Origin of the sequence: Campylobacter concisus, from assembly GCF_902460665.1 — a bacterium.
Lineage (GTDB): Bacteria > Campylobacterota > Campylobacteria > Campylobacterales > Campylobacteraceae > Campylobacter_A > Campylobacter_A concisus_AL.
In genome coordinates this window covers 334,978-392,648 of record NZ_CABPUR010000002.1, presented here as the reverse complement: position 1 = coordinate 392,648, position 57,671 = coordinate 334,978, and the positions used below count along the sequence as shown (strand labels likewise).

Here is a 57,671-nt window from a genome sequence, read left to right as displayed (position 1 = left end):
TTACATAAAAGGCCACATTAAACACGCTGCAGCTCCTGGCAAAAATGGCAAAGAAAAAGTTGAAGAGGTTACCCCAAGATTTGCATATGAATATAGCAAAAAGCTAACATTTAGCTCATACTATGCATTCAAAACTTCAAAATTTGCTGATGAGGCTAAAAACAAAGAAGATCAATTCAGATTTGAAGCTAAATACTCATTCTAATCGTAGCTAATTAATCAACTTATGATATAATCCCGGGTCGGAAGCAATCTGATCCGGGATTTTTAAATTTAGAGCAAAATTTCAAGGAAAGTTATGAAAAGTATTAAAATTTCTTTTTTGGCGTGTTTTTTGGTGGCAAATGCCTTTGCAGCTTCACAAGTCTACTATATAGAAGCTCGTGGTGAGTTTGGTAAAGAACTTGCTGAAATGGCAAAAAAGCAGGCTAATGATAGAAATGAAAAAGTAAATGTCTATGTTGATGAAGATCCAAGACGCTATAAAGATAATAGAATTTTAAAATTGGGCGTTGATAGAAAGGGTAGATATAGTGTTTCTTTGGGTAAGGAGCTTTATGAAAAGCAATGTGCTAGCTGTCATGGCGAGAATGCTGATAAAAGGCCATTTGGTTCAACACCTCTAAAAAATATGGATGCTAAAGATATTGAAGATAGCATCATCTCTTATAGAAGTGACTCAAGTTTTGGCGGAAGTGGCAAAAATGTAATGCAAAACCAAGCTAAAATTATTTCAAATAATGATCTTGGCGCGATTCTCGCCTATCTAAAAGGTAAAGATGCATTTGCTGAACAAGACACAAATGAGAACAAGCCGGTCTCTACTCAAACAAAGCAAGGCAGTTATTTAAGATAAGTTTCACTTTGATAGCTTTGTCATAATATAAATAAAAGGAAGCAGATGTTAAATCCAAAATCATTATTTTTAAGTATGGGCTCAGCTATCATTTTGATGATAATCTTTGCCATAGCTAGCGGAGCCGCTACGATAATAGAAAGTAAAACTAGCACAGAAGCTGCATGGTACTATGTTTATGGTGCCAGCTGGTTTGCACTCATTCAACTACTTCTTGGTATAAATTTGGCCTATAATATCTTTAGATATAACTTAATAGATCCCAAAAAACTCCCTTCGCTTATCTTTCACCTTGGTTTTATCGTTATCTTAATCGGTGCCGGAATAACAAGATATCTTGGCTTTGAGGCTGATATGCATATAAGAGAAAAAACTCAGTCAAATATCGTTACGACAAAAATATCCTATTTAAATTTAACCGCATTAAACGATAATGGAGAAGAGATAAACGCTGCTTTGCCACTAGGAATTTCTGATGCAAAAAAAGGTTTTGACTTAAAGCTAAAGATAGCAGATAATGAAGCTAATTTAAAATTTAAAGAATTTGTGCCAAATGCAAGTTATAAGTTTGTGGATGATAAAAACGGGCAACCAGTAGTGGAATTTGTGGTTTCAAACGAGAGTGAAAGTGAAGAAATCTTCTTGTTAGAAGAAGAGGAAGCAAGAGTTGCAGATATTAGTTTTATCTTTAATGCTAAGCCAGATGAGAGTAAAAAATATGTGCTTTTTAAATTAGTGGACGGAAATTTCACAGTTACTTCAAATACTGATCTTTCAAAATTTACAATGAGTGATAGCTCAAAAACTGAGTTAAAAGCTGGTAGTGTAAATGATTTTGGCATGGGCAGTCTTTATACTATTTCAAATATAAATTTTGCTCCAAGATTAGTTTCGACTCATGCTTTAAGAAAGCTAGTTAGCACAAAAGATAGCGAATTTAACGCCTTGATAGCTGAATTAAATTATAAAGGCGAGAGTAAAGAGATGCATATTTTTTATAACCTAACAGAGCCTTCACGCTTAGCTGTGGCTGGACAAAAATTTAACGCTTCATGGGGTGCGCAGCAAGTTAAACTCCCGTTTAGCTTATACTTAAAAGACTTTGAGCTTAAAAGATATCCTGGCTCAAATTCTCCTATGAGCTATTCAAGTGAAGTTATCGTAAAAGATGATACAAACATGTCAGGGCTTGACTATAAAATTTATATGAATCACGTGCTTGACTATGATGGTTATAGATTTTTCCAAAGTTCATACGATACAGATGAAAAAGGAACCATTCTCTCTGTAAATAAAGATCCAGGCAAGATACCAACTTATATCGGCTACTTTCTACTTGGACTTGGCTTTGTGTTAAATGTTGTAAATCCTGGTAGCCGCTTTAGAAAGCTAGCTAAGTTAATAGACAATGAATCAACAAAAGGTGGTAAAAAGGTTGTTGCTCTTATTGCCATGATGCTTTTAAGTTTAAATTTTAGCTCATTAAAGGCTGAAGACTTTTTGCCTAATATCAGCAAAGAGCACACACAAAAGCTTTCTAGACTTATTGTGCAAAGCTCAGATGGTAGAATGAAGCCATTTGACACTCTTAGTAAAGAAATTTTAAATAAAATACATAGAAGCGAGAACATAAATAGCCTAAACTCTAATCAAGCTATGCTTTCAATAATGGTAACGCCTGATTTTTGGCGAAATGAAAAAATTATCTCACTTGGACAAAGCAAGGAGCTAAAAAAAGAGCTTGGCATAGATGAAAATGCAAAGTATGCAAGTTTTAATGATTTTTTTAGAGCCACAAAAGATGGCGGAAGTGAATATAAACTCACAAAATTTGCTGAAATTGCTAATCGTAAGCATCCTGGATCACGCAATACATTTGATAAAGATGTGATCAAGATCGATGAGAGATTGAATGTTTTTTATATGATATTTATTGGTGAAATTTTTAAAATTTTTCCAAAACAAGATGACCCATCAAACTCTTGGTATTCGCCTGCTAGTGCAATGATGTACTTTCCGCCTAAGGAGGCCAATCTAGTCATTAATATGATGAGAGAGTATTTTGCAGCAGTTGATGCAGCAACAAAAGATAATGATTGGAGCAAGGCTGATGCCGCACTTGATAAAATTTCAGCCTATCAGCAAAAGTATGGTTCTGCTGTAATGCCAAGTGAAGAAAAGATAAATATAGAAATTTTGTTTAATAAAATTCAAATTTTTGAGCGATTGACGCCGGTTTATCTTTTGGCTGGCCTTGCGCTTTTATTTTTTGTTTTTGTCAAAATGCTAGCTCCAAAGGTTCAGATAAATGGCATTGTAAAGATTGTGTATATTATAAATTTACTAGCTTTTCTTGCTCATACTGTCGGACTTGGACTTCGTTGGTACATTGCTGAGCATGCGCCTTGGAGTAATGCTTATGAATCAATGGTCTATATCGCTTGGGCTTTAGGATTTTCTGGTATCGTCTTTGCAAAACGTAGCCCTATCGCTCTTGCTCTTACGTCTATATTGGCTGGTGTTACATTGTTTGTTGCGCACCTTAGCTGGATGGATCCACAGATCACTACACTTGTGCCAGTGCTTCAAAGCTACTGGCTAACAATACATGTTTCCGTCATTACTGCAAGTTATGGATTTTTAGGGCTTTGCGCGTTACTTGGTGGCTTTACACTATTGCTTATCATTTTGCAAAATAAGAAAAAGCCAAATGCAGAAATTTCTCGCAATATCCTCGAAGCTACCCGTATAAATGAGATGGCTATGATACTAGGACTTAGCTTGCTTACTCTTGGAAATTTCCTAGGCGGTGTCTGGGCGAACGAGAGTTGGGGCAGATATTGGGGCTGGGACAGCAAGGAGACTTGGGCGCTAGTTTCGATACTTGTTTATGCTGCAGTTCTTCATATAAGATTTATTCCAAAGCTAAACAATCAATATGCATTTGCAGTTGCTTCGTTCTTTGCTTATTGGTCGATTATTATGACTTATTTTGGTGTAAATTTTTATTTAGCTGGCATGCACTCGTATGCAGCTGGCGATCCATTACCAGTACCTGATTTTGTCTGGATTAGTATTGTAATAATGGTGCTTATGAGTGTTTTAGCATTTACAAAGCGATCACTTTGCTCAAGGCTTTAGATGCTAATAAAAGGTCTAATAGTTTTCTTTATTGTATTGCTATTAATTGCAATTTGCGCGTTAATCTATCTACTTTTAAGAAATAGAGATTATAGCGCCGAAATAAAGGACCTTGCATTAGAAAAAGAAGAGATAACGATCGAAAAGCTTGAAAAGCTTGCCGGTGATAATAGCCTAAGTAAAAACGAGCTTTTCGAACTTATTCAAATTTTTGTAGGAAATTTTAGTATACCAGCTAAAAATAACCAAGTCATGCCAAAAGAGGCAAACAACTATATAAATTTTATAATTTTAATCTGCTCTCATAAAAATTCTGATGCAAAGCTCATTAGTTTTTTAGACAAAGAGGCTAAAAAGAAAAACCCAAGCTACATTGTCGAAATAGAAGAGAGTGAGAAAATCGGCATAGAAAATCGCAAAAATCGTAGATAAATTTATTCAAAAAAGTGTAGTTAAAATATCTTAAAATTAAGTTTGGTATAAAATGAGTTCTTATGATATTGATTCTATGTATGTGATATTTCTTATTCTCTTTTCAATCGTATTGCCTATATTTTTAATAATTCCTTCAGGTAGATATAACATAAAGGTTTATGCGAGTAAATTTGATCTAATTGGACTTCATATAATTTTTCCAATCATTATATTACCTACTTTGGTAAGTGCTTTTATTTTAGTTTGTAGCTTTTTAAATATTTCAGATTATACTGGTTTAAGCTTTGTATTCTATGCTTTTTTAATTTTAATGATAGCCTATATAATTTATGGCTTTTATGTTTGTATCAGATATAACTACGGCTTTTTTCATTGTATCGTAGCGCTTTTCTTAAGATTTAATTATATTATGCCGCTTATTTATCTGCTCTTTTTAGGCGGAAAAAACTACAAAGATGACAAAGAGGTAACCTCTAAAAATATGAGAGGCTTAAATCTTTTTGATCAGTTTAGATTTTCTATTTATAATTTAATTGCTATTAGAAACTAAAAGTATTTTAAGAGCATTAAAGATTTTGCAATTAGAGAAAATGCCAAAAAGCAAGAGAAATTTTTATATTTAGCTTTTGCTTAGTTTTTATATCTTTCTTATCCTTAAATTTTAGTCTAAAGCAGGTTTTTGTTTTGTCTTATCGTTTTTAAGCTTATCTTTTTTGGCTTCAAACTCAGCTATTACATTTGCATCAGGAAATAAATATCCATCCTCAATCATCAGATCAACTGCTTTTTTAAACATAGGTAAGGCACTTTGAGCACCGAAGTAGTAGTAAGGTCTTTTAGGATCCCTTGCTAAAACGCCTATTGTGTAGCTATTGCCTCTTGTGTCATTTGCAAAGCCAAAAAATGAGCCATTGTATGTATTGCTGTATCCACCACTACCTGAAGCAATGTGTGCAGTTCCAGTCTTGCCACCTATCTCAAGCCCTGGCGTAAAGGCTTTTAGTCCAGTACCTTTCTCAACCGTTTTTATTAAAATTCTCTTCATTATCTTTGCGGTTTCTTGTGATATAACTTGAGCTGGCTCGGACTTTGGCAAATCGTATCTTTTTCCATTTCTCTCTAAGTAGGCAACCATGTGAGGAGTAACTTCAATGCCTTTATTATTAAATGTATTATAGGCTTTTAAAAGCTGCATAAATGTAGCTTGCAAGCCGTATCCGTAGCTCACAGTCGCCTTATATGTCGATGAGTTTAGCTTTGTAACTGTTGGCATCATACCTACTTGCTCGTAAGGTAGATCTATGCCAGTCTTTCTTGAAAAGCCAAAATTTAAAAGTCCTTGATAAATTTGTGGCCCATTTAAACGCTCAACAAGCTGAATCATGCCGATGTTTGAACTGTGTACGATTATATCTTCAGCGCTCATAAAAGGCTCTGGATGGGTATCTTTGATTATCCTTTTGCCAAGTTGGTATCGGCCATTATAGGTATTTACAAGCTCAAATGGATTTACTTTCTTCTCTTGAAGTAAGATAGAAAATATAAATGGCTTAAAAACCGAGCCAACTTCATAAGCATATTCACTAACGGTAGAGTTTAGAGCGCTATAATCTTGCTTTCTTATATTCGAAGGATCATATCTTGAGCTAGAGGCTAGGGCTAAAATTTCTCCATTTTTGCTATTCATTATGCATATAACTAACTCTTTTGCATCTAGAAATTCACGCTTTTCATCTAAAATTTGCTCTAGTTTGGTTTGAAATTTAAGCGGTATAGAAAGCACCGCATTGTAGCCATCTACTCTTGTTGCTAAATTTGAGTCACTTGTTAAAATGATATTATTTCCAATATCACGAGGCCCTAAAATTTTTGCATTTTGTATAGGGGCTAAATAATCTTCATAATATCTCTCAAGACCTTTTACGCCTTTGCTTTTTGTAAGTGTATCACTTTCAGTTTTGCTCACGTAGCCAATAGCTGGTGTGAGGGCATCTTTTGACATAAATTTACGATTTTGGCCGCTCTCCATTACTCTCATGCCCTGAAATGAAGCAAGTCCTGTTTTTGGATCAAGGTATGAAACCAAAATGCTCTTGCGATTTAGCTTTCTTGAGAGCTCTTGAAGGTAGGTAGCACCCTTTGCATCAATACTGTATGAGAGCGTAACGATACCTTTTGTGCCATTTATGATCTTTCTTACTTTGTTTGGATCGTCGCCGCTGTAAAGCGAATATAGCTTGATAAACATCTCTTTTTTATTAGGATCAATATTTCTAGTATCAAGCATCACTTTGTAAAGCTTTTGACTTGAAGAGATGCTAAAGCCATCTTTTGTGATTATGTTACCACGAATTGCTGTATTTATATCGCTTGTTTGAAGCCTAGGAAGCTTTCGCTCGATACTTGCTCTATAAAATATGACAAGTACGAATATTGAAATTCCAAAAGTAATTAATAAAAAAAGTATGGTTATTTTTGATTTTCTGGAATTCATTAATGACTTAAATTTGTGTTCTAGAAATTTCTTTATAAGCACTTAGTGCTTTGTTGCGAATTTCTAGCATAAGCTTCATGCTAGTCTCTGCTTTGCCTATCGCAATAGCAGCTTGGTGAAGATCTTTTACCTCGCCAGTTGCAAGATCAGCTATGGCTTTATCAGCGTTTATTTGAACCTTGTTTAGCTCTTTTAAAGAGTCGTTTAGAGCATTTTCGAAGTCGCCTTCTTCGCCTGCTTTTGCTATTTTATTTGAATTTTCATTTTTATTTATTTTGTCTAAATTTATACTATTTATCATTATGCTTGTCCTGAAATAAGTGATATCGCACTTTGTGCTATTGTTTTTGCGTTTTGAAAGGCTGCCACGTTTGCTTGGTATGCCCTTGTTGCTTCAAGCAGGTCAGACATCTCAATGACCGGATTTATATTTGGAAATGCGACGTAGCCATTTGCGTTTGCATCTGGATGGCTCGGGTCGTATTTTAGCTGAAAGTCCTTATCGTCACGCACCACTTTATCTACGATCACACTAGTTAGGGCAGGGTGAGCGTTTCTTGGTGAGCTTGGGTCGTCGAGTGGATTTTCATACTCGAGTAGACTTTGTGAGCTTTTAAGCTGATCGTTTAAAATTTTATCAAAATTCATCTCTTTAAAGATCACCTCTTGTCTTCTATATGGTCCACCTTCAGCCGTTCTTGTGGTTTGAGCATTTGCTATGTTTGAGCTGATGACGTTCATCCTGAAGCGTTGCGCACTTAGTCCGTATCCACTAATATCAAAATCATTTAAGTATGACATCATCTCTCCTAGTTCTTAGCACTTGCGTCTATTACGCTTTTAAAGATATTGCTTTGAGCCTTGTAGGCGTTATCAAGGGCGTTTATCATAACTGTATTTTTGCCCATTTCTGTTGTTTCCACGTCAAGGTCGACTGTATTTGCGTCATTTCTAGCCATATGACCATCACGCAAGAAAATTTGAGCTGTGTCGCTTTTTGGAAAATCAACTGCAGCCATATGCGCTTCGTTTGTCTTAGCAAGTTGTAGTTTTTTTTGGCTTGAAGTGTTATAAATTTCATTTGCTTTTTCTTTTAAAACATCTTCAAATCTTATATCTCTAGCTTTATAAAATGGTGTATCAACGTTTGCAAGATTGCCAGAGATTAGTTTTTGGCGTAGTTCTCTGCCTGCAAGAGCTGATTCAACAAGTGGGCTAGATTTTGATTTATCTAAAACAAACATTTAAAATCCTTATGAAATTTCACACTTTTATAAGCAAACTATGTTCCAAATATAGAGCAAATTTATTTTGTCTCATAAATTTTTGCCAGATCTTCTTTCATTTTTGTGACTTTTATACCACCAAGATAGTATTTTACCCCGTATTGTCCGCTATCTACGTCTGTTAAAATTTGATATTCGCCATTTTTTATCACTACTTTAAAAGGTAGTGCGATCTCGTGTTTATATTCGATGTCTCTTACGATCTGCTCGGCAAGTCTATCATTTATCTTTTGATCGTTTGTTATGAAATAGTAGGCGTTAAATTTTTGCATAAATTCGTGCAAAACATACTCATTTGTGACGTTTTCAAAGTGAGTTAGTCCAACTAGCGTAAATTTATCTTTGTTTTCAAGCTGATATTTTGTAAGTTCAGCTGCCTCTTTTTGGCAAGGCGGGCAAAATGTGCCAAAAATGTCGATCATTAAAACCTTATTTTCATCATTTTTGATAGCAAAGCCGTGATCTTTTCTAACTAAAGTAAGCTCCTTGCCGCTTACGTCTATAAGCTTAACCTCTTCATTTGGGCTAAATTCTTTAAAATTTGTACTGCTGCTCTCGTCCTCACCGCAACCAAAAAAAGTAAATAAAGCGATTATTAAAACAATTAATTTCTTCATCTTATCCCTTAAACATATCTTTTTATGGCAGCTCTTGCCTCTTTGTCTGCCTCGCGTCTTTTTAGAGTCTCGCGTTTATCGTGTAAATTTTTACCTTTTGCAAGGGCAAGCCTTGCTTTTACGATGTTTTTATCACTTAGATAAAGTGCTAAAACAACCAAAGTAAGACCATCTTGTGAGACTTGACCGAAAATTTTATCGATCTGCTTTCTATGCATCAAAAGTTTTCTGGCTGCTCGCTCATTTGGACGAAATGCGCTATGTGTGGTCTCAAGATAGCTGATATGGGCGTTTAGTAAGAAAAGTTCGCCTTTTATGACACGTACAAAGCTATCTTTTAGATTTGCTCTACCAGCCCTTAGAGCTTTGACTTCGCTGCCTTTTAAAACGATGCCAGCCTCGAAGGTCTCAAGTATGCTAAAGTCGTGCAAAGCTTTCTTGTTTTTTGCTAGATCTTTTATCAAAATTTTACCTTTTATTTTACGCTAAATACGCTACTGCCGCTGCCGCTTAGAAATTTATCCCTAAACTCATTCATTTGTGGATAGAGCTTAAAGCATGGGGCAAAAAGATCGTTTAGCTCCTCGTTTTTATAAATTTCAAGTAGCTCTTTGCTCTTTAAATTTTGCATCTTTTTTGCAGCATTAACGTCTATGTATTGTAAGAAATTGCTTCTAAATTCTTGATAAACCATCGGTGTGGAGCAAAAAACATTTGGCGTGAAGATACTTAAATTTGGCACTTCATCGTCAAATTCTTCTATGATCTCGCCTATGCCGCTTACATTTGCTGCCTTGTAACCACTTACAAAAAAGGCCACATCTGCGCCGATTTTAGAGGCTATTTGCATCAAATTTTCGCGTTTTATATTTAAATTTAGCTCGTCATTTACCATTAGTAAAAAGGTGGCAGCGTTTGAACTGCCTCCTCCTAGACCAGCACCTATTGGGATTTGTTTGTTGATGATGATTTTGTGAGAGCTAAAAAACTCATCTAGCTCGTTTGAAAAGCCAGCTCTTTTTAGCTCGTCTATCGCTTTTTGGATGATGTTATCTTTTATATCGTGGTTGTTACATTCTATGGCAAACGAATCTGACTTTTTAAAATAAATTTCGTCAAAAAGCTGCTCACAGAGGATAAAGCGCGATAAAATTTCGTGGTAGCTGCCTCTAGTACCAACTATCTTTAAAAATACATTTATCTTTGCAAAGCTTTTCATTTCTCGATTTTTTTGGCTAGCTCGTAGATATCGGCTTCACTTGCAGTTTTTGTGGCATGGATATTTTCGTTTTTGATATCGTTTGCCAGTTCGCTTCTTAGTATCATTGTATTTCGTGGCGCTTCTATACCGAGTTTAACGGTATTTTTTGAAATATTTACTATGACAACTTTTATGTCATTTCCTATTAAAATTTCTTCATTTTCTTTTCTTGCTAGGATTAACATTTTTCAACCTTATTTAGAGTGTAATTTATAGTATCATCCGTGATTTGGATTACGCTCATAAATTTATCATAATTTAGCAAATAAATTCCTTGCTTTTGTGTTTCAAAATCGTTAATTTTTAATTTCTTACCATCAAGAATATCATTTATGTCCCCAAAGTATGTATTTTTCTGAATATTTAAAAAATCACAAATATTCAAAAATTTTTCATTTTCGTAGCAAAATTTGCCTTCACTTATCCTTTTTAATGAGCTTAAAGTTACATTATAACCAAGTCTTTTCCCAAAAATTTCTGCATACGAACGGATATAACTTCCTTCACTTACGCTTAGACGGATAGCTAAAAATGGGTGCGAGTAGTTTAAAATTTGGCTATCAAAAATTTCCATCGTTTCTGTCTTTAGCTCAAATTCTTCGCCGTTTCTAGCTAGCTTGTAGGCTCTTGTACCATTTACATGCTTGGCACTAAATTTTGGTGGGATGTAGCTTATTCTGCCAGTCAGTTCGCCTCTTATGGCTTCAAGTTTTTCTAAATTTATCTCTTTTACATTTGAAATTTCAGTGATATTTTCATTATCCATGCTAGGACTACTTGCCCCTAGCCAGATCGTCGCTTCATAGACTTTTGGACTTTTGTCTAAAAATCTAAAAAATTTCGTATACGAGCCAAAAGCGACTATTAAACAACCGCTTGCAAATGGATCAAGTGTGCCTGAAAACCCAGCCTTTTTAACGCCGTATTTTCTCTTTAGTCGCCCTAAAAAGTGGTTTGAGCTCATGCCAGCTGGCTTATTTGCCACGAAGATGGCGTTCATACGGCCTTTTCCACGAAGCTTGACATTATTTCTCTTACATTGCCACCAAAATTTATGGTCAGTTTAAACTCTTTTTTGATCTTGCTAACCGCGCTCACTCTGCCGATACCAAAAATTTTATGTTTAACAAGGTCACCTTTTTTAAATTCATTACTCTGTTCGATGACTAGCGAGCCATGCGTGATACCGCTCTCACTTAAAAATCTGCTTTTATTTAGCCTCGTGCGCTGACCTTTGTAAAAGCGCGAATTTGCAAAGCTTAGACTAAGTGTTTTTTTGGCTCTTGTTATCGCCACATAAGCAAGTCTGCGCTCCTCTTCGATGTCGCTTCCATCGCCAATGAGCGGAAAAAATCCCTCTTCAAGGCCGATAACAAAAAGGTGCTCAAACTCAAGTCCCTTGCTCGCATGCACGCTCATGATACTAATAGCCTCATCGCTGATGCCGTCTTGCTCACTTGTTAGCGTGATCTCGTTTAGAAATTCCTCCAGATCAAAGCTTGGATTTTGCTTGATCTGATCTCTTAAAACAGCGTAAAACTCATCGATGTTCGCCGCTCTTTCAGCACCATCTGGCAAGCTCTCGTAGTATTTTTTCACGCCAAATTTAGCTTCAAATTTATCTATCAGGTCAAAAACCGAGCTGCTTTCTTGAAGCTCTTTTAGGTTGTTTGCAAACTCAACAAGAGCTGATTTCACCTTTTTGCTAAAGGCTTCGTCGTTATCAGAGATGTTTGAGATCGCCTCGTAAATGGAAATTTTGCCATCAAATGCCATTTTTTCAAGCTTATCAAGGCTCACTTTGCCCAGTCCTCGTTTTGGGCGGTTGATGATGCGTCTTATTGAAAAGTCATCGTTTGGATTATTTATCAGCCTTAAGTAGCTTATGATATCTTTGATCTCGGCTCGTTCGTAAAATTTAACTCCGCCGACCATTTTATAGGCGATTTGCTCTTTGTTTAGCCCATCTTCAAGCGAGCGAGAGAGCGCGTTTATGCGGTATAAGATCGCAATATCTTTTGCCTGCACACCTTTGCTTAAAAGCTCTTTTATGCATTTTGCGATCTTGCCAGCCTCGACGCTCTCATCAAAGCTCTCTATCAGATTTACGGCCTCGCCTTCGCCTTTTGTGCCCACGAGCTTCTTGCCAAGGCGGTTGCGGTTGTGATCTATTAGTTCGTTTGCAGCCTTTAGTATCGCCTCGCTCGAGCGGTAGTTTTTCTCAAGCCTGATAATCTTTACATCTTTAAACTGATCTTTAAAATTTAAGATATTATCGATCTTTGCGCCGCGCCAGCCGTAGATACTTTGATCATCATCGCCTACGACGCAGATGTTTTCGTGACATAGACAGAGCTTTTTTAGCAGTTTATACTGAAGGTCGTTTGTGTCTTGATACTCATCGACCATTATGTATTTGTATCGGTTTGAAATTTCTCTAGCAAGCTCTTCGTTTTCGTCTAAAATTTTGTATGTGAGCCCGAGCAGATCGTCAAAATCAACAAGGTTGTTTGCCTTTAAATAGTCCTCATATTTTTCATAAATTTGAGCAGCTTGTTTGTAAAAGTTATCCTTGCTCTTGTCAAATGAAGAGAAATTTGCGTTTTTATAGACCTCTTCGACGCTTAAAAGTGAGTTTTTATAGTTTGAAATTTCGCTTGACAAAATTGCAGTTGCGACCGGACTTTCAAAGCTTTTGATGATACGTTTTTTATCGTCTGTGTCGATTATGACGAAGTTATTTTTTCTGCCAAGCTTTTCAATGTAAAGCTTTAAAAATAAAAGTCCGAATTTATGAAATGTGCAAAGCAGTGGCGAGTAGTTTTTGCCACTTTGGCTTAGCATCGTCATGGCTCTACTACGCATCTCGTTGGCGGCTTTGTTTGTAAAAGTAAGAGTTAGTGTATTTGCCGCGTCTATACCGACCTCGCCGATGAGGTAGGCAAGCCTAGTTGTGATGGTCTTTGTCTTGCCGCTGCCAGCTCCTGCAAGTATGAGCATCGGACCATCTATATGAGTAGCTGCTTCGCGCTGAGATTCGTTTAAATTTGATAGTAATTTTTCCATTTTTTGCTTTTTAAATTTTCTTTTGATTTTAGCCAAAAATGCTTAAAATTACTATTTTTTCTTAAATATATCTTTATTTTTAGGATTTTGTAAAAAGACTGAAACCGATTTTTTTGTGTGGTCCGCTTGCTTCTCTTTTGGCTTATGAATAGAAAAATTTACAAGGATCGGGCTATTTTCAACCAAAATTTGAACCACTGCACCGAGTGGAAAGGAGACCACAGAGGCAAAATTTTCACTACCAAATCCAGCCTCGAAGCTAAGCTCATCCTGCGTTAACTTCGCACTCTCAAGCGTGTAGCCACCAAGTGAAAACATAATGACTGGCATATTAAAGCTTCTACTTATCTCATCTGGTAAGCTTGGCTCAAAGCTAACTAGCGGTAAATTTGCCATAACTGAGAAATTTACCCCTTTTTCAAGCAAAAAATCAATGCACTCATAGACGTGCATTTTCATCAAAAGTGAAAATTTCTCATCATCTAAAATTTCGTCTAACATCTTAATCCTTTGAAATTTCTAAAAACTCATCTACTAGCTTTTTAACCTCGTTTATACCGATCTGCCAAAAATTTTTATCATCTATGTCAAAGCCAAATTTAGCCACAAGCTCCTTTGGACTAAGGCTGCCGCCAAGACTCAAAAACTTGGTGTAAATTTCAACGAAATTTTTGCATTTGCCGCTTTTATAAAGTCCAAAAAGTGCAAGTACAAGGAGCTGCGCGTAAGAGTAGGCGTAGCAGTAAAATGGCGTGTGGATGAAGTGCGGGATGTAGCTCCACCAAATTTTGTAGTAGTCATTTAGTGTGACGCTTTTGCCAAACATCTTTTTGCTCTCTCTTAGCCAAATTTTATTTAGCTCATCTAGGCTGATCTCGCCCTCATGTGCGTGCACGGCTCGCTCAAATGTGGTGAAATTTATCTGGCGATAAAGCGTGGCAAATATATCCTCGATCTTGCCAGCAAGCAGTGAAATTTTCTCTTTTTTGCTAAGGCTGTCTTTAATGTGATCAAAAACTAGCATCTCGCAAAAGACTGAAGCCGTCTCAGCCGTGGTTAGTGGCGTGTCCGAGTTTAAGTAGCTTACATTATAAGAGAGCTTTTGATGCACGGCATGGCCAAGCTCGTGAGCAAGCGTGAAAAGGTCTCTACGTTGGTTTGTGTGATTTAGCAAAACATAAGGGTGAGTGTCGCTTGATCCTGAGTGAGAAAACGCACCGCCTCGCTTGTTTGGCGCTGGATAAACGTCGATCCAACCGTTATTAAAGGCGCTTTTAGCTATATTGCCAAATTCGCTTGAGAAATTTGAAAATGCTTTTAAAACTATCTTTTTGCACTCATCAAATTTATACTCGCCCTCGCTGCTAAGAGGCGCGTATCTATCGTAGTCATAAAGCTTTTTAAGGCCTAAAATTTCTCTTTTACGCTCGTAAAATTTAGCAACTAGATCAAAATTTTTCTCAGTTACAGCAATGAGCGAATCAACGCTTTTTTTACTGATTTGATTTTCAAGGTGTCTTGGCTCTTCAGGAAGCTTGAAATTTCTAAGCTCGCAGCTTGTTTTTAGATCAGTTTTTATCATATTGTATATGTAGCCAAGAAGGTGCTGGTGCTTGCTAAGCTCGTTTGAGAGGCTTTTGGCGGCTAGTTTTCGCACGTTTTGGTCGTTATCATGAAGCTTGGCTAAAATTTCCTCTTCATTTAAAAGCTCACCTTTAAATTTAAACCTCATCTTGCTCATGCTCTCATCAAAAAGCCTCGAAAAGCCCTCAGCTCCAGTGCTAGCAGTGCGAAGTAGTACCCTCTCTTCAGCAACACTAAGTTGGTGCGGTTTTGCTTTGGCGAGGTTGCTTAGATAGTAGCCGTATTTTTTAGAGTTTTTTATGATCTCTTCTTGTTTTTTAGGGCTAAACTCATTAAATTTGATCTCAAAAAATATCAAATTTTCATTTGCTTTTGTCGCTATCTCATCGATCTTTGCATAAAATGCACCTTTGCTTGTATCTTTGGCAAAATTTAAAAAAGCGTAAGTCATTACTTTTGAAATTTTAGCGATTAAATTTTCATATTCGCCAAATGCCTTTAAAAACTCGTCTGTTTTTAAATTTTCATAATTTTCTAGGTATTTATCTTTAAATTTCTCGCACTCTTTTTGTAAATTTAGTGCGTTTTGCTCGCATTCTTTTTCGTTTGCAAAAAGTGCTTTTAGATCCCAAATTTGCATATTTATCCTTTAAATTTTTGGGACATTTTACAAAAAAATGGATAAAAGTAAAATTTCAGCCAAAATTTAGCTGAAATTTTATGAAGATTAGTTTGAAGTCTCTGAAGCTACTGCTGTAAAAAGCACATCTGATGAGCTATTTAGCGCAGTTTCAACTGAGTCTTGGATGACGCCAATGGTAAAACCAACTGTTACAAACTGCATTGCGATGTCATTACTGATACCAAAAAGACCGCACGCTAATGGCACTAGAAGCAAAGAGCCACCAGCCACGCCAGATGCGCCGCATGCACCAAGAGCTGAGATGAAACAAAGAAGTAGCGCATCGCCAAATGTAACTGTGATAGATGGGATAGAATTTACCGCAGTAAGTGCTAGGATACTAATGGTAACTGCCGCACCGCCCATGTTTATGGTAGCTCCAAGTGGGATCGAGATCGAGTAAAGCTCCTCTTTTAAACCAAGCTTTTTGCAAAGTGCCATATTTACAGGGATATTTGCAGCTGAGCTTCTTGTAAAAAATGCCGAAATAGCACTCTCTTTTAGGCAGATCATGACAAGCGGATAAGGATTTTTTCTGGTTAATACAAAAACCATGGCTGGATAGATGATAAATGCGACAACAAGCATTGCCCCAACAAGAACTAAAATTAGTTTTAGATATCCTGCAAGTACCTCAAATCCAGTTTCATGAATGCTAATAGCTACCATGCCAAAAATACCAAATGGAGCTAGTCTAATGATAAATTTAACAATATGAGTTACACCATCGCTTATGTCTTTAAATACTTTTTTGGTCTCAGCTGTGGAATTTCTAAGTGCTATACCGCTACCAACTGCCCAGGTGATGATGCCTATATAGTTGCCATTTGCAAGGGCGTTTATTGGATTTTCGACCATTTTATAAATGAGATCTTTTAAAACATTGGTAATTCCCTGAGGCGCTGACATATCAGCACTTGAAAGACCTTTTAAAGAAAGCTCCACTGGGAATAAGAAACTAGCAATAACTGCAACAACGGCTGCTAAAAATGTACCAATTAGATAGAGTGTAATGATCTTTTGCATACCTTTTGTATGACCAAAATCTCTTAAAATGATGGATGTCGCTACTAAAACAAAGACAAGAATTGGTGCGATAGCTTTTAAAGCACCTTTGAATAAATCGCCTAAAACTGAAGCTGAAGCTGCGATAGAATCGGCTGAACTAGCTTTTTCTTTGGCTTCATTTAGCTGCTTGGCTTCATCTTGACTAAGGCGAGTTTTTATAACTTCATCTACGCTCAAACCACTTTCGTTTTGAATAGTTTGAATTTTAGCCGAGATCTTGTTATAAGGAGCTGCTTCGTAGTGTGTGTAAAAGCCAACTAGGGCACCTAGGATGATACCAACTAAAATTTGAATTATCAAATTTCCATCGGCGTATCTTCTTGCTATGTTTTTAAGTATATTCATTTGACACCTTAATAAATTAGTTTTTTGTTGATTTTAGCTAAACAATTTTTAAATATAAAGAATTTGATAAAGATTAATTAGCCTTTTAAATAGATTTGTTACAATTGCACAAAATTTAGTCAAGAAAAAGGATGAAAATGTATCTATTTACCTCTGAAGTTGTAAGTCCAGGTCATCCAGATAAATGCGCTGATATAATCGCTGATAGCATAGTGGATACTATTTTAACACAAGATCCAAATGGTCGTGTCGCAAGCGAAGTCTTTGTGGCTGGAAAAAATATAGTAATAGGTGGAGAGATAAACTCAAAGGTAAAACTCTCTTTTAAAGATTACGAAAAGATCGTAAAAGATGCTCTTGCACATATCGGATATGATGGAAAGAGCAACTTTACAAAAGAGCAGTGCTTACACCCAGATGATATTGAGGTCAAAGTTTGTTTAAATCAACAAAGTCCAGATATAAATCAAGGCGTTGATCAAAGTAGTGGTGAGATCGGAGCGGGTGATCAAGGCATCATGTTTGGTTTTGCGAGCTGCGAAGCGAAAGAATTTATGCCAGCAGCCATAACTTACGCAAGAATGTTATGTGAAAAAGTCTATAAATTTGCTAAAGCAAACCCTGATAAGCTTGGTGTTGATATAAAAACACAAGTTACGATTGATTACGGTAGCAAAGATAATTTTGAAAACTGCAAACCTCAAAGTATCCACACTATCGTCGTCTCTGCGCCTTGCGTGGAGAGCATGAAGATAGAAGAGCTTCGCACACTAATTCAAAATTTAATAGACGAAACTGGTCTTCCAAAAGAACTGTATAATAAAGAAAAAACGATCATTTACATAAACCCAACAGGTAGATATGTAAATCACAGCTCACTTCATGATAGCGGTCTAACAGGCAGAAAACTAATCGTTGATAGCTTTGGCGGATATAGCCCAATAGGTGGTGGCGCTCAGTCAAGTAAGGACTACACAAAGGTTGATCGCAGTGGTCTTTACGCAGCGCGCTGGATAGCCAAAAATATCGTCGCAGCTGGCCTTGCTAAAAAATGTATCGTTCAGATAAGCTATGCTATCGGCGTTGCAAAGCCAACTTCAGTTAGTGTTGATACCATGGGAACTCATGCAAATGGCGTAAATGACGATATGCTTTCAAATTTTGTAAGCGAGCATTTCGCTCTAACGCCTCGCTGGATAACAAATAAATTTGGTCTTGATAAACCAAGCAAAGATACGTTTTTATACGCAAAAGTAGCTGCAAAAGGTCAAGTAGGAAATGCAAAATACCCTTGGGAAAAGCTTGATGCAGTTGATACCTTCAAGGCTTTACTAAAAAAATAATCATATCAAAGTGGTTTTATCTAAAAGCCACTTTGAATTTCTCTTTTTAAAACTCATCCCAAAATACTTTTTTAGGTTTTATGATCTCACTTTTTGAGCCATTTACGCTGTGATAGACCGTTTTATTGTATTTTGTGGCAAGGTGTTTTATAAGCAGCCTTTGAAGCACAGGTTCGCTACTTGGTATAAACCAGCCATTGTTTGTGATAGCTACAACCACGTCAAATTCGCCCTTGTAAAGCTCCTCTTTTGTCGCTTCATAGCAGATAGCATTTCTGATCTTTACTCCGTCTATCTCATAGTCGCTAAAATTTTCAGCCTTTTTAAAGTCACTAGCTCCGCCAAAAAATAGCTTATTTACTGCATCTTGCATAAATTTTGGCAAAGGAATTTCTTCGCCAAATGGCACTAAAAATTTCTTATCCATTCGCCTAAGATTGCCATCTTGAAACAAAAATGCAGAGTTATAAATTTGCTTATTTTCATAGGCAAGCGCGCCAGCTACGATGGTTATCTTTTTTGAAAGCTCTTTTAGCTCATCGACAAGCAGTGGCTCATTTGTCATAAATAGTGGAAATGCGCTCTCTGGTAGTACGATAAGGCGTTTTTGCTCGGCTATGGCGTTATTTATCATGTCTAAATTTTCATTTGTAAATTTCATGCGTAAGCTTTTATCCCAGCGCACCCTTTGAGCGATATCGGTGTTTATTAACTCCACGTCAAATGGCAAGGTTTTTGCCTCGCTACTTTTAAACTGTAAAGCGGCGATGAGGCAGATAAAAGTTGGGATAAATTTTAAAATTTTACCCTTTAGGCTTAAAAAAATGGCTGCTAAAAATATAAATATAAGCCCTCTTGTGCTTGGCTCAAAAGCGCCCAAAACAAGTGTTGCTTCAAGATTAAACCAGTTAAAGCCAAATGGATGAACGTAGCTTACTAAAAATAGTAAAACAGCTCTTAGCACGACAAAACTGGGAAAAGAAGCCACCCAAAACATAAATCCGTAAACAATGGCTACAAAGAGAATGACAAACGGTATAAGCCAAACAAGCTCATAGTAGATAAAACTAAAGCTGATCCAATAAAACCATAAAATTCCTGTGAAAAATCCAGCCACAAAAAAACCAGCTCTGTTTAAATTTATAATGATGTAAATTCCAGTCAAAGTTAGAAACGGTGAGATAAAATTTAAGAGCAAATTCTCGAAGAAACTTAAAAAAATAAAGTTAGAAAGCAAAAAAGCACCGACAAAGGCTTTTATTATAATTTTAGTGCTAAAATGCCCATTTAAAAATCTTACAAATAAGGAAATCCATGCAAAACGCTGATTTTTTAACATCATTACTACCTCTTGTTGTGCTTTTCGCCATATTTTACTTTTTGGTTATTAGACCTCAACAAAAACAACAAAAAGCCCATGCAGCAATGCTCGCAGCTCTTGATAAAGGTGATAAGATAATAACTAATGGCGGACTTATCTGCGAAGTGATTAAAGCCGAAAATGATTTTATCAAAGTTAAACTTAACGATGATGTAATCGTTCGCATAGCACGCGAGTTTGTAGCTAAAAAGATCGAAGATAAATAATGCGTAACGCAAGAGTCACATATAGGCTAATTATCTTAATATTAGCCTTGATTTTTGGTTTTGGCTTTTCGGTGCCATCTTTTTTTCAGACTCAAAATGGGGCTAAAATTTCACTTGGCCTTGATCTTCAAGGTGGCCTTCATATGCTACTTGGTGTTGAAACGAGCGAAGCTATCCACTCAAAAATAAAATCAATAGCTGGAAGTATAAATTATTATGCTAAAAAAGAAGATGTGTTAATTGATAAATTTAAGATTAAAGAAGAGAATATTGACTTTACTCTTCTTGATGGCGACGAAGCTCCAAAAGTAGATAAAGCACTAGCTGAGATAAAGGGGCTTGATATTAAAAAAGATGGTTTAAATTACAGCATATCTTTAACAGAGCAAGAAAGAACGGATACGATCGAATATGCGATCTCGCAAGCTGTTGAAACTATTAGAAATAGACTCGATCAGTTTGGTCTAGCTGAGCCAACTGTTGCCAGACAAGGCAAAGACAATATCCTAGTTGAGCTTCCTGGTATAAAGACTGAAGAGGATGAGCAAAGAGCAAGAGATCTTATCGCAAAGGCTGCTCACTTGCAGCTTATGGCAGTTGATGATAAAAGACAAGATCAGGCTAATACCATGAGCGAGGCAGAGGCTGAAAGCTATGGTGACGTGATCTTTAAAGATGCTAAAAATGACCGTGTAAAATATGTCGTTAAAAATATCCCAGTGCTTGACGGCTCGATGCTAACTGATGCAAAGGTTGCATTTTCTCAGCAAAATAACCTACCGATCATAAATTTCACTCTTAACTCAGAAGGCGCTAGAATTTTTGGTGATTTTACTGGTGCAAATGTCGGAAAAAGGCTTGCCATCGTGCTTGACGGTAAGGTTTATTCAGCTCCAGTTATAAATGAAAGAATAGGTGGCGGTAGCGGTCAGATCAGCGGTGGCTTTACTCTTGATGAGGCTCACGACGTAGCGATCGCGCTTAGAAGTGGCGCACTTTTAGCCCCTGTTAAGATGCTAGAAAAAAGAAGCGTTGGCCCATCTTTAGGACAAGAGAGCATCAATCAAAGTATGGTAGCGCTTGCTGCTGGATCTATCTTAGTCGTGTTATTTATGCTAGTTTATTATGGAATTTCTGGAATTTTTGCAAATATCGCACTAGTTGCAGACGTCGTTATATTAGTTGCTGTCATGGCGCTTTTTGGAGCGACGCTTACTTTGCCAGGTATGGCTGGTATCGTGCTAACGATTGGTATGGCGGTCGATGCAAATGTCATTATAAACGAACGTATTCGCGAGCTTTTACGTGAAGGTGTAGCGATAAGAACAGCTGTGCAAAAGGGTTATGAGCACGCTATGAGCGCAATTATCGACTCAAATTTAACTACTATCATCACAGTTGCGGTGCTTTACGCTTATGGCACTGGCCCAGTTAAAGGCTTTGCAGTAACAATGGCAATAGGTATCATGGCTTCGATGCTAACAGCTATACTTGGCACCCATGGTATGTTTGATGCTACTATGGATAAGATAGAAAAAAGCGGAAATACCAGACTTTGGTTTGGTTATAAAAGGAGCTAGGGATGCAAATTTTTACTAAGGCAAAAGTTTATGATTTTATGCGGTTTAGATTTGTGTCACTCGCACTTTCTATATTTTTATTTGTTGGTTCGATCTTTTTACTTGCAACAAAGGGTCTAAACTACGGCATCGATTTTTCTGGTGGTACGCTTATACAGTTAAAATACGACACCAAAGCGCCACTTGATAAAATTCGCGACGCTTTTGGCACAAATGAAGTGCTTAAAAATGCCTCTGTTACTGAGTTTGGAAGTGAAGATGAGGCTGTTATTAGATTTTCAGGATCAAGCTCAAATTTAACTGGTGACATCGGCACTGAGATAAAGCAAATTTTAAAAGATACTGGAAATTTTGAAGTAAGACGTGTTGATATCGTTGGTCCAAAGGTTGGTGACGAGCTTAGAGAAAAAGGTCTAATGGCTCTTGGAATTTCACTAATTGGCATATTGATCTATATCACATTTAGATTTGAGTGGAGATTTGCGCTTGCTGCGATCGCAACTGAAATTCACGATATAGTCATAACCGTCGGTGCTATTTCACTATTTAATATTGATGTAAATTTGGATACGCTAGCTGCCGTTTTAACGGTGCTTGGCTACTCTCTAAATGATACGATTATTATCTTTGATAGGATCAGAGAAGGTATCAAAGAGAGCAAGCGAACTGATATCGAAGGCGTTATCAACGAGTCAGTTTCTGCTACGCTTTCAAGAACTATCTTAACTTCAGCCACTACGATGATGACAGTTCTTGTATTATTTTTATTTGGTGGAGATATGATACATGGATTTTCATTTATTCTTATCGTTGGTATTGTCATAGGAACGATCAGTTCAATCTACATCTCTTCGCCGTTTCTTATCTGGTTTAAATTTAGCATTGAGCATTTTAGAAGTAGAGAGACTGAAAAGCAAAAGATAAAAAAAGAGCGCGAAAAAGAGCGTGCTATGTTTGAGAAAGGCGTTGTGTAAGGAGGGATAATGAACTGGGGAAAAGTTATCTACATATTTTTTGCATTGATGAGTCTTACGACTACGGCAGAATTTTTATATGATAAAAACGAGATTGCACTCTTTGTGGCGGCTAGTATAAATTTGGTTTCAACGCTACTTAAGATCGGTGTTAAAAATTTACTCTCTGCTGAGCTTTTTGCAAGCTCGCTGGTTGCTGATTTACACCTTATACCAGCTTTTGTTATTTTGCAAGTCTCTGAAAATATAACACTTAGCTATTCACTAGCTATTGGCGCAGTCATTGCAAATATATTTTCACTAGCCTTGGTTTTAATAGAATCAAGTAAAGCTCAAGAAGAATTTTAGGAGAAAAAATGGCTGAAAAGAGAAAATATGAGCCTTTAAAGATAGAAAAAAAATGGCAAGAAATTTGGGATAAAAATGAAGAATTTGAACCAAAAGACGATCTAAGCTTGCCAAAAAAATATATCCTAAGTATGTTTCCGTATCCAAGCGGACGCATACACATGGGGCATGTGAGAAACTACTCTATCGGCGATGCGCTGGCTAGATCATATAGAAAAAGCGGTTTTAACGTGCTTCATCCTATCGGCTTTGATAGCTTTGGTATGCCAGCTGAAAACGCAGCCATAAAACATAAAATTCACCCTAAAATTTGGACTTACGAAAACATCGACTATATGAAAAAGGAGCTTGCAAGCCTTGGCTTTTCATTCTCTAAAAAGAGAATTTTAGCCACATCTGACCCGCTTTACACAAAGTGGGAGCAAAGCTTTTTTATAAAGATGTTTGAAAAAGGGCTTGTTTATAGAAAAAATGCCATCGTAAACTGGTGTGAGTACGATCAAACCGTGCTTGCAAACGAGCAGGTTGAAGACGGAAAATGCTGGAGATGCGGTAATGATGTTGTGCAAAAAGAGCTTCCAGGATACTACTTCAACATCACAAAATACGCTAGCGAGCTACTTGAAGATCTAAAACTTCTTGAAGGTAAATGGCCAAATCAAGTCATCACAATGCAAGAAAACTGGATCGGCAGAAGCTATGGCTTGGAGTTTAAATTTAGCCTTGATGAGGCTTCAAAAGAGACTTTAGGTGGTAAATTTGACGGCTTTGAGGTATTTACAACAAGACCTGATACGATTTATGGCGTTAGCTACACAGCTCTTGCGCCTGAGCATCCTATTGTAAAAGCATTGCTTGTGAGTGATAAAATCGATGAAAGCAAAAAGACAAAGATAAAAACAATCCTAAATCAAAGCCCAAGAGAGCGTCAAGCGAGCGAAAAAGATGGAGAATTTTTAGGAATTTACGTCGTTCACCCACTCACAAATGAAAAGATCCCAGTTTGGGTTGCAAATTTCATCCTAGCTGACTATGGTCGTGGCGCTATCATGGCTGTTCCTGCACATGACCAAAGAGACTTCGAGTTTGCAAGTAAATTTAATCTACCTATAAAACCAGTCGTAAAGCCACTTGAGGGCGAGAGTGACGGCTCTAAAGCATACTCTGAGTATGGAATTTCTATAAATTCTGAGCTTATAAACGGCCTTAGCTCAGAGGATGCCAAAAGCTTTATAATAGAGAAATTTGAAAAAGATGGTCTTGGCAAAAGGATCACAAACTACAAGCTAAGAGACTGGGGAATTTCTCGCCAAAGATACTGGGGTGCGCCGATACCAGTAGTGCACTGCAAATGTTGCGGCGTAGTGCCTGAAAAAGAGGAAAATTTACCTATCGCGCTACCTGAAGATGTAAAGATCACAGGCGAGGGCAATCCTTTGGACAAACATCCAACTTGGAAATTTACAAAGTGTCCAAAATGCGGCCAAGACGCTATCAGAGAGACTGATACTATGGATACATTCGTAGAGAGTAGCTGGTATTTTGCTAGATTTGCAAGTGATGAGAAGAGTTGGGAGCAAAAAGCACTTGATGAAAAGAGCGTGAATTATTGGATGAACGTAGATCAGTATATCGGCGGTATCGAGCATGCGATCTTGCACCTTTTATACGCTAGATTTTTCCAAAAGGTCTTAAGAGACCTTGGCTATCTAAGAGACGATGAGCCGTTTGAAAATTTACTAACTCAAGGCATGGTTTTAAAAGATGGCAAAAAGATGAGTAAAAGCAAGGGCAACGTCGTAGATCCTGATGATATCATAAATAGATACGGCGCTGATACAGCAAGGCTCTTTATCCTTTTTGCTGCTCCTCCTCAAAAAGAGCTTGAGTGGAACGATAGTGCAGTTGAGGGTGCATTTAGGTTTTTAAATAGGCTTTGGGAGAAGGCACAAACTATCAAAAAGATAGATAAATTGCCTGAGATAGATCACGAAAGCTTAAATAAAGATGAGAAATTTGCAAGGCTAAAAATTTATGAAGCGCTTAAAAAATCAACCGAGGTTTTTGGCGATACATTTGCTTTTAATACACTAATTGCTGCTTGCATGGAGGCACTAAATGCCATAAATGCGCAGGATAATGAGAATGTAAATGCTGAGGGCTTTTTCATCATCTTAAATTTACTAGAGCCTATCGTGCCACATATCGCAAATGAGCTTAGCGAAGAGCTTTTTGGCAGAAAAAATTTCACAAAGATAGCTGTAAAAGAAGAGGTCTTTGTAAAAGATAGCATCGCTCTTGCAGTTACAGTCAATGGCAAAAAAAGGGCTGAGTTTGAAGTGACAGCAAGCGAGAGCGAGAGTGAAATTTTAAAACAAGCTAAGCAAAACGTAGCTAAGTGGCTTGAGGGAAAAGAAATTTTAAAAGAGATTTATATAAAAGGCAAATTAGTAAATTTTGTCATTAAAGGATAAATTTTGAGATATTTTTTAGCGTTTTTTATTGCGTTTTTTATCTGCGGGTGTGGGTATAAACCAGTTTCAAAGATCACACATGATCTAGTGGGCGATAAAATTTACGTTGATGTGATTATTAGTAAAGAAGAGCCAAAAAATAGTGTTTGGATAAAGGATGCTGTAAAAGAGGGCATGGTCGCAAGGCTAAATAAAAATTTATCAAGCAAAGAGAGTGCTGATACTTCGATAATTATTTCGGTAAAAGATTTAAATTACGAAGCAATTATTTATGACGAATTTGGCTACATTACGTCATACAAAGCACATTTAAGCTTAAATTATAAGACTAAATTTAAAGATGGTAGCGTGGTTGATATTCCAGCCACTGGCGAGTATGACTTTAGTGTCGCAAGACGTCAAAAAGATGTAAGATTTGCTGACAGCATTCTTAGTGATACTCAAAAATACGAAGCTATCAAAGAGGCATCAAAAGAAGCCTTTGATGAGTATATCGCAAGTTTAGCGGTAAAAGGATATAGAAATGGCAGCAGTAACCGTTAGTCAAATAGTCAAGGAAGCCTTAAATGAGATCAAAGATCGCCATTTGATGCTAACGCCAGAGAATTACACTGAAGTCTATAATGAAATTTCTAAAAAATACGGCTTTACGACAGAAGAGAGTAAAAAGATAGAAAAATATATCTCAAGACTTGGTGATGAATATAAAAATCAAGCCCTAAGCCTTCATATAAAGACGGTCGATGAGTTTGTCGCTTTTATGACTGCCAGGCTCTCTAGAGGTGCTCAACAAGGAGCGGGACTTGCGACTGACGATAAAAAACTACAATCACTAAACGCATTTGCTAGAAGAATTCTACAAGCTATCTCAATGCTTCACAATAAAGATGCAAAAAGCTTAGCAGAGCAAAGTATGCAACTGCTTGCCAGAAGATATGATGAGAAAAACCTTGAAGAGATGTGCCTTAGATGGTTTGATTTTGTTAGCTCGTATGACACTGAATTTTTAGAATTTTTGAAATATTATGGTGTTAGAAATTTTGATGATTTAAAGACAATGAGTTCTGAACTTGAGAAATTTCTTACACAAAAAGACGAAAATGGCGAAGAGGATGTTTTGATTCAGCTTTTAAGCCTTACTCTTGAGCCTTCTATTACAAAGGATCTTGATGAAGAGCTTAGCACGATAAGAAGTACTTTGAAGCAAAATCCTAAAACCTTAAATAGCAAAGAATTTCAAGAAAAGGTAAAGGCATTTGTTGATCGCAGAATAGAAGAAGATAGAACGGAGATCATAGAAAAAGTTGGTTCGTTAAATAATGTCTTACAAAATATAAGCGAGAGAATTTCTGATATCGCGGTTAGTTCGCAAAGTAGTTCCGATAAAGTAAAAAGCATTAAAAATGATCTTAAAAATGTAAATTTAAATACAAATAGCATTGATCAAGTAAGAAGCATGCTTATTGAGATCGCTGGTGCTTTGGAGATCGAGAGCAAAGAGCTTGGTATCGAGATGCACAATAGACAAGCTACTATTTTAGAGCTTCAAAATAGAGTGAACAGCCTTGAAAAAGAGCTTGAGGAAGCTAAACTGGAGAGCAAAGAGGACTTTTTGACAAAGGTATCTACTAAGCGTGCTTTGATGAACGAGATTCAACGCATTGAAGAAGCGTATAAACGCTATGGGACTGATTATTCTATCTGCTTTATTGATATTGACTTTTTTAAAAGCATAAACGATACTTATGGGCATGAGGCTGGAGATGTTATTCTTTCAGCAGTGGCTCAAGTGCTTAAGAAAAACGCTAGAAAGGTTGATTTTGTTGGTAGATATGGCGGTGAAGAATTTGTAATCTTGCTTCCAAGTACTGGCTTAAAAGATAGTGTTAAATTTGGGGATAAGCTAAGAAGTATGATAGAAAATTTCAAATTTATCTATAAAAATGAGCGTATTAAGGTTACTATCAGCTCTGGTATAGCGACAAGAAGTGCAAATTTAAGTGAGACAATGACGCTTGAGGCTGCTGATAAGATGCTTTATCTCTCAAAAGAAAATGGTAGAAATCAAGTAATGCCAAAGATAATCGAGGAAAAATGAGCCTAGCTAAATTTCTTGATGGCAAACCACTTTATTACAAAGAGATCGACTATGGCAGGATCATAAGGGCTTATGATACGATCAAAGGCCATCTAAAGCCTTTTAAGATAATCCACATCATCGGCACAAATGGCAAGGGTAGCACCGGCCGCTTTTTAGCGCAAATTTTAAGCCAAAATGGCGCAAAAGTAGGGCACTACACGAGCCCTCATATATTTAAATTTAATGAGCGATTTTGGCTAAATGGTGAGGTCGCTAGTGATGAAATTTTAGAGGCAGCTCACGAGCATTTGCAAGGACTTCTAAGCGATGAATACAAGATAAAAACGAGCTATTTTGAGTATATGACACTGCTTTCAGCTGTACTTTTTGAGGGTTGCGACTACTTTGTCTGCGAAGCTGGTATGGGTGGTGTGCTTGATGCGACAAATGTCTTTGAAAAAGAGTTAAGCATTTTTACGCCCATCGGTCTTGATCATACGGCGGTTCTTGGAGATAGTTTGGAAGAAATCTCACGTACGAAATTTGAGGCTATGGGCAAAAGAGCTATTTTAAATGATGAGATGAACGAGATAAGCGTTGCTATCGCAAAAGGGATCGCAAACGAGAAGAGTACAACTCTGAGCTTTCCAAGAGAAATTTTGACCAAAGAAAATTTAAACGAGATCGCAAACTACGCAGATAAATTTAATCTACCAGAGTTTTTGCGATCAAATTTAACTCTAGCCTACGCTGTGGCTAAAATTTTAGATAGCAGCATAGACATAAAAAAGCTTGGTGCTCTTACACTTCGAGGTAGATGCGAAAAAATCGCTTCAAATTTATACGTTGATGTCGGTCATAACGAGCTTGGCGCAAAGGCTGTGGCTAAGAAATTTAGCTCTAAAGAGTTTAGTGACAAGAAGCTAACTCTAGTTTATAACTCATTTTTAGATAAAGATTTCAAGGCGGTTTTGGCAGCTTTAAAGCCAGTCGTTGAGGAGGTACTACTTTATCACTACCACTGCGAGGGCAGGGAGCTTGGCGGAGAGCTTATAAATAAAGCACTAAACGAGCTTGGAATTTCGCATAGAGAGTTTGAGCCAAGCGATATGAACGATATAAAAGAGGCAAAAAACGGCAAAATTTACCTAGTATTTGGCTCGTTTCACCTGGTCGAAGCCTTTTTAAAAGAGTACTATGCAAGCAAAGGTCTATGAGTATCTTTTAGCGCACGCCACACAAATTCTCATCTGCGAAGATGACAAAGAGGCCGCACTTTGTGCGGATGCGGCCAGTTTTGCTGGCTTTAGCGCATTTAAATTACCTGATTTTAGAGCCAAAAAGGGAGATGATCTAAGAAGCTTCAATGAAGAGCTTTTTGAAATTTCATCGGTACTTAGCAAATACTATAAATTTGATGGCAAAAAGATCATCATAAGCCCATTTAGTACGCTTTTAAATCCACTTCCAACGCAAAAAAACCTAGAAAGCTCAACTGTTAAGCTAAAAGATAATCTAAATTTAAGCGAATTTGCCGACTTGCTCATACGCTTTGGCTACGAGTGCGTCGATATCGTTGAGAGCGTTGGCGAGTTTAGTATTCGTGGCGAAGTCATTGACATTTACGGCGTAAATATGGATGATCCTGTTAGAATTTTACTCTTTGGCGATGAGGTGGAGAGCATCAGAAACTACAACACCGCCACGCAAATTAGCAACAAAAATGAGCTAAGCGAAGCCGAGATCGTGCCATTTATCGCAAATTTGAGCAAAGATGAGTTTGAAAAAGTTAGCCAAAAGATCGAGGATATGCAAAGCGATGCTTTGGTGAATGATCTAAATTCGCTTGGATTTTGGGCGATAGATAGCTTTAGTGACTACTTAAAAGTTTTTGACTCAAGGCTTGTTAAAAAAATCGATTTTGAAATTTATGATGTGTCTGAGGAGAAATTCAAGGGCATTGAAATTTTGCCTGAGCCAAAGGTCTATAAAGACTTAGAAGTTACTTTAAATTTTGACTTTTTTGAGCTAAATAAGAGCAAAAGCATAACCGTTCTTTCAAGAAATGAGGGACTTTTTAAGGGTTATGAGCTTGATGGCTTTACAAATGTCAAACTTGAAATTTCGCCCCTTGTGGTAAATTTAACCTCAAGCGACAAGATCGTAGTCTCTCTAAATAAATTTGAAAAAAAAAGGCGAGTTAAACGCTCAAGCCTTGTGGTCGATGAGCTAAAAGTAAATGACTACGTCGTGCATGAAGATTATGGTATAGGCAGATTTTTGGGGCTTGAAAAGATCAAGGTTTTGGGCGCGACGAAGGAATTTGTGGTTATTGCCTACCAAAATGATGACAAACTTCTTTTGCCAGTTGAACATCTAAATTTGATAGATCGCTACATCGCGCAAAATGGCTCTATGGCGGTGCTTGATCGCTTAGGCAAGGCAAATTTTGCCAAGATAAAAGAGAAGGTTAGAGAAAAACTCTTCGCGATCGCCTCAAAGATCGTAGCAATGGCTGCAAAAAGGGAGCTAATCGCAGGCAAAATTTTGCAAAAAGAGGATATCTCTTATCTAAATTTCGTCCAAGATGCTGGCTTTTCATACACGAATGATCAGCAAAAAGCGGTAAATGATATAAAAGATGAGCTAAAAAGCGGCAAGGTGATGGATAGGCTGCTTAGTGGCGACGTAGGCTTTGGCAAGACCGAAGTTGCGATGAATGCCATATTTACCTGCATAAAATCAGGCTTTAGCGCATTTTTCTTTGTGCCAACGACGCTTCTTAGCTCGCAGCACTACAAGACGTTAAGCCAGAGATTTAGCAAATTTGGCATAAAGGTCTTTAGGCTGGACCGCTTCTCAAGCGCCAAAGAAAAAACAAGCCTGCAAAAAGCGCTAAAAGAAAATGAGTCCATAGTTTGCGTGGGTACGCATGCGCTTCTTAGCGTAAAGGCTGAAAATTTAGGCCTTATAGTGGTTGATGAGGAGCATAAATTTGGCGTTAAACAAAAAGAGCAGTTAAAAGAAATTTCTCAAAATTCACACATCTTAAGTATGAGTGCCACTCCTATACCAAGAAGCCTAAATATGGCGCTTAGCAAGATAAAAACATATAGTATTTTAGCCACTCCGCCAAGCTCAAGGCTGGATGTGAGAACAAGCGTGAGAGAGTGGGACGAGAAGGTCATCAAAGAGGCGATCATGCGTGAGCTAAGACGTGGTGGGCAGACCTTTTACATCCACAACCACATCGCAGACATAGAGCAGACAGCAAATGATCTAAGAAAAATTTTGCCAAAGCTTAGAATTTTGATACTTCACTCAAAGGTAAATGCGAAAGTTACTGAAGATGAGATGATGAAATTTGAGCGGGGCGAGTACGACTTGCTGCTTTGTACTAGCATCGTTGAAAGCGGCATCCACTTGCCAAATGCAAACACCATAATCGTAGAAAATGCCAATAAATTTGGCATGGCTGACCTGCATCAGCTCCGCGGTCGCGTGGGCAGAAGTGACAAGCAGGCCTACTGCTACTTTTTGGTAGAAGATAAAAACGCCATTAGTAAAGACGCATTAAAACGCCTTGTCGCACTTGAGGGCAACTCATTTTTGGGCGCTGGCTCAGTGCTAGCGTATCACGACCTTGAGATAAGAGGTGGTGGTAACATCATCGGCGAGGCGCAAAGCGGCCATATCGAGGCTATCGGCTACTCGCTATATCTAAAGATGCTAGAAGATGAGATAAATAAGCTTCTTAATCAAGACTCCGCAAAGCTTGACAAGATCGATCTAAAGCTTAGTGTGAGCGCCTTTTTAAATCAAGAATTTATAAGAGAAGATAGGCTAAGGCTTGAGATTTACAGGCGTCTTAGCAAGTGCAAAGAGGTTGGCGAGGTCTATGAGATACAAAGCGAGCTTGAGGATAGATTTGGCAAGATAGATACGTTTACAAAGCAGTTTTTAGATGTCATCATCATTAAAATTTTAGCTCTAAAAGCTGGTATAAAAACGATCTCAAACAGCGAACAAAATATACTAATAACAAAAAATGATGATGAGAAGATCAGGCTAAAGTCACGTAGCAAGGATGATGACGATGTTTTGGCTGAAATTTTGGTCTATCTAAGAAAGGATAAGAAGTGATAGATTGGGGCGTGAAGTATGCAGCGATTTATAGAAGTACAAAAGGGATGTTAAAGCCGGTTGAGGATATCGATTTTGTCGATATCGACTCACTTTATGGGCTAGAGAAACAAAAAGAAATTTTACTAAAAAATACTCTAAATTTTATAGAAGGTAAGGATGCAAATCACGTGCTTCTTTGGGGAGAGAGAGGATGTGGCAAATCAAGCCTTGTAAGGGCTGTTTTTACTAAATTTTATAAAGCTGGGCTTCGCATCATTGAGATCGGCTGCGAGGATCTAAAATACCTTGGTGATATCATCGATGAGATCAGAAAAAGCGAGTTTAAATTTATCATTTTCTGCGATGATCTAAGCTTTGAAAATGGCAGCAATGAGTATAAATTTCTAAAACCTATAATGGATGGCTCTATCCAAAAGCCGCCAAAAAACGTTCTTTTATACGCTACGTCAAACCGCAGACATCTAATAAGCGAGTTTAAAAGCGAAAATGAAAACTCAGAGCTAATAGACGGCGAAATCCACTACAGCGACGCAGCTCAGGAGAAAATTTCTCTATCCGATCGCTTTGGTCTTTGGATCAGCTTTTATCAAGGCAACTACGACGAGTACCTAAAAATGGTTGATTTTTACTTTAAAGACTACGCAGGTAACAAAGATGAGCTTCACACACTTGCTAAAAATTTTGCTACGCTAAGAGCTAGTAGAAGTGGCAGGACAGCAAAGCAGTTTTATCTTACTTTTAAAGAAAATTTAAAATGACTTCAACCGATCTATTTTTAACCTTGTTTAACCACAAAAGCAAAAAATTTGATGAGCTAAAGTGGCCAGGTGAGGGTACTTTTGAGGTTGTTTTGGGTGCTATTTTAGTGCAAAATACTAATTGGAAAAACGTAGAAAAAGCGCTAAATAATCTAAAAAATGCAGGTAAAGATAGCCTAAATGGCATCTGTTCTCTTGAAAACAGTGAGCTTGCCACGCTTATAAAGCCAAGTGGCTTTTATAATACAAAGGCTAAACGACTAAAGACGCTTTGTCTGGCTATAAAAAATGAATTCGAGAGCTTTGAAAATTTCAAAGAAAATGTAAGTCGTGAGTGGCTCATAAGCGTAAAAGGTGTTGGAGCCGAGACTTGTGATGCAATACTTGCTTATGCTTGCGGTAAGCCATATATGGTCGTTGATGCTTACGCACTTAGGATAATGGCATATTTTGACTATACTTTTGAGAGCTACGACGAGGCTGCTGAGTGGTTTAGTTCGCTTGATTATGATAAAATTTATAAATTTCTTGATAGTGAGGAATTTGATGAGGTTGAAATTTTAAAACTCTATCACGCTCTTATTTTGGAGTTTTGCAAGGAAAATTTCAAAGGTAAAATCTTAAGCCAAAATGGTCAAAAAATATTAAGCAGCATTAAAAATTAAACTACTAATATGTAACAACTATTTATAAATTTACCAAAGATTGGGGCTTTTTATAATCTATTTTAAAATTCTGTGCTAAATTTACACAAAATTTATCTTATTTAATTTAGGAGGATTGATGATTTACGATAACATCGTTAAAACGATTGGTAATACACCTATTGTAAAGATAAAAACAGGTGCTGATGAAGCCGAAATTTACGTAAAATTAGAGTTTTTTAACCCAGGTGGCTCTGTAAAAGATAGGATCGCATTTAATATGATAACCAAAATGCTAGCTGACGGTACGCTAAAATATGGCGATACGATCGTTGAGCCAACGAGCGGAAATACTGGCATTGGTGTAGCGATGTGCGGTGCTGCACTTGGCTTTAAAGTGATCCTTTGCATGCCTGAGAGCATGAGTATCGAAAGACGCAAGATCGTTGCTGCATATGGCGCTCATCTTGAGCTAACTCCTGCAGCTGGTGGCATGAAAGCAGCGATCGCAAGAGCTACAGAACTAGCAGCTCAGCCAAATCACGTAATGCTAAGTCAGTTTGAAAACAAGTATAACCCACAAGCTCACGAACTAACAACAGCAGCTGAAATTGTGGCTGATTTTAGTAAGCTTGATGCATTTGTAGCTGGTGTTGGCACAGGTGGCACAATAAGTGGCGTAGCAAAAATTTTAAAAGAAAAAGGCTATGACACCAAGATCATTGCAGTTGAGCCTGAAGCATCGCCGGTTTTAAGTGGTGGCAACCCAGGACCTCATAAAATTCAAGGCATTGGAGCCGGATTTTTACCAAATACTATGAATATGAGCCTAGTTAGCGAGGTAGAAAAAGTAAGCAACGATGACGCACTAAACGCGGCTAGAGCAATCGCAAAAAGTGATGGACTCATGATAGGCATAAGCGGTGGTGCTGCTTACGTGGCTGCAAAAAGAGTGGCTAAAAGACTTGGTGCTGGCAAAAAAGTACTTTTCATAGCTCCAGATAACGGCGAGAGATACCTAAGTACAGAGCTTTACGGAGCATAAAATATGTGGGATAGTCTAAAGGAGCTAGTTCAAACTGTTCGTGAGAAAGACCCATCAGTACATAAGTGTTGCTTTTTGGCAATACTTATAAATACCCCTGGTATTCATGCGGTTTTGTTTCATAAAATTTCTCATTTTTTATATAAAAAAGGGTATTTTTTTCTAGCTAGGCTCATCTCGCAAATTGCAAGATTTTTAACAGGCATTGAGATCCACCCGGGTGCGAAGATCGGCAGGAGATTTTTTATAGATCATGGCATGGGTGTGGTTATCGGTGAGACAGCTGAGATAGGCGATGATGTAATGATGTATCATCAAGTAACACTTGGAGGTACTGGAAAAGAGTGTGGCAAAAGGCACCCGACTGTAAAAAATGGTGTGACTATCGCAGCTGGCTCAAAGATACTAGGTGCCATAACGATTGGTGAAAATGCTAAGATCGGCGCAAACTCAGTCGTGTTAAAAAATGTCCCAGCAAACGCGACAGTCGTTGGTATACCAGCGAGAATAGTTCGAGTAAATGGGACAAAATTTGAACCAGAGTTTATTATCTAATCTCAAAGATTAGATAAATTTATTCTTATTTTTTATGCTTTAAAATTTGAGCATAAATTTCGTCTTTTAGTTTTAACTTTTCTTTCTTTAAATTATCGATTTCAGATGGTTTTGCTAGATTCTCATCTATTTTTTTATTTAGCTCATCATGTTTTTTGCAAAGAGTAGCAAAACGAGCATCGGTTTTCTTTAGCTCATTTATAAGGTCTGTATATTCATGTAACATATCGGCTCCTATAAAAATTTGAGAAATTTTATCAAGACTTTGTAAATGCTTGGATATAAAAAAGGTGCCAAGCCATTGCTTAAATTTTTAAAAAGAATGAGTAGAAAAATTTATTTTATACGTATTTAAATTCTTCAGGTTTGTGTTTGCTTTTTACAACACGCTTGGTTAGACGTATTCCATCAACGGTACCGATGACTAAAAGCTTTGATCCTGTTCCTACTAATGTGTCACCATTTGGCATTGGTACAAAATTATTATTTATATCTCTAATACCTACTATGTCTGCATTTGTAATATTTCGTAGATGAGTCTCTTTTAATCTTTTAAATCTTATCCAAGAGTAATCAGGCACAAGAATTTCTTCTATATCGATAGGTGAATTTTTTGTATACAAAAACTGCTCTAACAAATTTTCCATGTCCGGCCTTACGCTCATGGCACTTAACCGCTGCGCGACTAAGCGAGATGGGCTTACTACATTGTCAGCGCCTAATTTTTTTAATCTTTGCGTATCGTCTTCTGTCTCTGCATTTGTGATGATATGATAAGGCTTCCTACGACCTATCTCTTTTTCATAAAGTCTTACAGATGCTATAAGGGCGATGTTATCAGCAATATTTGAGCTAAGAGTTATAAGTCCTTTTGCGCTTGATAGATGTGTTTTTAAAAAGGCAATTTGTGTATGTGGCTGAGCTTTTATGAAATATGGGTATTTATAAATTTGAGCTAGCTCTGCGATATCTTCTCTATCATCGACCACTACAAAAGGTATATGATTTTCGCGAAATTGAGCACTAAGTTCGATTGTGTATAGATTGTGATAACAAATAACGAAGTGATTTTTTAGTCTTGCGATCCTATAAAGCATGCGTCGTTCCTTTAAAATGCTAATTAATGTGCCTCTTTTTAAAACCTCAACCACAATACCGATCGATAGTGTAAATATAATAAAACCAATAAGTATAAATGTGATAGTAAAAATTCTGCCCTTTGGAGTTATTGGAGCAACTTCGGTAAAACCAACTGTTGTAAAAGTCATACCAGCTTGGTAAAAGGCATCTATTAGCGAGAAATTATCTATTAAGACGTAACCTAATGTTCCAAAAAGTAACAGTAATACGACTGAAATTAGTGGAAATCTAAAAGGTTTTAATTGTTCGTAAAGCTCAGTATCTAGGCTTATTTCTGGTTTTGTAGAGTTTGACCAGTTGAGGAATTTTAAAAGTCTTGAGAGAAAAGACATAAATTCCTCTTCATTTTATATTCTTAGTTTGATTGTTTCTTCATCGTTCTTAGAGTAGAAGCAGCAACTTTTATCTTTCTTGTAGTACCATCTTCTAGTGTAACGCGAATCGTTCTAAGATTTGGCAAGAATCTTCTTTTAGTTTTATTGTTAGCGTGGCTCACATTGTTGCCTATCATCGGTCCTTTACCTGTTATCGCACATCTTTTTGACATTTTTTTTCCTTATAAACAAAAATTTCTGCTGATTTTATCTAAAACAAACAAAAGTAATGCTTAAATAGATTCTTTTTTAAAAGAATTGATTTTTATTAATAATCTAGATAAAATAACGCCTTTGTCTATAAATTATAAATAGCAAAAAATATTTAGAAATCTTGAGTGATACAAAATGCTTAGTAAAGAGTTGATCGAAAAAAATGTTGATTTTGTTTTACAGATGCCAACTCTTTTTGAAAAGGTCGAGCACTTTTTATTAGCTGGTAATGTAACTGAGGCAGTTGCTACTTTACAAAATATTGCATCTTTTAAAACTTATTTTAGCTCCATTTTTAAGCGTGCAAAATTTGATATTCCTTATGATGGCAACGATTTGGTAGTAATAGCAAATATGCTTGGCATTGATACTTTTAGAGCGATAGTACTTTCTTATTTTATATTTTTAAAATCTCCAAAAATTTATAAGGTATTTAATTTTAAAATCGTTGATTTGATCGAGCTTAATGCTAAAATTTTATCAGATTGGCTAAAAGTATTAAATTCTTTTAAAGAAAAACAATACAGCTATTTATCACTTGCTCCGTATTCTATTGCCTGTATTATAGTGTGTGAGAATTTATTTTCGAAATTTCCATCTTGTATGTCAGATGTTATTTCGTATTCTGACGTAAGCTATAATAAAATTTTGCAAAAAAAATATGGCTTTAGTCTTTGGGATATTTTTTTAAAAGCAATGAATATGAGTAAGCAATCATTAAGCAAGATTGATAAAGAGATGCTTTGTTTTTTTGAAATTTTGCTCTCTTATGAGTCTAGCAGGCCTGAATTTTATGATTTTGGAGTTGATAAAATTTTAGATATCAATGTTTATCCAGAGATGCAAACCATTATATTTATTAAAAAAGCTCTGCAAAAATGAAATTAACTTTTAATGGTTCTATGGCAATTATAAGGCCTTTTGGTTTTTTGGAAGCAGAGAATGTTTCATTAAAATTAAGTGAAAAATATATAAACCAAATTTCATCGCGCGACATCAGCGCTATACTGCTTTCACTAAAAAATGTTACATTTTTTAGCCCTATTTGGCTTGGTAGAGTAATTGAAAATTTAAGCGAAGAAGCGCAAAAGCTTGGCGTGGTATTTGCGATTTGCGATTACAATGAAATTTTTTATGAATTGATGATGAAAACAGTTAAGAATATTTTAAATATCTCGATGTTTGAAAGTGAAAATATCGCAAGCTTGTTTTTAAATAAATTTCTAAATAACGCAAATGGTAAAGTATTCATTTATAACTCAACTGAGCAGTACAAGCACTATTTAGCTAATTATCTCAAAAATCGCTCATTTGATGTGATTGAGGCTAGAGATGCAACCGAGTTTAATAAAAAAAAGAATTTATATAGTCATGCAGTATCGCAGCTAAATCATGTGAGATTAATACAAAATCAGATAGATACTTTTATAAAAGATGGTGTCGTTGTTTATGCCATAAAAAGTTTTATGGACTCAGATTTTATTGAAGATTTTGATATGTCAGCTCATGATATTATGCTAAAAATCGGATATAAATTTTTTCTTTTATGGGTAAATATTTCTGGTGCTTTAAATATAAGAGGCGCAAAATTTCTAATCAAACTTGCTAGCATTAGCAAAAGATCAGGTGCATTTATTTCGCTTTGTGGCATAAACGAATCAAATTTATCTATTGAATTAATAACGTACCTTAAAGATGCAAATATATTTATCTATAAAAATTTAAATGACTTTTACAAAGACGACACTATTTTTTATCTTAAAAAAAGAGAGTTTGATGCAGAGCCAGTAGATATCAACAAGAGCGTTGCTCAAATTTCATCTTATGTGACGCAAATTGCGAGCAAAATTATCTCACAGTTAGCAGAAGAAGAAATTTTGTGCGTTGATACCAAAGTTAGTGCGCTTGATATGGAGAATGAGTGCGATTATTTACGTATTTGTGTTCAGTATTATGGTGATATTTACGCAAGAGTGCTATTTGGAGTAAAAAAAGATAAATTAGACAAAATTTGCTCTATTTTTATGCCTGAAAGCGATGATTCAAATGATTATTTAAGTGGATATTCTCAAATTTTTAGTATCATTACGGATAAATTTTTGACTCATCTTTGGCAAAAAGGCATAAAAGTAAAAGTTAGCTTGCCTAAAATTTTATCCGATGATGTTTTTTTCGATCACAATAGCGTAGGCATCATGAATAGACTAGATGTAAAAGATGACGAAATAGGCTTTGTATTTGTAACCAAGTAAGGAGAAGAAATGTATGTTGCACCTAGTATTTTATCGGCTGATTTTGGAAATTTGGCAGCTGAGATAAGAGCCATTTGCGAGGCTGGGTGCGATCTGGTGCATGTTGATGTTATGGATGGACATTTTGTGCCAAATTTAACCATCGGACCAGTTGTGGTAAATGCCGTTGCAAAAGCAGCCACGAAGCCACTTGATATACATTTGATGGTTGAAAATAACTCATTTTTTGCTGATCTTTTCTTGCCACTAAAGCCAAAATTTCTAACCTTTCATATCGAAGAAGAGAAGCATCCATTAAGGCTCATCGATCACATCAGAAAAAATGGCGTTGGCCCTGGTATCGTGCTAAATCCGCATACGCCAGTTAGTGCGATCGAACACATTATCGATGAAGTTGATATGGTACTTTTGATGAGCGTAAATCCTGGCTTTGGCGGTCAGAAATTTATGCCAGTCGTGCTTGAGAAAACAAGGGCGCTAAGAGAGCTTATAGAGCGTAAAAACGCTAAGTGTCTGATCGAAGTAGATGGTGGCGTAAACGGATTAAATGCGCCTGATCTTGAAGAGGCTGGAGCTGATATTTTGGTGGCTGGCAACTACATCTTCTCATCAAATTCTTACGAACAAGCCATCCGCGCCATAAAGCTTGAGTTTTGAAACCAAAAAAACAGCGTTTAGAAAATAGCATTGAAATTTTAGCTAGGCAAAATTTAAGCTATCATGAGTTTATTTTAAGATTTAGTGATATCGAAGAAATTTCGTCGCTCATTGACGTGCGAGACCTTGATATGTGGCGAACTCTTGGGATTGACATCACTAGAAACGAAGAGAATGAGATCGAGCTTGGCACAAGATTTAGAGATATTAGCGAGCAGGAATTTTGTGTGGTTGATATCGAAACGACTGGCGGTACGACGAGCGGACAGATCATTGAAATCGGTGCAATAAAAATGAAAAATGGCATTGAGATAGGGCGTTTTGAAAGCTTTGTGGCAGCTGATGTGGTGCCTGAAAATATCACCGAGCTAACCGGCATAAAGGCGAGCGATCTAGTTGGTGCGCCAAATTTACTAAATGTACTTGAGCGGTTTAAAATTTTTCTTGGAACTAGCGTCTTTATCGCTCATAACGTAAATTTTGACTATGGTTTTATCTCTCATAGCCTGAATGAGATCGGCCTTGGTATGCTGCTAAATAGGAAGCTTTGTACCATCGATCTTAGTCGCCGCACTATCGCTTCACAAAAATACGGACTTGGCTCGCTAAAAGAGCTTCTTGGCATAAATAATACCCACCACAGAGCCCTAAATGATGCAATAGCAGCAGCTGAAATTTTTAAAGTCTGCCTCACACGCCTGCCTTTTAGTATCCAAACGACAGAGGATCTCATAAGCTTTAGCAAAACAGCTCCAAGCGTGAAGCTAAAACCTGAACCAGTTTTGTGTGCGAATTAGCGATAAAAAATTATCCATAATCCTAAATTTAATCATTAATTTTTATGCGATCTTTGTTTTTAAAGGATTGTGGGCAGTTTGCTAAATTTTACAAAAAAGGAGGCAAATGAGTCAGAAAAATTTAGTTTCAAATTTTATCTCAGCTGACGATGAGATGCTCGCTTTTTTATCAAATTTTAGCAATAAGTGGTGCGTGAGTAACGATGGGGCGAAATTTATAGAGCAAAATTTTACCTTCATTGGCTCAAAGCCAGTTTTGCAAAATTTAAAAGATTACAAAACGGCTGAATATAAAAAATTTACCGACATTAAAAAATTTCTCAGCTCAAATCCAAGTATCAAAAGTAAAATTTTTAAGTGGTGATATAAGCTACATCGGCGACAACTTAACAAATATAGAAGTTAAATTTGCGCCTGAGTATTTTTATGATTTTTTAAAATTTGTAGTTGAAAATATCCCAGAACATCACTATTTTTGCTGTTCTAAGGAGGGCTGGATATTATTCATTGCGATGGAGGGATATGTGGAATTTGGTGTTTTACACTAATAAATTTATTTTTAAGCAGTTGTCTAAAATTGTCCATAAAAACAAAACGTGAAAGAAAAATTATTCGTAAAAATTCTTAAAATTAACAAAAAACCGGGCTTGCATCCTAACACCGCTTGTTGCTAGCAAAATTTAATCAATTTTTTTATATAATCCCTATTTTTCACAAAGGCAAAAAGATGGATAAAAGGCAAAAAGATGGATAGAAAATCTTGGAGTTCAAGGCTCACATACATTTTAGCTGTTGCAGGAGCTACGGTCGGCTTTGGTGCGACGTGGCGTTTTCCGTATTTGGTCGGGCAAAACGGCGGTGGTGCTTATGTTTTGATATTTTGCATAGCAATGATTGTTATAGGGATTCCTATGATTTTAGCCGAAAACGCGATCGGCAGACGCCTAAAATGCAACGCTGTGGATGCTTTTGGTGGATCGATAAATGGCAAAAAGATCAGCAAAAAGTGGCAGATCGTTGGCTGGATGGGACTTATTGGTGCATTTGGCATTATGGCTTACTATATGGTTATTGGTGGCTGGGTGTTAAACTATATCGCCCAAATTTCATTTGGCTTGCTTGACCTATCACATGTGGTTAGTTTTGAGGAGACAAGTGTGTTTTATGAACAAAATATCGTAAGTAATCCACTTGCTATAAGCTTTGCGACACTTGTTTTTGTGCTGGTTAATTACGCTATTTTGGTGCAAGGTGCGGTCGGCGGTATCGAGCGATCAGCGAAATTTTTAATGCCACTACTTTTTATTTTAATGCTTATTATGATCGCTAAAAATATCACGCTTGATGGTGCAATAGAGGGCGTAAAATTTTACTTGACACCTAACTTTTCAAAGATAAACTTAAAGCTTTTCGTTGATGTTTTGGGGCAAGTATTTTTTGCACTCTCGCTTGGATTTGGTGTGATGATCACTCTTTCTAGCTTTGTGAAAAAGGATGAGGGTTTGGTTAAAATTTCTATCATTACAGGCATTTTAAATACGGTAATCGCCGTGCTTGCAGGATTTATGATTTTTCCTTCTCTTTTTAGCTATGGTGTATCGCCAGATAGTGGCCCAAGTTTGGTGTTTAAATCACTACCAATTGTTTTTTCTCACATGCCATTTGGTGGTTTTTTCGCGGTTGCATTTTTTACACTATTAATGATCGCTGCACTTACGACATCGCTACCAATATATGAGGTAATAATCACGACACTTCAAGAAAAATTTAAGATAAAACGCAAAAAAGCAATATTTTTAGTCCTTGGCGGTATATTTGTTTTAGGAAATTTACCTTCGTTAATGGCCACAAACATACTAAGTCATGTAAGCATTTTTGGTAAGAATATTTTTGATGCATATGATGCAATAAGCGCAACGATATTTTTTGTATTTACATCATTTGGTTGTGCAATATTCGTAGGCTGGGTGCTAAAAGATGATGCAAAAAAAGAAATTTTGCAAGGTAGTGAAAAACATGCAAAACTAATAAATGTCTGGTTTTGGTATATCAAATTTGTCGTACCGTTTATCATTTTGGTGCTTTTTATCAGCTCGTTTTATGATAATTTTTTAAAATAGGGCGTAAAAATATGTTTTATTTTTTACTCGGTATTTACTTTTTTTACGTTGCCGCAAAGGCGTGGCTGGCAATTTTGCAGATAGACTTTATCCGTGCAGAGGCTAAAAAGCCTGCTGTCGTTTTATCGCAGAGCGAGTACAAAACCGCCGCCGCCGCAGCGATAAGCAATCAAAAATTTGAGATAGCAAGCCTTTTTTATCACGCCGTGATATTTATGATGTGGGCGTGCTGGGGGCTTGGTGCGATATCGGGGCATGCTTATAAAACGGGAGATATAGGTGACAACGTCTTTATGGTTATGGTATTTTTGCTCGTTTCGTCGCTGCTAGAACTGCCGCTAAATATCTACGAAACCTTCGTCAAAGACAAAAAGCTCGGCTTTTCAAACGTAACGCCTAAAATTTTTGCGCTTGATCTGCTTAAAACGCTCGCACTAACGCTAGTGTTTGGCACGCTGTTTGTGTGGCTAGTGCTGCTTTGCATTAGATTTTTGGGCGATTTTTGGTGGCTTTGGGCATTTTTGCTAAGCTTTGCCATCGCGCTTGTTATAAATCTCATCTACCCGACGCTCATCGCGCCAATTTTTAACAAAATGCAGCCGCTAGAAGAGGGCGAGCTAAAAAGCCGTATAGAAGGGCTTTTAGCGCGGTGCGGGTTTAAAAGTAGCGGCGTTTTTACGATAGACGCTAGCAAGCGCGACAACCGCCTAAACGCCTATTTCGGCGGCCTTGGCACGACTAAACGCGTGGTGCTTTTCGACACGCTCGTTAAAAAGCTAAGCTTAGATGAGATAATCGCTGTTTTGGGGCATGAGCTGGGGCATTTTAAGCATAAAGATATCCTAAAAATGATCGCTCTAAGCGCGGTTATGCTTTTTGCGATGTTTTTTATATTTGGCAACATCCCTGACGCGGCGTATCAAGCGCTTGGGCTTCATAGCGGAGGCGGCGGAGTGATCGTGTTTTTGCTGCTTTTTTCGCCGATTTTCGGGTTTTTATTTTCGCCGGTGAGCTCGTATTTTAGCCGCGCGAACGAATTTGGCGCCGATAGATTCGCTGGCGAAATTTCAAACAAAGCCGACATGATAAGCGCGCTAAAAAAACTAGGCAGCGAAAACAAGGCCTTCCCGAAGGCTCATCCGCTCTATGCGTTCGTCTATCACTCGCACCCAAGCCTTTTTGAGCGTATAAACGAGCTGGAAAATGAAAATTGAAGAAGCTCTTAAAGAGGCTAGTTTAAGGTTAAACTCACTTTGCCAAAATCCAAGCAGAGTGGCTAAAATTTTGCTTATGAACTATCTTGATGTAAGTATTGAATGGATATTTTTAAATCAAAAAAGAGAATTTGATGAGAGTGGCTATTTTGCTCTAGTTAAAAGGTATGAAAACTACGAGCCTCTTGAATATATAACTGGTAAAGCTAGCTTTTATGGGCTTGATTTTTACGTGGAAAGTGGAGTGCTTATCCCAAGGCCTGAAACAGAAATTTTAGTGGATAAAGTAATAGAAATTTCACGCGAATATAATGAACCAAAGATCGCAGAAATAGGCACAGGAAGCGGCATTATTAGTATCATGCTAGCTCTAAAAACAAATGCAAATATTGTAGCGACAGACATCAATGAAAAAGCTTTGATGCTTGCTAAAAAAAATGCAGATAAATTTGATGTAGGTGGGAGGATCAAATTTTTAAACTGCTCTTATGTGGATGAAATTTTAGAAGATATTGATATTTTGGTTTCAAATCCGCCATATATTGCAAGAGGCTATAAACTTAGTAAATTTGTACTAAATGAGCCAGAAAGTGCGCTCTTTGGAGGCGAAGTAGGGGATGAAATCTTAAAAGACATTATTCTCATAGCCAAAGATCGTAATATCAAAAACGTTGCTTGTGAGATGGGGTACGATCAAAAAGCAAGTATGCAAAATTTTTTAGAGGCCAATGGTTTTGAGTATAGTTTTTACAAAGATTTGGCTGGCTTTGATAGAGGCTTTTGCGCGAAGTTAAAAATATAAAGGAGAGAATTTGAGAGGAGTTTATTTTTTGCTTTTAGCAGTACTTATAGGAGCTGAGCTAACACTTGGTATCTTGGTGGCGCCAGTCATATTTTTCCCGCAAAACATCATAGGAGATGGCATACTTACGCATTTTATGAGCGGTCAAATGATGACAAAGATATTTTTGAAATTTAATTATATTTTGCTTTTTGTAAGCATAGTTGTAATGATTGGTGAGCTATTTGATCTTAGAAAAAAGCTTATTTTTTCACTAAAATTTAGCATGTTAATGCTTGCTTTTTTAAATTTGGCTTTAGCTTTGAGCTTTGTATTTTTCTTTACGCCTTTTATAGTTTATGCTCAAAATTTGGGGGTCGATGTGACACAGACGGCTGAATTTGCCAAAATGCATAGCGCGAGTGAATATGTGATGAAAATCATGCTTGTTTTACAAATCATTTTATTTTTTGTGAAATTTAAGATTATCCAAAATGAACGCAAAGCCTGATATTCAAGTTTTAACAAATTTTCTAGCTGAATACACGACGGCGATGGTGAGCGCTGGCACCTACACAGCGCGTGTAGAAAAGTGTGTAGATCGCATAGCTAAACACTACGGCTACGATATTAGCGTGACGATTTTCGTGAAGTATTTTACCATTAGCGTGATGGACTCGGCCGACAACTCCCTGCGCCGAACCTACGTTAAAAAGATCCCGATAGGGCAGGTGAGTTTTAACCGTATTTCCGAGCTTTCGTCGCTTAGCTGGCGGATTTTGGATGAAAATTTAAGCCTAGACGAGGCCAAAGAGCAGTTTGAGGGCGTCCTGCGCATCGGGGCGCATAAATTTGCAAGCTCACTTATTTTAATAAGCCTTGCAAATGCGGCGTTTTGCAGGCTTTTTGGCGGCGATGCGGGCTCAGTCGTATGCGTATTTTTCGCGACGCTCGTGGGATATAGCCTTAAATTCGTGCTTGCTAAAATTGGCGTAAATTTAAAAATCCAGTACGTTTTGGTGTCATTCGTCGTCTCTTTTATCGCCTACCTTGGCGTATTTTACGGCTTTACACACACTAGCGACGTGGCGATTGGCTCGTCGATACTCTTTTTGATGCCGGGCGTTTTTCTCATAAACTCGGTCTTTGACATCCTAAACGACAACACGCTTGTAGGCATAAGCAGGGCCGTGAGTACGGGCATCTTGATACTTTGCATCGCGGTTGGTGTCTATATCACGCTCTCGCTTAGCAATGCGGAGATTTTACATGTTTGAGCTTTTGACCGCGACTCTCATAGACGGCGCTTTTGCTGCGGTGGCGGGGCTTGGCTTTGCCTACGCTAGTTCGCCGCCTAAAAGAACTCTCGTATTTTGCGCGCTGCTTGCGGCATTTGCGCACGCTAGCCGCTTTTGGATCATACAGATGGGATTTTTTAACATTAGCGTCGCCACCCTCATCGTCTCTTTTTTAAGCGGGATTTTAGGTATGCTCTTTGCCAAACGGCTCAAAGTGCCGGCTGAAATCATCGCGTTTCCCGCGCTTTTGCCGATGGTGCCGGGAGTCTATGCGTATAAGGGCATTTTGGCGCTGTTTTCGTTTCTAAACGAGCCTGATATCGCTAAGAAAAACGAATACCTAATCATATTTTTCGATAACGCGATCACGACTACGACAGTCTCGCTAGCCCTAGGCGTCGGAGTTTCGGTAGTGCTTATTTTATTTTACGATCAGTCCTTGATGGTTACTCGCGGCGCTAAGTGTGATCTAGCGGCGAGGAAGACGCGCGAGTAATTTTAACTTTCGGCATAGAAATTTTGTATGGCTTTTTGATAGTTTTTATTATTTTTACTAGATATTTTCTCAATTTTGCCGATGTAGCTTAAAACCAAATTTTAAAAGGATTTATGATGTTAAGCGGTATCGGCGGATTTTCTAGTGTCGCTAAAAATTTTCAACTAAATGAAAAACGTAGCATAAAGAGTCAAATCATATATAAAAATGAAATCTCGCAGCCGGATACGGTCGAGCACAAATTTAACGAAGTTTTAGGCTATAAAGTAGGTGCGGACGGATATTTTACGTCCGAATTTAACGAAGCCGCAGGTATCCCAAAGGACTACAAAATCCACTCTGATACCTTAAAATCTCTCGTGAACGTAAATGATAAGGCTATTGCATTTAATAAAATGTTTTCAAAAATCGACATAGCAAAAACCGTCGGTAATGCATATAAAATTCTCTCCCAAGTAGCGGGCGACGAGCTACTAAACTCAAAAGAGAGCTTTACCAAAGAAGACCTTGCCAAATTCCCTCAAGGATACGAGTACGAGAAATCAAGTCTAAAAGTAACTAAAGTAAATAAAAACATCTACGACTATGCGTCGGTACGTAGCGCCTTTGACGATAAGTCTGGAAAAACCAATATGGAAACGCTATTTTTTAATAGTTCATATCATGCGTTAACAACAACGCCGCAATATAAGCCGTCAACCAATATCTTTGATAACAATAACGGCGGCAAAGAGAGCGAAAACGTGAGCGTGTTTATAAATCCTCACGGCGAAAGATACACCAACCCTGACGGTAGTATAACCAAAGGAGGCTTGATAGCAGCCGTAATAAACTCAAATTTAGACGTACGAGAGGGGGAAACTACGGTTTGGGGCAAGATGCAAGATTATGACAAAAGCATAAGCGGTAAAGAATACAGACAAAAGCTGGACGCCTTTATTGATTCGCGCAACATCTACGGCATCAAAGAAAGCGAGCTTGACGGGCTTAGCAAGGATTACCGAGAATATGTACTAACATTTCAAAAAATGCAAGAGTCGCTTTTGCCCGGTAGCACTGCCTTAAGCGGCAACTCTAACATAACTTCCGACGGCAAAGAATCAAAAAGCCTCTTTGAAATAATGCAAGAGGATATGAAAGAGGCGCAAAAACGCCTAGAAAAGCTAACCAGGCAAGAAAAGCGAACGCAAAAGATGCTAGATAAAAACAGAAAATACAACAAAGAGCTAGAGCAAAATACTAGAAAAAATTTAGAAGAACTTTGGGCGATGATGAAATTTAACGCTAAGAGCGTGGATATAAAGGCTTAAAAGGATTAATATGATAAGCGGCATAAACGGATTTAATGCAAACGCAAATTATGATTTTAGTAGCGCTCACGAGCGAAATTTAAAAGCACGCGAGGAAAAAGAGGCGGATATAATGGGTCTTTTAAGAAAAATCAGTAAAATGTGCCTTAATCTAAAAGCCTAAGGAGTGGCTGTGAAAATACGAATCTACTACGAAGATACCGATGCTGGCGGCATAGTCTATCATACAAACTACATTAAATTTTGCGAGCGAGCTAGAAGCGAAGCATTTTTTAAGGCTGGGCTAAATTTCACAAAAGAGGGCGGATACTTTGTAGTTTTGTCGCTTGAGGCTAAATTTATAGCTTCTGCTGTGCTTGGCGATGAAGTATTTGTTAGAACCAAAATTTTAGAGCTTAAAAAAGCTAGTCTTGTTTTGGAACAAGAAATTTATAAATTTGATGATAAAAATGCCGAAAAGCTACTTTTTAGGGCGACGATTACGTTAGCCTTTATGAAAGAAGAGAAGCTTGCTAAGATAAATGACGAGATAAAGAAATTTTTGGAGAATTCTAAATTTTAGATCGTGGCTAAATTAAAAATTTAACTTTAGCCACTTTGTGCTTTTACATTGAGCTATTTTGATCGAGCAAAATTTCTTGATTTGCTTCGTCAAAGTAGTCGCCTTTTGCGTTATAAATTTTAACTCCATATAAGACTTGAGAGTTTTCAACCCTTTCGGTAAAAATTCTATCAGCACTTTTATCTATAAAATTTGTGTATATGTACTCGGCACCAAAAGCGCTTGAATAGCCGATTTGCGAATATCTAAAATCTACATCAAAAAGATCACCAAGTCCCAAAAATAAGTCGTTAACAGGACTTAGTGAGTTTGCGATGAAAAGATTTTGTCTATCTCTTTGCGCGATGGCATTAAAAATATTTGGTAAAAAATTTATCTGTGTGCTTAAAAGTGCGTATGGTTTTATCTCAAAGCCCCTCATCTGCGTTGCTACAAGAGAAGCTTTGACGATTGGGATGTTTAAAAATATACTTGCGTCATCAAATTTGGATTTTTTACTTAAAGTGTCATTTAAATTTATATCTTTGCCTACGATAGAGGCTTCATGATAATCGCTACTTTGCATGCGGACATATTCATTTAGCTTTTGTCCTAATGAACTACCATCGTCAAATGCAACTATTTTTTCGTTCGAGTAAGCTAGCAAAGCTGAAATTTGCTCTTTATAATCAATGCCACCAAAGATCAAATTTGGCTTTGGATTTATGATAAAGGAGCTATGAACGCTTGGAATGTAGATAAGCTCATTTGATAGAACTAGCGAATTTATAATGTTTGCACCATTTGATGTAAGGGCTGCGATAAAATAATTAAAGCCTTGGGCCCTAGCCGTTTGCATAGCATTTGTAAGACTTTGTGGGCTTTCATCGTTGCTATTTATAAATTTGATCTCGATATCTGCGTCTTGCTTTAAGACATAGCTCAAGACCGCATTTGATACAACATTTGCATAAGATTTTATAATCTTTTGTGGAATGATTACAGCGATTTTGCCGCTTTTATTAACTTTTAAAATAGCTTCACCACCAAGAGAGATATAAAGCTCTAAAAGAGCGTTATCGTCTATTTTTGTTGGTTCAAATCTCGCCATAAAACTAGCCAGTAAATCAGCCTTGATAAGCTCATTTAAGCAGGCATTATCACAAAATTCTGGTTCTAAATTTATATAAGTAATCTTTGCTGGAGGTATGCTTGATATACTTTGGTTTTTTGTAACATTACTCTCAAAATTTATCTCATCTTGCGATGCAAAAATAGTCGAAAAAATGGCTAAAAAAAGTAAAATTTTTCTCATATCACTCCTTTGATCTTTCTTAAATCATCTATAAAAATATTTTCAAAACTAGGATTTTTGCTGATCCACTCTGGCGAAAACGTTGGCAAAATAAGGCTATTTTCATTTTTTAAAATACTACCTCTTATGCTTGAAAATCCACCTTTTAACAATAAATTTGGGTATAAATGCATAAAAGCTTTCTCTCCTAAAGTCACAATTATCTTTGGCTTTATCAGCCTAATCTCTTCAAACAAATAAGGACGACAAAGCTCAATAGAACGGCTTAAAATCGGACTTTTATCATCACTTTGTGAAATTTCACACCGAAGTAGAGAACTTATATAAATTTCTTTTATATCTAAATTTAAACTATTTTTTATGGCATTTTCTAAAAATTTTTTACTGTTATTTTCATAAGAATCACTTTTTTTAGAAAATAATATAAACATAATTTTGCTATTTTCATTACCGATGCCAGCTGTTACGCCTTTTGAGCTATTTCGCAAAGAGCAAAGAGAACATTTTTTTACTTCGCGGTTTAGCTCATCAATATTGTTGTAATCATGATAATTGCTTAGACTAAGAAAATTCTTATCAATAAACTTATAGCCAATTAGTTTTAAGAAAAATAATTTTTTTAAAAGCCTATTATCTTTATTAAAATTCATTTTTGGATTATAACTTGATTTGCTTAAAGTTTGAGTTGTGGCTTTTTAAGCTAAGTTATTCAAAGGAATTTAAGTATTGCTTTGATAAAATCCCACTTTTTATATTAACTTTAAGGATAGAAATGAAAAGGACTTATCAACCTCATAAAACCCCTAAAAAACGCACTCATGGCTTTCGCTTAAGAATGAAAACTAAAAATGGCCGAAAGGTAATAAACGCTAGACGTGCCAAAGGTAGAAAAAGATTGGCTGCTTAGCTGGTTTTGAGTCGTTAAGCGGCTCAAAAGAATTCTCTCAAGTTTATAAAGAGGCTAGCAAGTGGCATTGTGATGCTTGCATTATTTTTTATAAACCAACAAATGAAAAAAAAATAGCAGTAGTTGCTAGTAAAAAAGTAGGAAAAGCGGTAGTTAGAAATAGAGCTAAAAGACTTTTGAGAGCCGCTTTTTTTAACATTTCTAGTGAATTAAAAGATGGCACATATATTATGATCGCAAAAAATGGAATTACAGAAATTTCATTTGAAAAAATTTGTAAAAATTTAAGTTGGTCTACAAAAAAAATGGGATGTTTAAAATGAAAAAAATTGCGATTAAAGCTATCGCTTTTTATCAAAAATATATTTCCATACTTCTACCAAAAAGCTGTCGCTATTATCCGACTTGTTCACAATACGCGATTTGGGAATTTCAAACAAATAGTTTTTTTTCTGCTTTTTTTGCAACATTTATGCGAATTTTAAGATGCAATCAACTTTTCGAAGGCGGTATCAATTACCCAATCATCTACAAAAAATTTAACTTATGTTTTATATCTCAAAAAAGTGATACCAAAAATGTAAATTTTTGGTTTGTCCCTTGTCGGAATAGTAAATTTTATGTCGTAAAAGTATTAGATAAATTAAAGGAAAAAAATTAAAATGGAACAGATGTCTATGCAAAAAAGGTTGCTTCTTGCAGCGCTTTTATCTATTGTTTTTTTTATAGTGTATGATTTTTTTATGCCAAAAAGAGTGGTGCCTGAGCAAAACCAAACTACAATGTCTCGAGCAATAGATCAAAATAAAGCTCCAAATACAAATCAAAATACACCAAAATCAAATGAAAATTTAGCTTCAAATGAGATAATCGCTACTATCAAAGGTCAAAGCTACGAAGCAAAGGTAGATAAGCTAGGGAGAATTTCAAAATTCTATTTAACCGAAGATAAGTATAAAACAGAAGATGGCAACAAAATCGAGCTTGTTTCGCAAAATCCATTGCCACTTGAGCTTAGATTTAACGATAGTACGCTAAATGCCGATGCTTTTAAGGTTGCATATAGTAGTGACGCTAGCGAGATAGATGCTAGCAGTGAGCCTAAAATGATAAAACTTACTCAAAATTTAGATGGAGTTACAGTCACAAAAAATATCAAATTTTACCCAAATGGTAGATATGAAGTTGAAGTAAATTTAAGTAAAAATGTTGATTATTTCATCACTCCTGGCTTTAGGCCAAACATCGCAGTAGATAGCTATACAGTTCACGGCGTGATGCTTAGAAACACGGATGATAGCCTAAACATCATAGAAGATGGTGACGCTAAAGAGGTTAAAAACTATGCAAATACTACAATAGCAGCCGCATCTGATAGATACTATACAACGCTATTTTACTCATTTGAAAAGCCATTTGAAGTAGCCGTAGATAAAGATTCTAACAACAATCCTATTCTTTTTGTAAAGGCAAATGATAATTTAAAATTAGGTGCATATATCGGACCAAAAGAGCATAAAATTTTAAGTTCGATGGATGAGAGACTAAACGACGTTATTGAGTATGGTTGGTTTACATTTATAGCAAAACCGATGTTTGCATTTTTAAATTTCTTGCATAACTATATTGGCAACTGGGGCTGGGCTATAGTTGTGCTAACACTTGTTATAAGGATAGTTTTATTCCCACTTACATATAAGGGTATGTTATCTATGAATAAGCTTAAAGAGCTTGCTCCAAAGGTAAAAGAACTTCAAGTAAAATACAAAGACGACAAGCAAAAAATGCAAGTTCATATGATGGAGCTTTATAAAAAGCATGGCGCAAATCCAATGGGTGGATGCTTGCCGATCTTGCTTCAGATTCCGGTATTTTTTGCAATCTACCGCGTCTTACTAAATGCGATCGAGCTAAAAGGTGCTCCTTGGATACTTTGGATACACGATCTTTCAGTAATGGATCCATATTTTGTATTACCTATTTTGATGGGTCTAACGATGTTTTTACAGCAGAAGCTTACACCAACGACATTTACTGATCCTATGCAAGAAAAGGTGATGAAATTTTTACCTCTTATATTTACATTTTTCTTCGTGACATTCCCAGCCGGTCTTACACTTTACTGGTTTGTAAATAACGTTTGCTCGGTTGTTCAGCAAGTATTTGTAAATAAACTTTTTGAAAAACATAAAAAAGCTGCGGAGGTAAAGGCTTAATGAAAATAGAAGCAAATACCCTTCAAGAGGCATTTCAAAAAGCAGCCGAGCAGCTTAACTGCTCAGTAACTCAGCTTGATATAAAAGTTTTACAGCATCCAAGTAGTGGTTTTTTGGGATTTTTTAAAAGAAGTGCGATCATTGAAGCAAATTTAGAAAATCAACCAAAGCCACAACACAAGCCAAAAAATGATAAAAATTTTGTTAAAAAAAATGATGAGAACGAGGCTATAAAAGAAGATAAAAAGCAAGCTAAAAAACACGATCATAGTGATAAAAAGCGAGGTCCTAAAAAACATAGAGATGAAAAAAGTGAAACTAAATTTGAGCAAAAAGGGCATAAAAATGAAAAGTCGAATTTAAGTGAAAAAAATGAAGCTCTAGCCAAAGATGCGTTTGCTCAAAAGAGTGAAGAAGAAGCTGAACCAGGATATGTGATAAAGAGACTTGATGAGCCAAAAGAAACAAAGGAGCCACAAGTTAGCAAAAATGCTCCTAAAAATATTTTGGATAATTCTATTATTGAAAATTTTAATCAAACTGATGAAGATAGTGCGGCTCAAGCTTTACAAAAAGAAAAAAAAGAAAAAGCAACAATCGACTTTGATAAAATTTTACCTGAGATCAAAGAGGGCATGAACCGTCTTTTTAAGGCAAGTTGTTTTGATATTAGTAAAATTGAAGTTAGCAAATTTGACGATGAAACGGTACTTATAGAGCTTGATGGAGCTGATGCGGCTCTACTTATAGGCAAAGAAGGTTATAGGTATAAAGCGATATCTTATATGCTTTATAACTGGCTAAACTCAAAATACAACCTTGCTATCCGCCTTGAAATCGCGCAATTTTTGCAAAATCAAGAAGCGATGATGGATCAGTATCTAAATGGCGTGATCGAGCGTGTGCAAAATAGTGGCAGAGCTCAAACAAAGCCACTTGACGGGGTTTTGGTCAAGATCGCACTTGAGAAGCTTCGCGAGAAATTCCCAGATAAATATGTCGGCATAAAAAGCGGCAATGACGGCAAATTTGTCGTCGTAAATGACTTTTTCAAAAAATGAGTGAAACCATTGCAGCCCTTGCCACAGCTTATGGCATCGGCTCAGTTTCTATCGTAAGGCTTAACGGCAAGGACGCCCTGGCCACCTCTTTAAAACTGCTTAAACTTTCAAATTTAGAGCCAAGATACGCAAAACTAGCCAAAATTTACTCCCTTGATGATGAAATTTTAGACGAGGGCATCGTTATATATTTTAAGGCTCCTGCAAGCTTTACTGGCGAGGATATCGTCGAGTTTCAAACTCATGGCGGCGTGATGGTGAGTGAGAGAATTTTAAATGAGCTAATAAGAGCTGGTGCTAGGCTTGCTATGCCGGGCGAGTTTAGCAAGCGAGCGTTTTTAAATGGCAAGATGGATCTAGCTAAGGCCGAGGCTATGCAAGGGCTCATCACTTCAAAAAGCGAGATCGCTGCTAAAATTTTGACCCGCCAGATGCAAGGCGATCTTAGTAAATTTGTAGGCGAGATCAGGGGCGAAGTGGTCAAAACTCTTGCCTTTGTTGAGACGTTGATTGATTATGCTGATGATGATTTGCCTGCAAATTTACTAGAGCAGACTAAGCAGATGCTTTTAAAAAATAGCGAGAAGCTAGAGCGCATAGCAACTCTTAGCGAGCAAAGAAGAGGACTGATAGATGGCTTTAAGATCGCTATCGTTGGTAAGCCAAATGTTGGTAAAAGCTCCATTTTAAACTCGTTTTTGGCATACGAGAGAGCGATCGTTAGCGACGAGGCGGGCACGACCAGAGATAGGATAGAAGAAAATTTCAAGATCGGCTCACATCTAGTTCGCATAATAGATACCGCTGGCATCAGAAAAGATGCTGGAAGGATCGAGCAAATCGGCATAAACTACTCGATTTCTGCAATAAATGAAGCTGACATCATCCTAGCTATCTTTGATGGCTCAAATATAAGCGACGAGCAAGACAAAGAGATAATTAGGCTCGTTTCTAACTCAAGTAAAAAAGTCTTTTTTATCCTAAACAAAAGCGATCTGGCGTTTAAATTTGATATGGAGCTAGAGGGTGCTATCAAAATTTCAGCAAAAAATGATACGAGTACAGTTTTAAAAGAGCTTGAGGAATATCTCAAGACGCAAGATACTGATGAGATCATGCTAAGCTCAAACCGCCAAATTTTAAGCTGCAAAGAGGCGAGCGAGGCTTTAAAAAGAGCGTTTTTGAGACTCAGCGAAGAGGAGCTAGAAATTTTTGCTTATGAGCTAAATAGTGCGATAAAGGCGCTTGCAAGCATCACAAAGCCATTTGAAAGAAGTGAAATTTTAGATGAGATGTTTAGCCATTTTTGTTTAGGAAAATGATAGTTTTTTTGGTTAAAATTTTCATTTTTTAAGGAGATACGATGAAAATTTTACTTATAAATGGTGGTAAAAAATTTGCCCACTTAGATGGTAGACTAAATCAAACACTTCACGATATTGCGTGCGAGAAGCTCGCAAAAATGGGTCATGAGATAAAGCAAACTACAATATATCAAGGCTATGATATCGAGGCTGAAGTTGAGAAATTTCTCTGGATGGACGCCGTAGTTTGGCAGATGCCAGCTTGGTGGATGGGTTAGCCTTGGATAGTGAAAAAATATATCGACGAGGTCTTTACCGCAGGTCATGGCAAGCTTTATACGAGTGATGGCAGGCACAGGGCCGATCCAACTAAAAACTACGGTAAGGGCGGCTTACTAAATGAAAAGAAATTTATGCTAAGTCTTACTTGGAATGCTCCAGCCGAGGCATTTAGCGATCCAAATGAGTTTTTTGATGCACGCGGCGTTAATGGGGTTTACTTTCATTTTAGAAAGGCAAATGAGTTTTTGGGCATGAAGCCACTTCCATATTTTGTCTGCTACGATGTTATCAAGATGCCAGATGTGTCAAGATACCTAAAAGAGTACGAAGCACATCTTGAAAAAGTTTTTAAAAATACGAAATAGAAATTTAAAATAGAAACAAAACTGCAAATATGAATAAAAGTGGCAATAAAATAGCTACGAGCTAGGTTTGAAAATTTTGCCGCTTTTTATTGCTATGCTAGTTAAAATAAAACACTGGCATAAATTTTAAAATGCTAATATAAAAAGGCCTTATCAAAGTAGGCAAAATTCTCTCAATAATGCTTTATTCTGCTAAAATTCAAAAGGCTTTTTAGTAACTTTTTATAAGCAAGATTGTAAAATGGCTTAAAATTCTTAAAAGGTTACATCAATGGATAAAGCTACCATACAAGCACATAAAATCAGCGACGAAGAATATGAGGAGATCTTAAAAATTTTAGGCCGTGAGCCAAATTTACTAGAGCTTGGCATATTTTCAGCGATGTGGAGCGAGCACTGCAGCTACAAATCAAGCAAAAAATACCTAAACGGCTTTCCGACAAAGGCACCTTGGGTCATTCAAGGGCCTGGTGAAAATGCTGGTGTCATCGACGTTGGCGATGGGATCGCAGCTGTGTTTAAAATGGAAAGTCACAATCATCCAAGCTTTATCGAGCCGTTTCAGGGCGCTGCAACTGGCGTTGGTGGAATTTTAAGAGATGTCTTTACGATGGGCGCAAGAGTTGTTGCGAATATGAACTCGCTTCGTTTTGGTGAGATAAGAGGCGATGGCGAGCTAGCCAAAAAGCATAGATATCTACTAAAAGGAAGTGTCGCTGGCATAGGACACTATGGCAACTGCATGGGCATCCCAACGATCGGTGGCGAAACCACATTTGATCCTAGCTTTAATGGCAATATCCTAATCAACGCCTTTGCGCTTGGCCTTTGCAAAAGTGATGAAATTTTCTATGGTAAGGCTGAAGGTGTGGGCAATCCAGTCATTTACGTGGGCTCAAAGACCGGTAGAGACGGACTTGGAGGTGCTGTGATGGCGAGTGATAGCTTTAACGACGAAAACAAATCACTTCGCCCAACGGTGCAAGTGGGCGACCCATTTGCCGAAAAGCTGCTTATGGAGGCGTGCTTAGAGCTCTTTAAAAAAGACTACATCATCGGCATCCAAGATATGGGTGCAGCAGGGCTTACAAGTTCTAGCTTTGAGATGGCTGGCAGAAGTGGCAGCGGTATGAAGATGTATCTAGACCGCGTGCCGATGCGCGAAGTTGGCATGACGCCTTATGAGCTGATGCTAAGCGAGTCTCAAGAGCGTATGCTAATATGTGCCAAAAAGGGCTATGAGCAAAAGGTGCTTGAAATTTTTAGGAAGTGGGATCTTGACGCTGAGATCATCGGCGAGGTCACAAGTAGCGGCGTGATGCAGCTTTACTGGCATGGTGAGCTTGCAGGCGAAATCCCTATCGGCCCACTTAGCGAGGCAGCTCCGGTGCTTGATCGCCCAGTTGCACGTCCAAAATACCTTGATGAGATAGCAAATTTAGAAATTCCAAATAATGTTGATAATAAAACCGCATTTTTCAAGCTTTTAAAAGAGCCAGAAGTACTAAATAAAAGCTTTATCTATGATCAATATGACGCAAATATCCAAACAAACACGATAAAACAGCCAGGTCACTTAGGCGCTGCAAGTATCAGAGTAAAAGGCACTAAAAAAGCCGTCTCTATGGCTGCGCAGTGCGATCCTAGAGCAAATTTCGTTGATCCTAAAATTGGCGCTGCAAGAGCCGTCGCGGCAGCTGGCAGAAAAGTAGCGATGAGCGGCGCTGTGCCACTTGCGATCACTGACTGCCTAAACTACGGCAATCCACAAAATCCAGAGGTAATGTGGCAGTTTAAAGAGGGCTGCGAGGGCATAAAAGAGGCTTGCCGCGAGCTAAATACACCAGTTGTTAGCGGCAACGTGAGCCTTTATAACGATACTGACGGTGTGAGCGTCTATCCGACACCAGCCATCGTCACAGTTGGCGTCAATGAAGATGCAAATTTAAACCTAAAAAGCACATTTTTAAGCGAGGGCAGGGCGATCTATCTGCTTGGTAAGACAAGTGGAGAATTTGCAGCTTCACTTTATGCAAAAGCACTATTTGATGTGGTTGGCGGAAAGCTAAAAGAGGTTGATTATAAAGCTGAGCGAGCTCTTTGGGATCTAATAATCGAAGCAAATAAAGAGCAAATTTTAGAATTTGCAAATAGCGTAGGCGTAGGCGGTCTTGCTATCACGCTGGCAAAAATGGCTAGCATATCAAACATAGGCGTAAACTGCGAGGTGAAATTTAAAGAGCCAAATTTCATCTTTGATGAAAGCTTTTCAAGAGTAGTCGTAGGAGTGAAAGACGAGGCTAAATTTGAAGCGCTTGCGGCTAAATTTGGTGTGAAATTTGAAAAGATCGGCGTTAGTGGTGGCAGAAGATTTAAACTAAATGATATCGATGAGAGTGTGGATGAGATAAGAGAAATTTATCTAAATGAGTTTGCAAAAATCGTTAGAAAAGAGGATTAAGAAATGGCTTTAAAAAAGAGCAAGGTTGCTGAGGCTGAAAATGAGCAAAAGGAAACAGAGCAAGTTGAAAAGCGGGGTGTAGCAAAACCGCCAGTGCTTTTTAGTAAGACACAAAATTTAATAAAATCGATCGAAAAAAGACTAAACGCTACCTTGATAACTTACTATAATTCAAATGCTGGTAGCGTTTGCGGCAAT

Annotated in this window: 60 protein-coding genes and 1 pseudogene (2 of these 61 only partly in view); 42 read left to right on the top strand and 19 right to left on the bottom strand. The window is 37.2% G+C overall.

Annotated features, from left to right (window positions below):
• From F3G66_RS05300 to F3G66_RS05280, 5 genes are all read left to right on the top strand, one after another.
• Positions 1-205: the final stretch of an OprD family outer membrane porin gene (locus tag F3G66_RS05300; protein ID WP_103600866.1), read on the top strand. The gene continues 1,073 nt to the left of window position 1, outside the view; 205 of the gene's 1,278 nt are visible here — the last part of the coding sequence; its start codon lies beyond the left edge, outside the window; its stop codon occupies positions 203-205.
• A 93-nt stretch (positions 206-298) separates the two neighbouring features.
• A complete protein-coding gene (locus F3G66_RS05295; RefSeq protein ID WP_149707388.1) occupies positions 299-856 on the top strand; it encodes a c-type cytochrome in 558 nt (185 codons plus the stop codon).
• 45 nt (positions 857-901) lie between these two features.
• Complete coding sequence (locus F3G66_RS05290) at positions 902-3,997, top strand: cytochrome c biogenesis protein CcsA (RefSeq protein WP_149707387.1); 3,096 nt, start codon at positions 902-904, stop codon at positions 3,995-3,997.
• A complete protein-coding gene (locus F3G66_RS05285; protein ID WP_103593127.1) occupies positions 3,998-4,429 on the top strand; it encodes a fatty-acid--CoA ligase in 432 nt (143 codons plus the stop codon).
• 52 nt (positions 4,430-4,481) lie between these two features.
• A complete protein-coding gene (locus F3G66_RS05280; RefSeq protein ID WP_149707386.1) occupies positions 4,482-4,982 on the top strand; it encodes a hypothetical protein in 501 nt (166 codons plus the stop codon).
• 111 nt (positions 4,983-5,093) lie between these two features.
• Here F3G66_RS05280 and F3G66_RS05275 read toward each other — a convergent pair whose 3' ends face one another.
• The 13 genes from F3G66_RS05275 to sstT all read right to left on the bottom strand — a co-directional run bounded on the left by F3G66_RS05275 (position 5,094) and on the right by sstT (position 16,835).
• Positions 5,094-6,926 (bottom strand): peptidoglycan D,D-transpeptidase FtsI family protein, encoded by a 1,833-nt coding sequence (locus tag F3G66_RS05275; protein ID WP_149707385.1) that lies wholly within the window; start codon positions 6,924-6,926, stop codon positions 5,094-5,096.
• 7 nt (positions 6,927-6,933) lie between these two features.
• Complete coding sequence (gene fliE / locus F3G66_RS05270; RefSeq protein ID WP_149707384.1) at positions 6,934-7,227, bottom strand: flagellar hook-basal body complex protein FliE; 294 nt, start codon at positions 7,225-7,227, stop codon at positions 6,934-6,936.
• Positions 7,227-7,727 (bottom strand): flagellar basal body rod protein FlgC, encoded by a 501-nt coding sequence (gene flgC / locus F3G66_RS05265; protein WP_054196420.1) that lies wholly within the window; start codon positions 7,725-7,727, stop codon positions 7,227-7,229. Before flgC ends, fliE begins: the two co-directional genes overlap by 1 nt.
• An 8-nt stretch (positions 7,728-7,735) precedes the next feature.
• On the bottom strand, positions 7,736-8,170 hold the full coding sequence (flgB, locus tag F3G66_RS05260) for a flagellar basal body rod protein FlgB (protein ID WP_054196421.1): 435 nt from the start codon (positions 8,168-8,170) through the stop codon (positions 7,736-7,738).
• Positions 8,171-8,232: 62 nt separating this feature from the next.
• The gene (locus tag F3G66_RS05255; RefSeq protein WP_103619226.1) at positions 8,233-8,829 is read right to left on the bottom strand and encodes a thioredoxin domain-containing protein; all 597 of its coding nucleotides are present in this window, start codon (positions 8,827-8,829) and stop codon (positions 8,233-8,235) included.
• An 8-nt stretch (positions 8,830-8,837) separates the two neighbouring features.
• On the bottom strand, positions 8,838-9,290 hold the full coding sequence (gene smpB, locus F3G66_RS05250) for an SsrA-binding protein SmpB (protein WP_035142320.1): 453 nt from the start codon (positions 9,288-9,290) through the stop codon (positions 8,838-8,840).
• Positions 9,291-9,304: 14 nt separating this feature from the next.
• Positions 9,305-10,048: a 4-(cytidine 5'-diphospho)-2-C-methyl-D-erythritol kinase gene (locus F3G66_RS05245; protein WP_149707383.1), complete on the bottom strand. Its 744-nt coding sequence runs from the start codon at positions 10,046-10,048 to the stop codon at positions 9,305-9,307.
• Positions 10,045-10,275, bottom strand: coding sequence for a carbon storage regulator CsrA (gene csrA, locus F3G66_RS05240; RefSeq protein ID WP_087576853.1), 231 nt, complete (start codon positions 10,273-10,275; stop codon positions 10,045-10,047). The genes F3G66_RS05245 and csrA overlap by 4 nt, the downstream gene beginning before the upstream one ends.
• Positions 10,269-11,090 (bottom strand): tRNA pseudouridine(55) synthase TruB, encoded by an 822-nt coding sequence (truB, locus tag F3G66_RS05235; RefSeq protein ID WP_103589477.1) that lies wholly within the window; start codon positions 11,088-11,090, stop codon positions 10,269-10,271. Before truB ends, csrA begins: the two co-directional genes overlap by 7 nt.
• A complete protein-coding gene (locus tag F3G66_RS05230; protein WP_149707382.1) occupies positions 11,087-13,156 on the bottom strand; it encodes an ATP-dependent helicase in 2,070 nt (689 codons plus the stop codon). The genes truB and F3G66_RS05230 overlap by 4 nt, the downstream gene beginning before the upstream one ends.
• Positions 13,157-13,207: 51 nt before the next feature.
• Positions 13,208-13,657, bottom strand: coding sequence for a hypothetical protein (locus F3G66_RS05225; protein WP_103589476.1), 450 nt, complete (start codon positions 13,655-13,657; stop codon positions 13,208-13,210).
• Between the two features lies 1 nt (position 13,658).
• Positions 13,659-15,380, bottom strand: coding sequence for a M3 family oligoendopeptidase (locus F3G66_RS05220; RefSeq protein ID WP_149707381.1), 1,722 nt, complete (start codon positions 15,378-15,380; stop codon positions 13,659-13,661).
• Positions 15,381-15,467: 87 nt separating this feature from the next.
• Positions 15,468-16,835: a serine/threonine transporter SstT gene (sstT, locus tag F3G66_RS05215; RefSeq protein WP_149707380.1), complete on the bottom strand. Its 1,368-nt coding sequence runs from the start codon at positions 16,833-16,835 to the stop codon at positions 15,468-15,470.
• Positions 16,836-16,972: 137 nt separating this feature from the next.
• Between sstT and metK the strand changes: the two genes are divergently transcribed.
• Positions 16,973-18,178 (top strand): methionine adenosyltransferase, encoded by a 1,206-nt coding sequence (metK, locus tag F3G66_RS05210; RefSeq protein ID WP_149707379.1) that lies wholly within the window; start codon positions 16,973-16,975, stop codon positions 18,176-18,178.
• Between the two features lie 46 nt (positions 18,179-18,224).
• On the opposite strand, the gene F3G66_RS05205 is transcribed toward metK, so the two are convergent.
• The gene (locus F3G66_RS05205; RefSeq protein WP_188115831.1) at positions 18,225-19,517 is read right to left on the bottom strand and encodes an apolipoprotein N-acyltransferase; all 1,293 of its coding nucleotides are present in this window, start codon (positions 19,515-19,517) and stop codon (positions 18,225-18,227) included.
• Between F3G66_RS05205 and yajC the strand changes: the two genes are divergently transcribed.
• The 13 genes from yajC (at position 19,493) to epsC (ending at position 34,369) form a co-directional block, all read left to right on the top strand.
• Entirely contained in the window at positions 19,493-19,765 is a 273-nt protein-coding gene (yajC, locus tag F3G66_RS05200; RefSeq protein WP_021090619.1) for a preprotein translocase subunit YajC, read from the top strand. The genes F3G66_RS05205 and yajC overlap by 25 nt on opposite strands.
• The gene (gene secD, locus F3G66_RS05195; RefSeq protein ID WP_149707377.1) at positions 19,765-21,345 is read left to right on the top strand and encodes a protein translocase subunit SecD; all 1,581 of its coding nucleotides are present in this window, start codon (positions 19,765-19,767) and stop codon (positions 21,343-21,345) included. Before yajC ends, secD begins: the two co-directional genes overlap by 1 nt.
• Positions 21,346-21,347: 2 nt before the next feature.
• Positions 21,348-22,319 carry a protein translocase subunit SecF gene (gene secF / locus F3G66_RS05190; RefSeq protein ID WP_149707376.1) on the top strand — a complete coding sequence of 324 codons (972 nt, stop codon included), beginning with the start codon at positions 21,348-21,350 and terminating at the stop codon, positions 22,317-22,319.
• Between the two features lie 9 nt (positions 22,320-22,328).
• Complete coding sequence (locus tag F3G66_RS05185) at positions 22,329-22,667, top strand: DUF6394 family protein (protein ID WP_021090699.1); 339 nt, start codon at positions 22,329-22,331, stop codon at positions 22,665-22,667.
• 8 nt (positions 22,668-22,675) lie between these two features.
• Positions 22,676-25,141 carry a leucine--tRNA ligase gene (gene leuS, locus F3G66_RS05180; protein ID WP_149707375.1) on the top strand — a complete coding sequence of 822 codons (2,466 nt, stop codon included), beginning with the start codon at positions 22,676-22,678 and terminating at the stop codon, positions 25,139-25,141.
• 3 nt (positions 25,142-25,144) lie between these two features.
• Complete coding sequence (gene lptE, locus F3G66_RS05175; protein ID WP_148821094.1) at positions 25,145-25,684, top strand: LPS assembly lipoprotein LptE; 540 nt, start codon at positions 25,145-25,147, stop codon at positions 25,682-25,684.
• A complete protein-coding gene (locus F3G66_RS05170; protein WP_149707374.1) occupies positions 25,665-27,239 on the top strand; it encodes a GGDEF domain-containing protein in 1,575 nt (524 codons plus the stop codon). The genes lptE and F3G66_RS05170 overlap by 20 nt, the downstream gene beginning before the upstream one ends.
• Entirely contained in the window at positions 27,236-28,438 is a 1,203-nt protein-coding gene (locus tag F3G66_RS05165; protein ID WP_149707373.1) for a glutamate ligase domain-containing protein, read from the top strand. Before F3G66_RS05170 ends, F3G66_RS05165 begins: the two co-directional genes overlap by 4 nt.
• Positions 28,419-31,364 (top strand): transcription-repair coupling factor, encoded by a 2,946-nt coding sequence (gene mfd, locus F3G66_RS05160; RefSeq protein ID WP_149707372.1) that lies wholly within the window; start codon positions 28,419-28,421, stop codon positions 31,362-31,364. Before F3G66_RS05165 ends, mfd begins: the two co-directional genes overlap by 20 nt.
• On the top strand, positions 31,361-32,125 hold the full coding sequence (locus F3G66_RS05155; protein WP_149707371.1) for an ATP-binding protein: 765 nt from the start codon (positions 31,361-31,363) through the stop codon (positions 32,123-32,125). The genes mfd and F3G66_RS05155 overlap by 4 nt, the downstream gene beginning before the upstream one ends.
• Entirely contained in the window at positions 32,122-32,790 is a 669-nt protein-coding gene (locus tag F3G66_RS05150) for an endonuclease III domain-containing protein (RefSeq protein WP_149707370.1), read from the top strand. Before F3G66_RS05155 ends, F3G66_RS05150 begins: the two co-directional genes overlap by 4 nt.
• Before the next feature lie 118 nt (positions 32,791-32,908).
• Positions 32,909-33,814: a cysteine synthase A gene (gene cysK, locus F3G66_RS05145; protein ID WP_149707369.1), complete on the top strand. Its 906-nt coding sequence runs from the start codon at positions 32,909-32,911 to the stop codon at positions 33,812-33,814.
• 3 nt (positions 33,815-33,817) lie between these two features.
• Positions 33,818-34,369 carry a serine O-acetyltransferase EpsC gene (gene epsC, locus F3G66_RS05140; RefSeq protein ID WP_149707368.1) on the top strand — a complete coding sequence of 184 codons (552 nt, stop codon included), beginning with the start codon at positions 33,818-33,820 and terminating at the stop codon, positions 34,367-34,369.
• A 25-nt stretch (positions 34,370-34,394) separates the two neighbouring features.
• Here epsC and F3G66_RS05135 read toward each other — a convergent pair whose 3' ends face one another.
• The 3 genes from F3G66_RS05135 to rpmB all read right to left on the bottom strand — a co-directional run bounded on the left by F3G66_RS05135 (position 34,395) and on the right by rpmB (position 36,056).
• Positions 34,395-34,595 (bottom strand): YdcH family protein, encoded by a 201-nt coding sequence (locus tag F3G66_RS05135; RefSeq protein WP_103649407.1) that lies wholly within the window; start codon positions 34,593-34,595, stop codon positions 34,395-34,397.
• 115 nt (positions 34,596-34,710) lie between these two features.
• Positions 34,711-35,841 (bottom strand): potassium channel family protein, encoded by a 1,131-nt coding sequence (locus F3G66_RS05130; protein WP_021090478.1) that lies wholly within the window; start codon positions 35,839-35,841, stop codon positions 34,711-34,713.
• 23 nt (positions 35,842-35,864) lie between these two features.
• The gene (gene rpmB / locus F3G66_RS05125; protein ID WP_021090707.1) at positions 35,865-36,056 is read right to left on the bottom strand and encodes a 50S ribosomal protein L28; all 192 of its coding nucleotides are present in this window, start codon (positions 36,054-36,056) and stop codon (positions 35,865-35,867) included.
• A 175-nt stretch (positions 36,057-36,231) separates the two neighbouring features.
• Here rpmB and F3G66_RS05120 point away from each other — a divergent pair, with 175 nt between their 5' ends.
• The 14 genes from F3G66_RS05120 (at position 36,232) to F3G66_RS05060 (ending at position 47,583) form a co-directional block, all read left to right on the top strand.
• A complete protein-coding gene (locus F3G66_RS05120; protein ID WP_149707367.1) occupies positions 36,232-36,978 on the top strand; it encodes a hypothetical protein in 747 nt (248 codons plus the stop codon).
• 47 nt (positions 36,979-37,025) lie between these two features.
• Positions 37,026-38,348, top strand: coding sequence for a hypothetical protein (locus F3G66_RS05115; RefSeq protein WP_188115829.1), 1,323 nt, complete (start codon positions 37,026-37,028; stop codon positions 38,346-38,348).
• Between the two features lie 9 nt (positions 38,349-38,357).
• Positions 38,358-39,005 (top strand): ribulose-phosphate 3-epimerase, encoded by a 648-nt coding sequence (gene rpe, locus F3G66_RS05110; protein WP_087576873.1) that lies wholly within the window; start codon positions 38,358-38,360, stop codon positions 39,003-39,005.
• A complete protein-coding gene (locus F3G66_RS05105; protein WP_149707365.1) occupies positions 39,002-39,802 on the top strand; it encodes a 3'-5' exonuclease in 801 nt (266 codons plus the stop codon). The genes rpe and F3G66_RS05105 overlap by 4 nt, the downstream gene beginning before the upstream one ends.
• 106 nt (positions 39,803-39,908) lie before the next feature.
• Positions 39,909-40,166, top strand: a complete 258-nt coding sequence (locus F3G66_RS09625; RefSeq protein WP_223154218.1) for a hypothetical protein — start codon at positions 39,909-39,911, stop codon at positions 40,164-40,166.
• Between the two features lie 382 nt (positions 40,167-40,548).
• Positions 40,549-41,922, top strand: coding sequence for a sodium-dependent transporter (locus tag F3G66_RS05095; RefSeq protein WP_149707364.1), 1,374 nt, complete (start codon positions 40,549-40,551; stop codon positions 41,920-41,922).
• Positions 41,923-41,933: 11 nt separating this feature from the next.
• Positions 41,934-43,136, top strand: coding sequence for a M48 family metallopeptidase (locus F3G66_RS05090; RefSeq protein ID WP_149707363.1), 1,203 nt, complete (start codon positions 41,934-41,936; stop codon positions 43,134-43,136).
• A complete protein-coding gene (gene prmC / locus F3G66_RS05085) occupies positions 43,126-43,938 on the top strand; it encodes a peptide chain release factor N(5)-glutamine methyltransferase (protein ID WP_149707362.1) in 813 nt (270 codons plus the stop codon). Before F3G66_RS05090 ends, prmC begins: the two co-directional genes overlap by 11 nt.
• A gap of 10 nt (positions 43,939-43,948) precedes the next feature.
• A complete protein-coding gene (locus F3G66_RS05080; RefSeq protein WP_149707361.1) occupies positions 43,949-44,428 on the top strand; it encodes a DUF4149 domain-containing protein in 480 nt (159 codons plus the stop codon).
• Entirely contained in the window at positions 44,412-45,194 is a 783-nt protein-coding gene (locus tag F3G66_RS05075) for a threonine/serine exporter family protein (protein WP_149707360.1), read from the top strand. Before F3G66_RS05080 ends, F3G66_RS05075 begins: the two co-directional genes overlap by 17 nt.
• Positions 45,187-45,711, top strand: coding sequence for a threonine/serine exporter family protein (locus tag F3G66_RS05070; RefSeq protein WP_149707359.1), 525 nt, complete (start codon positions 45,187-45,189; stop codon positions 45,709-45,711). Before F3G66_RS05075 ends, F3G66_RS05070 begins: the two co-directional genes overlap by 8 nt.
• Positions 45,712-45,827: 116 nt before the next feature.
• Positions 45,828-47,021, top strand: a complete 1,194-nt coding sequence (locus F3G66_RS05065) for a Cj0814 family flagellar-dependent secreted protein (RefSeq protein WP_149707358.1) — start codon at positions 45,828-45,830, stop codon at positions 47,019-47,021.
• Positions 47,022-47,031: 10 nt separating this feature from the next.
• On the top strand, positions 47,032-47,184 hold the full coding sequence (locus tag F3G66_RS09435; protein WP_188115843.1) for a hypothetical protein: 153 nt from the start codon (positions 47,032-47,034) through the stop codon (positions 47,182-47,184).
• 9 nt (positions 47,185-47,193) lie between these two features.
• Positions 47,194-47,583, top strand: coding sequence for a YbgC/FadM family acyl-CoA thioesterase (locus tag F3G66_RS05060; RefSeq protein WP_149707357.1), 390 nt, complete (start codon positions 47,194-47,196; stop codon positions 47,581-47,583).
• 43 nt (positions 47,584-47,626) lie between these two features.
• Here F3G66_RS05060 and F3G66_RS05055 read toward each other — a convergent pair whose 3' ends face one another.
• Together F3G66_RS05055 and F3G66_RS05050 are read right to left on the bottom strand one after the other, a co-directional pair.
• Positions 47,627-48,877 (bottom strand): hypothetical protein, encoded by a 1,251-nt coding sequence (locus tag F3G66_RS05055; protein WP_149707356.1) that lies wholly within the window; start codon positions 48,875-48,877, stop codon positions 47,627-47,629.
• On the bottom strand, positions 48,874-49,527 hold the full coding sequence (locus F3G66_RS05050; RefSeq protein WP_149707355.1) for a uracil-DNA glycosylase family protein: 654 nt from the start codon (positions 49,525-49,527) through the stop codon (positions 48,874-48,876). The genes F3G66_RS05055 and F3G66_RS05050 overlap by 4 nt, the downstream gene beginning before the upstream one ends.
• A gap of 122 nt (positions 49,528-49,649) precedes the next feature.
• Here F3G66_RS05050 and rpmH point away from each other — a divergent pair, with 122 nt between their 5' ends.
• The 9 genes and pseudogenes from rpmH to F3G66_RS05005 all read left to right on the top strand — a co-directional run.
• On the top strand, positions 49,650-49,784 hold the full coding sequence (gene rpmH / locus F3G66_RS05045) for a 50S ribosomal protein L34 (protein WP_002940373.1): 135 nt from the start codon (positions 49,650-49,652) through the stop codon (positions 49,782-49,784).
• The gene (rnpA, locus tag F3G66_RS05040) at positions 49,772-50,107 is read left to right on the top strand and encodes a ribonuclease P protein component (RefSeq protein ID WP_080658720.1); all 336 of its coding nucleotides are present in this window, start codon (positions 49,772-49,774) and stop codon (positions 50,105-50,107) included. Before rpmH ends, rnpA begins: the two co-directional genes overlap by 13 nt.
• Positions 50,104-50,445, top strand: coding sequence for a membrane protein insertion efficiency factor YidD (gene yidD, locus F3G66_RS05035; RefSeq protein ID WP_149707354.1), 342 nt, complete (start codon positions 50,104-50,106; stop codon positions 50,443-50,445). The genes rnpA and yidD overlap by 4 nt, the downstream gene beginning before the upstream one ends.
• 1 nt (position 50,446) lies before the next feature.
• Complete coding sequence (gene yidC, locus F3G66_RS05030) at positions 50,447-52,000, top strand: membrane protein insertase YidC (RefSeq protein ID WP_149707353.1); 1,554 nt, start codon at positions 50,447-50,449, stop codon at positions 51,998-52,000.
• Positions 52,000-53,061, top strand: coding sequence for a Jag N-terminal domain-containing protein (locus F3G66_RS05025; RefSeq protein ID WP_149707352.1), 1,062 nt, complete (start codon positions 52,000-52,002; stop codon positions 53,059-53,061). Before yidC ends, F3G66_RS05025 begins: the two co-directional genes overlap by 1 nt.
• Positions 53,058-54,383, top strand: coding sequence for a tRNA uridine-5-carboxymethylaminomethyl(34) synthesis GTPase MnmE (gene mnmE / locus F3G66_RS05020; RefSeq protein ID WP_149707351.1), 1,326 nt, complete (start codon positions 53,058-53,060; stop codon positions 54,381-54,383). Before F3G66_RS05025 ends, mnmE begins: the two co-directional genes overlap by 4 nt.
• Before the next feature lie 41 nt (positions 54,384-54,424).
• Positions 54,425-55,012: pseudogene (locus F3G66_RS05015) on the top strand (NAD(P)H-dependent oxidoreductase).
• A gap of 271 nt (positions 55,013-55,283) precedes the next feature.
• Positions 55,284-57,473, top strand: a complete 2,190-nt coding sequence (gene purL, locus F3G66_RS05010; protein ID WP_149707350.1) for a phosphoribosylformylglycinamidine synthase subunit PurL — start codon at positions 55,284-55,286, stop codon at positions 57,471-57,473.
• A 3-nt stretch (positions 57,474-57,476) separates the two neighbouring features.
• Positions 57,477-57,671: the 5' portion of an SDH family Clp fold serine proteinase gene (locus F3G66_RS05005; protein ID WP_021090859.1), read on the top strand. It continues 867 nt past the right edge of the window; 195 of the gene's 1,062 nt are visible here — the first part of the coding sequence; the start codon lies at positions 57,477-57,479; its stop codon lies beyond the right edge, outside the window.

What these genes read in the sequence shown, in the direction of transcription:
- csrA (WP_087576853.1), bottom strand. Translation starts at nt 10,275, where the DNA reads ATGTTAATCCTAGCAAGAAAAGAAAATGAAGAAATTTTAATAGGAAAT.
- flgC (WP_054196420.1), bottom strand. Translation starts at nt 7,727, where the DNA reads ATGTCATACTTAAATGATTTTGATATTAGTGGATACGGACTAAGTGCG.
- yajC (WP_021090619.1), top strand. Translation starts at nt 19,493, where the DNA reads ATGCAAAACGCTGATTTTTTAACATCATTACTACCTCTTGTTGTGCTT.
- fliE (WP_149707384.1), bottom strand. Translation starts at nt 7,227, where the DNA reads ATGATAAATAGTATAAATTTAGACAAAATAAATAAAAATGAAAATTCA.
- F3G66_RS05275 (WP_149707385.1), bottom strand. Translation starts at nt 6,926, where the DNA reads ATGAATTCCAGAAAATCAAAAATAACCATACTTTTTTTATTAATTACT.
- F3G66_RS05120 (WP_149707367.1), top strand. Translation starts at nt 36,232, where the DNA reads ATGCTTAGTAAAGAGTTGATCGAAAAAAATGTTGATTTTGTTTTACAG.
- F3G66_RS05295 (WP_149707388.1), top strand. Translation starts at nt 299, where the DNA reads ATGAAAAGTATTAAAATTTCTTTTTTGGCGTGTTTTTTGGTGGCAAAT.
- F3G66_RS05075 (WP_149707360.1), top strand. Translation starts at nt 44,412, where the DNA reads ATGAACGCAAAGCCTGATATTCAAGTTTTAACAAATTTTCTAGCTGAA.
- F3G66_RS05230 (WP_149707382.1), bottom strand. Translation starts at nt 13,156, where the DNA reads ATGGAAAAATTACTATCAAATTTAAACGAATCTCAGCGCGAAGCAGCT.
- F3G66_RS05205 (WP_188115831.1), bottom strand. Translation starts at nt 19,517, where the DNA reads ATGTTAAAAAATCAGCGTTTTGCATGGATTTCCTTATTTGTAAGATTT.
- F3G66_RS05170 (WP_149707374.1), top strand. Translation starts at nt 25,665, where the DNA reads ATGGCAGCAGTAACCGTTAGTCAAATAGTCAAGGAAGCCTTAAATGAG.
- truB (WP_103589477.1), bottom strand. Translation starts at nt 11,090, where the DNA reads ATGAACGCCATCTTCGTGGCAAATAAGCCAGCTGGCATGAGCTCAAAC.
- F3G66_RS05070 (WP_149707359.1), top strand. Translation starts at nt 45,187, where the DNA reads ATGTTTGAGCTTTTGACCGCGACTCTCATAGACGGCGCTTTTGCTGCG.
- F3G66_RS05065 (WP_149707358.1), top strand. Translation starts at nt 45,828, where the DNA reads ATGTTAAGCGGTATCGGCGGATTTTCTAGTGTCGCTAAAAATTTTCAA.
- F3G66_RS05095 (WP_149707364.1), top strand. Translation starts at nt 40,549, where the DNA reads ATGGATAGAAAATCTTGGAGTTCAAGGCTCACATACATTTTAGCTGTT.
- yidC (WP_149707353.1), top strand. Translation starts at nt 50,447, where the DNA reads ATGGAACAGATGTCTATGCAAAAAAGGTTGCTTCTTGCAGCGCTTTTA.
- F3G66_RS05185 (WP_021090699.1), top strand. Translation starts at nt 22,329, where the DNA reads ATGAACTGGGGAAAAGTTATCTACATATTTTTTGCATTGATGAGTCTT.
- F3G66_RS05165 (WP_149707373.1), top strand. Translation starts at nt 27,236, where the DNA reads ATGAGCCTAGCTAAATTTCTTGATGGCAAACCACTTTATTACAAAGAG.
- F3G66_RS09435 (WP_188115843.1), top strand. Translation starts at nt 47,032, where the DNA reads ATGATAAGCGGCATAAACGGATTTAATGCAAACGCAAATTATGATTTT.
- F3G66_RS05290 (WP_149707387.1), top strand. Translation starts at nt 902, where the DNA reads ATGTTAAATCCAAAATCATTATTTTTAAGTATGGGCTCAGCTATCATT.
- F3G66_RS05220 (WP_149707381.1), bottom strand. Translation starts at nt 15,380, where the DNA reads ATGCAAATTTGGGATCTAAAAGCACTTTTTGCAAACGAAAAAGAATGC.
- F3G66_RS05285 (WP_103593127.1), top strand. Translation starts at nt 3,998, where the DNA reads ATGCTAATAAAAGGTCTAATAGTTTTCTTTATTGTATTGCTATTAATT.
- rpmB (WP_021090707.1), bottom strand. Translation starts at nt 36,056, where the DNA reads ATGTCAAAAAGATGTGCGATAACAGGTAAAGGACCGATGATAGGCAAC.
- F3G66_RS09625 (WP_223154218.1), top strand. Translation starts at nt 39,909, where the DNA reads ATGAGTCAGAAAAATTTAGTTTCAAATTTTATCTCAGCTGACGATGAG.
- F3G66_RS05090 (WP_149707363.1), top strand. Translation starts at nt 41,934, where the DNA reads ATGTTTTATTTTTTACTCGGTATTTACTTTTTTTACGTTGCCGCAAAG.
- mfd (WP_149707372.1), top strand. Translation starts at nt 28,419, where the DNA reads ATGCAAGCAAAGGTCTATGAGTATCTTTTAGCGCACGCCACACAAATT.
- sstT (WP_149707380.1), bottom strand. Translation starts at nt 16,835, where the DNA reads ATGAATATACTTAAAAACATAGCAAGAAGATACGCCGATGGAAATTTG.
- flgB (WP_054196421.1), bottom strand. Translation starts at nt 8,170, where the DNA reads ATGTTTGTTTTAGATAAATCAAAATCTAGCCCACTTGTTGAATCAGCT.
- leuS (WP_149707375.1), top strand. Translation starts at nt 22,676, where the DNA reads ATGGCTGAAAAGAGAAAATATGAGCCTTTAAAGATAGAAAAAAAATGG.
- F3G66_RS05280 (WP_149707386.1), top strand. Translation starts at nt 4,482, where the DNA reads ATGAGTTCTTATGATATTGATTCTATGTATGTGATATTTCTTATTCTC.
- secD (WP_149707377.1), top strand. Translation starts at nt 19,765, where the DNA reads ATGCGTAACGCAAGAGTCACATATAGGCTAATTATCTTAATATTAGCC.
- F3G66_RS05130 (WP_021090478.1), bottom strand. Translation starts at nt 35,841, where the DNA reads ATGTCTTTTCTCTCAAGACTTTTAAAATTCCTCAACTGGTCAAACTCT.
- cysK (WP_149707369.1), top strand. Translation starts at nt 32,909, where the DNA reads ATGATTTACGATAACATCGTTAAAACGATTGGTAATACACCTATTGTA.
- rpmH (WP_002940373.1), top strand. Translation starts at nt 49,650, where the DNA reads ATGAAAAGGACTTATCAACCTCATAAAACCCCTAAAAAACGCACTCAT.
- F3G66_RS05050 (WP_149707355.1), bottom strand. Translation starts at nt 49,527, where the DNA reads ATGAATTTTAATAAAGATAATAGGCTTTTAAAAAAATTATTTTTCTTA.
- prmC (WP_149707362.1), top strand. Translation starts at nt 43,126, where the DNA reads ATGAAAATTGAAGAAGCTCTTAAAGAGGCTAGTTTAAGGTTAAACTCA.
- purL (WP_149707350.1), top strand. Translation starts at nt 55,284, where the DNA reads ATGGATAAAGCTACCATACAAGCACATAAAATCAGCGACGAAGAATAT.
- mnmE (WP_149707351.1), top strand. Translation starts at nt 53,058, where the DNA reads ATGAGTGAAACCATTGCAGCCCTTGCCACAGCTTATGGCATCGGCTCA.
- F3G66_RS05135 (WP_103649407.1), bottom strand. Translation starts at nt 34,595, where the DNA reads ATGTTACATGAATATACAGACCTTATAAATGAGCTAAAGAAAACCGAT.
- yidD (WP_149707354.1), top strand. Translation starts at nt 50,104, where the DNA reads ATGAAAAAAATTGCGATTAAAGCTATCGCTTTTTATCAAAAATATATT.
- rpe (WP_087576873.1), top strand. Translation starts at nt 38,358, where the DNA reads ATGTATGTTGCACCTAGTATTTTATCGGCTGATTTTGGAAATTTGGCA.
- F3G66_RS05245 (WP_149707383.1), bottom strand. Translation starts at nt 10,048, where the DNA reads ATGAAAAGCTTTGCAAAGATAAATGTATTTTTAAAGATAGTTGGTACT.
- F3G66_RS05225 (WP_103589476.1), bottom strand. Translation starts at nt 13,657, where the DNA reads ATGTTAGACGAAATTTTAGATGATGAGAAATTTTCACTTTTGATGAAA.
- F3G66_RS05055 (WP_149707356.1), bottom strand. Translation starts at nt 48,877, where the DNA reads ATGAGAAAAATTTTACTTTTTTTAGCCATTTTTTCGACTATTTTTGCA.
- secF (WP_149707376.1), top strand. Translation starts at nt 21,348, where the DNA reads ATGCAAATTTTTACTAAGGCAAAAGTTTATGATTTTATGCGGTTTAGA.
- F3G66_RS05025 (WP_149707352.1), top strand. Translation starts at nt 52,000, where the DNA reads ATGAAAATAGAAGCAAATACCCTTCAAGAGGCATTTCAAAAAGCAGCC.
- epsC (WP_149707368.1), top strand. Translation starts at nt 33,818, where the DNA reads ATGTGGGATAGTCTAAAGGAGCTAGTTCAAACTGTTCGTGAGAAAGAC.
- metK (WP_149707379.1), top strand. Translation starts at nt 16,973, where the DNA reads ATGTATCTATTTACCTCTGAAGTTGTAAGTCCAGGTCATCCAGATAAA.
- F3G66_RS05255 (WP_103619226.1), bottom strand. Translation starts at nt 8,829, where the DNA reads ATGAAGAAATTAATTGTTTTAATAATCGCTTTATTTACTTTTTTTGGT.
- F3G66_RS05150 (WP_149707370.1), top strand. Translation starts at nt 32,122, where the DNA reads ATGACTTCAACCGATCTATTTTTAACCTTGTTTAACCACAAAAGCAAA.